The sequence below is a fragment of the Peribacillus sp. NPDC096447 genome (assembly GCF_044762725.1).
Taxonomy (GTDB): domain Bacteria; phylum Bacillota; class Bacilli; order Bacillales; family DSM-1321; genus Peribacillus.
Window position 1 is genome coordinate 338,702 of sequence record NZ_JBIWEV010000004.1, and the last position, 48,316, is coordinate 387,017.

The 48,316-nt window shown below is 41.8% G+C and carries 42 protein-coding genes (1 of these 42 only partly in view); 8 read left to right on the forward strand and 34 right to left on the reverse strand.

Annotation, left to right across the window (positions count from 1 at the left end; genetic code table 11):
* Positions 1-1,970, reverse strand: partial view of a SpoIID/LytB domain-containing protein gene (locus ACIQZD_RS16000; protein WP_402904456.1) — the 5' portion only. It extends 100 nt beyond the left edge of the window; the window shows 1,970 of its 2,070 coding nt (coding positions 1-1,970); the start codon lies at positions 1,968-1,970; the stop codon falls past the left edge of the window.
* A 256-nt stretch (positions 1,971-2,226) separates the two neighbouring features.
* On the reverse strand, positions 2,227-4,233 hold the full coding sequence (locus tag ACIQZD_RS16005; RefSeq protein WP_402904458.1) for a penicillin-binding transpeptidase domain-containing protein: 2,007 nt from the start codon (positions 4,231-4,233) through the stop codon (positions 2,227-2,229).
* 74 nt (positions 4,234-4,307) lie between these two features.
* On the opposite strand from ACIQZD_RS16005, the gene ACIQZD_RS16010 reads away from it, so the two are divergent.
* Positions 4,308-4,550, forward strand: a complete 243-nt coding sequence (locus ACIQZD_RS16010; protein WP_402904461.1) for a hypothetical protein — start codon at positions 4,308-4,310, stop codon at positions 4,548-4,550.
* Positions 4,551-4,592: 42 nt separating this feature from the next.
* On the opposite strand, the gene ACIQZD_RS16015 is transcribed toward ACIQZD_RS16010, so the two are convergent.
* Positions 4,593-6,029, reverse strand: coding sequence for a hypothetical protein (locus ACIQZD_RS16015; protein ID WP_402904463.1), 1,437 nt, complete (start codon positions 6,027-6,029; stop codon positions 4,593-4,595).
* Positions 6,030-6,489: 460 nt separating this feature from the next.
* On the opposite strand from ACIQZD_RS16015, the gene ACIQZD_RS16020 reads away from it, so the two are divergent.
* Entirely contained in the window at positions 6,490-6,633 is a 144-nt protein-coding gene (locus ACIQZD_RS16020; protein WP_402904465.1) for a hypothetical protein, read from the forward strand.
* Positions 6,634-6,661: 28 nt separating this feature from the next.
* Here ACIQZD_RS16020 and ACIQZD_RS16025 read toward each other — a convergent pair whose 3' ends face one another.
* Entirely contained in the window at positions 6,662-6,979 is a 318-nt protein-coding gene (locus tag ACIQZD_RS16025; protein ID WP_402904467.1) for a hypothetical protein, read from the reverse strand.
* 545 nt (positions 6,980-7,524) lie between these two features.
* Between ACIQZD_RS16025 and ACIQZD_RS16030 the strand changes: the two genes are divergently transcribed.
* The 3 genes from ACIQZD_RS16030 to ACIQZD_RS16040 all read left to right on the forward strand — a co-directional run bounded on the left by ACIQZD_RS16030 (position 7,525) and on the right by ACIQZD_RS16040 (position 13,704).
* Complete coding sequence (locus tag ACIQZD_RS16030; RefSeq protein ID WP_137016494.1) at positions 7,525-8,418, forward strand: helix-turn-helix domain-containing protein; 894 nt, start codon at positions 7,525-7,527, stop codon at positions 8,416-8,418.
* 695 nt (positions 8,419-9,113) lie between these two features.
* A complete protein-coding gene (locus ACIQZD_RS16035) occupies positions 9,114-10,739 on the forward strand; it encodes a hypothetical protein (RefSeq protein WP_402904469.1) in 1,626 nt (541 codons plus the stop codon).
* Positions 10,732-13,704 (forward strand): DEAD/DEAH box helicase, encoded by a 2,973-nt coding sequence (locus tag ACIQZD_RS16040; protein ID WP_402904471.1) that lies wholly within the window; start codon positions 10,732-10,734, stop codon positions 13,702-13,704. Before ACIQZD_RS16035 ends, ACIQZD_RS16040 begins: the two co-directional genes overlap by 8 nt.
* 157 nt (positions 13,705-13,861) lie before the next feature.
* On the opposite strand, the gene ACIQZD_RS16045 is transcribed toward ACIQZD_RS16040, so the two are convergent.
* The gene (locus tag ACIQZD_RS16045; RefSeq protein ID WP_402904473.1) at positions 13,862-14,470 is read right to left on the reverse strand and encodes a LysE/ArgO family amino acid transporter; all 609 of its coding nucleotides are present in this window, start codon (positions 14,468-14,470) and stop codon (positions 13,862-13,864) included.
* A gap of 111 nt (positions 14,471-14,581) precedes the next feature.
* On the opposite strand from ACIQZD_RS16045, the gene ACIQZD_RS16050 reads away from it, so the two are divergent.
* The gene (locus ACIQZD_RS16050; protein ID WP_402904475.1) at positions 14,582-16,027 is read left to right on the forward strand and encodes an aminotransferase-like domain-containing protein; all 1,446 of its coding nucleotides are present in this window, start codon (positions 14,582-14,584) and stop codon (positions 16,025-16,027) included.
* Positions 16,028-16,159: 132 nt separating this feature from the next.
* Here ACIQZD_RS16050 and ACIQZD_RS16055 read toward each other — a convergent pair whose 3' ends face one another.
* The 8 genes from ACIQZD_RS16055 to ssb all read right to left on the reverse strand — a co-directional run bounded on the left by ACIQZD_RS16055 (position 16,160) and on the right by ssb (position 27,238).
* A complete protein-coding gene (locus tag ACIQZD_RS16055) occupies positions 16,160-16,576 on the reverse strand; it encodes a hypothetical protein (RefSeq protein WP_402904477.1) in 417 nt (138 codons plus the stop codon).
* Positions 16,577-16,792: 216 nt separating this feature from the next.
* Entirely contained in the window at positions 16,793-20,530 is a 3,738-nt protein-coding gene (locus tag ACIQZD_RS16060; protein WP_402904479.1) for a S8 family serine peptidase, read from the reverse strand.
* A 207-nt stretch (positions 20,531-20,737) separates the two neighbouring features.
* The gene (locus tag ACIQZD_RS16065) at positions 20,738-21,640 is read right to left on the reverse strand and encodes an ABC transporter permease (RefSeq protein WP_402904481.1); all 903 of its coding nucleotides are present in this window, start codon (positions 21,638-21,640) and stop codon (positions 20,738-20,740) included.
* A 12-nt stretch (positions 21,641-21,652) separates the two neighbouring features.
* Positions 21,653-22,657: an ABC transporter permease gene (locus ACIQZD_RS16070; RefSeq protein WP_137016483.1), complete on the reverse strand. Its 1,005-nt coding sequence runs from the start codon at positions 22,655-22,657 to the stop codon at positions 21,653-21,655.
* Between the two features lie 115 nt (positions 22,658-22,772).
* On the reverse strand, positions 22,773-24,389 hold the full coding sequence (locus ACIQZD_RS16075) for an ABC transporter substrate-binding protein (protein WP_402904484.1): 1,617 nt from the start codon (positions 24,387-24,389) through the stop codon (positions 22,773-22,775).
* Positions 24,390-24,431: 42 nt separating this feature from the next.
* A complete protein-coding gene (locus ACIQZD_RS16080) occupies positions 24,432-25,400 on the reverse strand; it encodes an ABC transporter ATP-binding protein (protein WP_402904486.1) in 969 nt (322 codons plus the stop codon).
* A complete protein-coding gene (locus tag ACIQZD_RS16085; protein ID WP_402904488.1) occupies positions 25,381-26,385 on the reverse strand; it encodes an ABC transporter ATP-binding protein in 1,005 nt (334 codons plus the stop codon). Before ACIQZD_RS16085 ends, ACIQZD_RS16080 begins: the two co-directional genes overlap by 20 nt.
* A 490-nt stretch (positions 26,386-26,875) precedes the next feature.
* A complete protein-coding gene (gene ssb / locus ACIQZD_RS16090; protein ID WP_350300665.1) occupies positions 26,876-27,238 on the reverse strand; it encodes a single-stranded DNA-binding protein in 363 nt (120 codons plus the stop codon).
* 360 nt (positions 27,239-27,598) lie between these two features.
* Here ssb and ACIQZD_RS16095 point away from each other — a divergent pair, with 360 nt between their 5' ends.
* Positions 27,599-28,033, forward strand: a complete 435-nt coding sequence (locus ACIQZD_RS16095) for a YwpF family protein (protein WP_350300666.1) — start codon at positions 27,599-27,601, stop codon at positions 28,031-28,033.
* Positions 28,034-28,149: 116 nt separating this feature from the next.
* On the opposite strand, the gene ACIQZD_RS16100 is transcribed toward ACIQZD_RS16095, so the two are convergent.
* The 8 genes from ACIQZD_RS16100 to spoIIQ all read right to left on the reverse strand — a co-directional run bounded on the left by ACIQZD_RS16100 (position 28,150) and on the right by spoIIQ (position 34,744).
* Positions 28,150-28,449, reverse strand: a complete 300-nt coding sequence (locus ACIQZD_RS16100; RefSeq protein ID WP_402904491.1) for a hypothetical protein — start codon at positions 28,447-28,449, stop codon at positions 28,150-28,152.
* 308 nt (positions 28,450-28,757) lie between these two features.
* Positions 28,758-29,186 (reverse strand): 3-hydroxyacyl-ACP dehydratase FabZ, encoded by a 429-nt coding sequence (gene fabZ / locus ACIQZD_RS16105; RefSeq protein WP_034315755.1) that lies wholly within the window; start codon positions 29,184-29,186, stop codon positions 28,758-28,760.
* A 128-nt stretch (positions 29,187-29,314) separates the two neighbouring features.
* On the reverse strand, positions 29,315-29,569 hold the full coding sequence (locus tag ACIQZD_RS16110) for a DNA-directed RNA polymerase subunit beta (RefSeq protein WP_137016469.1): 255 nt from the start codon (positions 29,567-29,569) through the stop codon (positions 29,315-29,317).
* Positions 29,570-29,736: 167 nt separating this feature from the next.
* Positions 29,737-30,579, reverse strand: a complete 843-nt coding sequence (locus ACIQZD_RS16115; RefSeq protein ID WP_402904493.1) for a flagellar hook-basal body protein — start codon at positions 30,577-30,579, stop codon at positions 29,737-29,739.
* A gap of 54 nt (positions 30,580-30,633) precedes the next feature.
* Entirely contained in the window at positions 30,634-31,473 is an 840-nt protein-coding gene (locus tag ACIQZD_RS16120; protein ID WP_402904495.1) for a flagellar hook-basal body protein, read from the reverse strand.
* 278 nt (positions 31,474-31,751) lie between these two features.
* Positions 31,752-32,753, reverse strand: a complete 1,002-nt coding sequence (gene mreB, locus ACIQZD_RS16125) for a rod shape-determining protein (protein ID WP_101223816.1) — start codon at positions 32,751-32,753, stop codon at positions 31,752-31,754.
* A gap of 308 nt (positions 32,754-33,061) precedes the next feature.
* Positions 33,062-33,334, reverse strand: coding sequence for a sporulation transcriptional regulator SpoIIID (gene spoIIID / locus ACIQZD_RS16130; RefSeq protein WP_034315767.1), 273 nt, complete (start codon positions 33,332-33,334; stop codon positions 33,062-33,064).
* A gap of 435 nt (positions 33,335-33,769) precedes the next feature.
* Entirely contained in the window at positions 33,770-34,744 is a 975-nt protein-coding gene (gene spoIIQ / locus ACIQZD_RS16135; protein ID WP_402904498.1) for a stage II sporulation protein SpoIIQ, read from the reverse strand.
* 152 nt (positions 34,745-34,896) lie between these two features.
* Here spoIIQ and ACIQZD_RS16140 point away from each other — a divergent pair, with 152 nt between their 5' ends.
* A complete protein-coding gene (locus tag ACIQZD_RS16140) occupies positions 34,897-35,322 on the forward strand; it encodes a VanZ family protein (RefSeq protein WP_402904500.1) in 426 nt (141 codons plus the stop codon).
* Between the two features lie 19 nt (positions 35,323-35,341).
* Here ACIQZD_RS16140 and spoIID read toward each other — a convergent pair whose 3' ends face one another.
* From spoIID to ACIQZD_RS16205, 13 genes are all read right to left on the reverse strand, one after another.
* Positions 35,342-36,379 (reverse strand): stage II sporulation protein D, encoded by a 1,038-nt coding sequence (gene spoIID, locus ACIQZD_RS16145; protein WP_402904502.1) that lies wholly within the window; start codon positions 36,377-36,379, stop codon positions 35,342-35,344.
* A gap of 203 nt (positions 36,380-36,582) precedes the next feature.
* Positions 36,583-37,884 carry a UDP-N-acetylglucosamine 1-carboxyvinyltransferase gene (murA, locus tag ACIQZD_RS16150; protein ID WP_098371638.1) on the reverse strand — a complete coding sequence of 434 codons (1,302 nt, stop codon included), beginning with the start codon at positions 37,882-37,884 and terminating at the stop codon, positions 36,583-36,585.
* Positions 37,885-37,916: 32 nt separating this feature from the next.
* A complete protein-coding gene (locus ACIQZD_RS16155) occupies positions 37,917-38,666 on the reverse strand; it encodes a YwmB family TATA-box binding protein (protein ID WP_402904504.1) in 750 nt (249 codons plus the stop codon).
* A gap of 158 nt (positions 38,667-38,824) precedes the next feature.
* Entirely contained in the window at positions 38,825-39,067 is a 243-nt protein-coding gene (locus ACIQZD_RS16160) for a DUF1146 family protein (protein ID WP_101223821.1), read from the reverse strand.
* A 148-nt stretch (positions 39,068-39,215) separates the two neighbouring features.
* On the reverse strand, positions 39,216-40,742 hold the full coding sequence (gene nuoN / locus ACIQZD_RS16165) for an NADH-quinone oxidoreductase subunit NuoN (protein ID WP_402904507.1): 1,527 nt from the start codon (positions 40,740-40,742) through the stop codon (positions 39,216-39,218).
* Between the two features lie 3 nt (positions 40,743-40,745).
* Positions 40,746-42,269, reverse strand: a complete 1,524-nt coding sequence (locus ACIQZD_RS16170) for an NADH-quinone oxidoreductase subunit M (protein WP_402904509.1) — start codon at positions 42,267-42,269, stop codon at positions 40,746-40,748.
* The gene (nuoL, locus tag ACIQZD_RS16175; RefSeq protein WP_402904511.1) at positions 42,266-44,137 is read right to left on the reverse strand and encodes an NADH-quinone oxidoreductase subunit L; all 1,872 of its coding nucleotides are present in this window, start codon (positions 44,135-44,137) and stop codon (positions 42,266-42,268) included. Before nuoL ends, ACIQZD_RS16170 begins: the two co-directional genes overlap by 4 nt.
* A 34-nt stretch (positions 44,138-44,171) precedes the next feature.
* On the reverse strand, positions 44,172-44,486 hold the full coding sequence (gene nuoK / locus ACIQZD_RS16180; RefSeq protein WP_098371643.1) for an NADH-quinone oxidoreductase subunit NuoK: 315 nt from the start codon (positions 44,484-44,486) through the stop codon (positions 44,172-44,174).
* A complete protein-coding gene (locus ACIQZD_RS16185) occupies positions 44,483-45,001 on the reverse strand; it encodes an NADH-quinone oxidoreductase subunit J (protein WP_402904513.1) in 519 nt (172 codons plus the stop codon). The genes nuoK and ACIQZD_RS16185 overlap by 4 nt, the downstream gene beginning before the upstream one ends.
* A complete protein-coding gene (nuoI, locus tag ACIQZD_RS16190; RefSeq protein WP_048685828.1) occupies positions 44,998-45,417 on the reverse strand; it encodes an NADH-quinone oxidoreductase subunit NuoI in 420 nt (139 codons plus the stop codon). The genes ACIQZD_RS16185 and nuoI overlap by 4 nt, the downstream gene beginning before the upstream one ends.
* 33 nt (positions 45,418-45,450) lie before the next feature.
* Positions 45,451-46,458 (reverse strand): NADH-quinone oxidoreductase subunit NuoH, encoded by a 1,008-nt coding sequence (gene nuoH, locus ACIQZD_RS16195; RefSeq protein ID WP_402904515.1) that lies wholly within the window; start codon positions 46,456-46,458, stop codon positions 45,451-45,453.
* On the reverse strand, positions 46,459-47,556 hold the full coding sequence (locus ACIQZD_RS16200; RefSeq protein WP_402904517.1) for an NADH-quinone oxidoreductase subunit D: 1,098 nt from the start codon (positions 47,554-47,556) through the stop codon (positions 46,459-46,461). It lies immediately after the preceding gene.
* Positions 47,557-47,561: 5 nt separating this feature from the next.
* On the reverse strand, positions 47,562-48,316 hold a 755-nt coding region (locus ACIQZD_RS16205), incomplete at its 5' end, for an NADH-quinone oxidoreductase subunit C (RefSeq protein ID WP_402904519.1).

Below are 48,316 nucleotides of genomic sequence, written 5' to 3' on the forward strand. Positions count from 1 at the left end.
CTGTATAGATTGCCGATCGTTTCAGAAGATGCATTTCTACTTTCTTTAATAGATAATTCGTTTGCTGTCACTATTCCCGTCGTCTTCCTAATCGAGATTTTCGTTGAAATGGTTTTCTGATTGTCACTCTCATCCTTAGCGGAGATCTTTACAGTAAATATCCCGTTGGACATATTTTTGAAATCCCAGGTTGCCGATTGACTGCCTTTATTGAACTGCCTTTCAGAAAGGATGCCGACAACCTTACCTTTACTGTTCTTGATTTCCACCGTTACATTAGCGTTTTCATTAATTGTATACGTTATGTTCGCTTTCTCGGTACTGTAATCACCCGATGTATTTACATCGGTGATTTTAGGTGCCGACGTATCTCTACTGATTTTTATCGCCATTGTTTCCAAACCTTCATTCCCGCCTCGGTCCATTGCTGATAATTCTGCTTCATATGTCCCGTCACTTACCGCTTTTGTGTTCCAGATAGCCGAATGGGTACCCTTTTTCATTGTTTGATCACGGACTGGGGTAGCTAAGGCATTACCTTTACTATCTTTAACCGTGAGAGTTACTACAGCATCTTCTTTTAGGGTGTATGTGATTCCAACCTCATCATTTAAATGATCTGTCTTCGCATTCATGTTTACTGAATTCAGTTCCTCCTTTACAACAATATCCGTTTTAGATCCAGCACCTGGTCCATATTCCTTTTCTATAGTTGTGTCAGGATAATAAAAACTCAAAATATCTTGATATGAGTGTCCTGCTTCCGCTCTGTTTTTCGCTCCAAACTGACTTAGTCCGACCCCATGCCCATATCCTGATCCTTCGATTGCAATTTTGGAAGGATCGGAAGATGAATGGTCAACCAAATAGCTTTTCATCACCTCTTGCCCCACCATGCCCCTGATTTTGGAAGCCGCTACATTAGTAAGCTTAACCGTTTGCTGCAAAAGTTTTCCCCTGTCATCAACGAGATCCCTTACATAGAAATTCATTTGGATGGAGCCCTTCGTAACCCGGCCTCCCGTTTTTTCATCTGTAAAAGTTAACAAGGGAATCTCCGTTATTTTAATATCTTTCTTCGCATATCCATTATTCTTCAGCCAATCCTTCAGCTTCGGCACAACCTTTTTATCTTTTTCCTCTACACTTGTCCACCATTCTTCAGGTTTAGATAAATTCATTTTTGACAAGTCGATTTGCTGCTTGTCCAACGTTATCGCCCAATTGGTTTTCGAATCATAGAAATCTTTTTTTATAGATAAATATGCAAGAGGGTTGCCTCTTGACCAAACATTTGAATTCGATTCGGTCATCCCTCCATTGCTTGATGAAAAGAACGCTTCGATTATTTCGCCATCATGTTTGATTACCATGCCCTTTGTCTGGTCAATGGCTGAATCAGTTCGATAGTGACCGGCAGCCCCGCCATATACTTGGTAAGAAACTGTATCATCAATGATTGTCGATTGATGGCGAAGTGCATACGTCCGGGCGGCAATTGCCTGTGCTTTTAAGGCTTCGGCATGCCATAGTGCGGGCATCTCCAGCGGGACAACACCTTTTAGATAATCTTCAATGTAAACAGCATTGATTGGCCGGATGTAACCGTCCTCCACTGTAAATGACAATGAGCCTTGATACGGACGGCCGTTTATGGACAATGAAGCTTCAGGTTTAACTGGCATTACCTTAAAGGAAGCATAAGAACCCGTTTTCTTAGAACCTTTGTAAACGGCAAGTTTAGCCGACTCCGCTTTCAAAGTCAGACTTTCACCCGCCTTGATGAATATCTCTCCCCCTGAATTACGGTAGTCCCCGGTTGCCGTTATTTTAACACTGGTTCTATTCCCCAAATAATTCTTCAGTTTCACTTCCATCGTTGTATTCTCTTCCGCTCCCGTTGCTTCATGAGAAGGAAATGCAAAAAAAGTGATAAAGAAAGCGATGAACAAATACTTTAAACTTCTCATTCCCCTTCATCCTCATTCCTTTTCTATTTATCTTTCAAAGACTTTTGAATTAATCCTGTTCAATCTATTGGCATGAGAAAACTGTTTACTTGTAGGTTACTGAACTCTCTTTTTACATTCTGTATGTACGACTCATTATCCTTCAAATCCAGCTTTATTGTGTAATTGGAATCCACAACCAAAATAAAAGCAGGACACGGAAGAAACCATGTCCTGCTTTTCAATGGTAAATGCTTGCTGATGGGTGACTTTTTCTTTACTTCAAATACTTCTTCAACACCGGTTTCATTTGATCGACAACGACATGGCTGCCGCCTCGTCCTTTTACATCTTCAATCATCCATGCCATGAGAAGTTCCGGGTCTTCTGTGTCCATGGCAACGAACCAGCCATTTTCTGTTCCGTCCGCATTTTTGGATGCCTTGATTTCAGCAGTTCCCGTTTTAGCAGCGATTTTGATGCCAAGATCATCTATTCCATGTCCGCTTCCCTTAGGATGTTCCACTACTTGTGTCAGCATCTTGGTGACCTGATTTGCTTGGTCTGCTGATATCGCATTTTCTTTCCATATTTTCTTTTCTATTTTATCTCCTGTTATTAACGAAGGTGCCAGGATGTTTCCTTCATTCAAGAAGGCTGAATAGGTCATGGCGAGATGAAGCGTACTCATTTGGACTTGCGCTTGACCATATCCAGCGTCCGCCAAACGTCCCTCACTGTCGATCTTACCGATGCTCGATGCTTTGATCGGATAATCGTAATTCAAAGACTCATCAAATCCGAATGACTTGAGTCCATTTGTGAATTTTTCCTTACCAAGCCCCAGAGCTTTTTGGGCAAAGTAAATATTGTCTGAATAAATTAATGCCTTTTCCATATCGATTGGAACCCCAGGGTCCGAAACCCTTGTAATGGAATGATCTTTCCATGTCGATTTGGCCCATGTTTTCCCTTGAATATCGATCGACTCTTTCGGATCCACGCCATTTTTCAAAGCGATTGCCGCAGTGATGGCCTTAATGGTTGAACCAGGTGCAAACGTCGAACTGAAGCGGTTCAGAAGTGGTTTTTTCGGGTCTTCTTCAAGCGCTTTTTGTTCAGCTTTCGTTATTCCGAAAATATATTTATTAGGATCAAATGACGGACTTGAAACAAGTGCAAGCGTTTCGCCTGTCTTCGGATCAATTGCCGAGGCCGATCCGGCTTCGTTCTTATATTGTTCGAAGATATCCTTTTGAAGCTCGGCGTCGATGGTCAATGTAATTGTTTCTCCCTCTTCAGCAGGCTTTTCAGCAATCACTTTTTCTTCGCCATCTTCGGTTTTAATAAAAATTTTACCACCAGGTTTGCCTTTAAGCCGCTCTTCCAACACTTCCTCAAGACCTCGTTTGCCAATAACATCACTTGCGGTATATCCTTTTCCTTTCAATTTCTCCAAATCCTCGGCCGATGCCTCACCGACATATCCAATTAGATGGGCAGTAGCCTCTTTATATGGATATATGCGCTCTTCCGTATTATTGACAGATACACCAGCAATGCTCAATAGCTTTTCCAAGGTTGCAGTATTATCATTGGACATTTTCTTGATGGGCACGAAATAGCTTGGCTTTACCCATGATTGTTTTAATTTCTGATTCACTTCGTCGGTGGACATATTGAGGATTCCAGCGACTTTTTTAACCGTTTCGGTTTCGTTGGCCATTTTCTCTGGCACGATTCCCACTTCTGCAACCGTACCATTCATGGCAAGGCCGCGTTCATTTCTATCGACAATTTCCCCGCGAATGGCTGGATACGATTCAACCGATACCTTCTCGCCAGCTTTCAATTGAGGGAATATGTAGCTTTCATCCCACTTGATGTACCAATTTTCTTCCTCGCCTTCCCCTTCCTTGACAAGTGTCGCTTTATGATCAGAGCTGACAGCACCCGCCATAGTGGACATATCAACAGTATATGAAAGGCTTACCTTTTCTCCATCTTTATGGTCTTTCTCTTCTTTTGGCTGTTTATAGTCCACCTTTAATTGGTCGGCTTCTATGCCTGTATAGATTTTTTCATAACGCTTCGCAAATTCATCCGCACTGATTTTCTTCTTTGTCTCAGGCGACAGATACTCGTACATCTTCGCAAAATCCTGTTTATTCCAAAGCTTCGTGTATGCCGCAAAGCGATCTTCCGGACTTGGCTCATCCGAGCATCCGGCCAGAAACAATACGCTCAACAACAATAAGCTGGAAACTAAAGCTAGTTTCTTCATGATTTCCTCCTAATGAATAGTTAGAATGATATACCTATAGTTTAGCAAAATATTAGGGAAATGGGGGATTTTACATGCCGAATTTCTTCATTTTTCTAATTAACCATGTTTTTTCTAAAACAAAAGTCCTGTACATTATGTACAGGACTTTTGTTTTAGAAAAAATAGAAGAAGGGCCAGTTCGCAAAAAAGATCCAGTTGATTTCAGGATTCCGCTCCCTTTCCTTCGACTGTCTGCTAACAATCTAAAGACGGTTTCATCCAAGGAGAGCCGCAGGCGGAAAGCGGTGCCAGGAGGCAACTATACAAACCCTTAAAAAACGTAGGCAAACTCGATTTTCATCGAGTTTGCCTACATTCTAAAGCATTCTTTTTTTTCGGCTTTTTTTCTCTTGGAGCCATTTTTTCAAGAAGAAAAAGCCCAGGATGCCCGAAATGATGAGACCGCTTGTGGTCACAATGACAGCTACCCATTCGTATAAGGTGTAATTCATATAAGCTTTCCAGGGTAATTTCCCTTTCCAATCTTCAATATATAGATTCATTCCGAATATCCCGGAGATAACCGTATAAATCGTTAGTATTTGCAAAAGATAATTACTGCTTTTCCCAGACAGTTTATCCTGATTTTGATAAAGGTAGGAAAGTGTTTCCTTCACTTCTTTGTAGAGAGGGGCAATCCTGAAGGTTTCATCCGTTTTTTTGAAGAGCTCTTTACCGATTGCCGTACTATTGACTTCAGTGAATAAGTACTTTGCAGAAAACTCAGTGATCATGAAAATCAGCTGTTCCGTATCCGATTGATCTTTTTCCACATCTATCTGGGAATGTTCATGAGCCAATTTGAGCAGTACGATTTTATAATAGAAGAAAATCAACACTGTATAAAAATGCTGGCCATACATTTCACTTGCCAATTCCCGTTCAAGTTTACCTGTCGCTTTCGTGACACACGCGAAATGATACATGCTAGTTACATAATAGGTTTCCTTGCCCCACCTGTCATATACTCTTTCTTGATAATACTTTTCTATATAATCAGGATTTAATGCGCCTATATATGGCTCACCATCATTGTCATACCCGTTCAGTTCACTGATCCTGAATAAGTCATTTTTAGATATATCACGATCCTCAGGGAATGCCGTATAACTGATCACGTACATTCTTTCATCGATGAAGAAGGGCAAACTGCCAAAATAGGTCGGGTCCGCTTGTTCTTCATCCATATATTCCTCAATTGGCGGCAATAGTTCATTGAAGATGAAATCCTTCACTTGTTCATACTGATTTTCCCGACAGCCGACTTTCGTTTTTTCCTCATCATCAGCAATCGGTTCAAGGATTCGGAATGTATCGCCAAAATAGAGTACATCATCATGTGGAAGCCCTTCAGGTAAAGTAACACGAAGATTCATCATGCCAATATGAAATGGGCATATGAAGATATCGATAGAGTTAATAATAAATGGGGTATTTAGATAGGGTGATTCGAAGGTACAATCAATATCCAGTTTTTTCGTGAAACGCCGCATGCCTTCCTTCTGTTTGGCATTACTCGGAAATAAAATCGGCTCGATGTAAGGCATGAAATACTTTTCCAGTTTACGATGCGAAACTTTATGGCCACCGTAAAATTGATTTTGTTGTTCCATATCTTTCAAGTTCAAAAAAACGAAATTGTCCTCAAACAACTTTTCCACAAACTTTTCAATCTTATTTCCTTCAAGCGTAAATGGAAAAATGTACTGCTGGAAAGTTCGCTTCGTGGGATCATTCTTTACTTTCACATCCATAAAATATATTCCTCCGATTAAACTGCGATGAACACAGGTTTAATTCATCTTGTTTCTTATATTTACCCATGTATATACAAACAAAACGAAACATATTATAGAAAAAAAGTGGACAAATTATCCAAATAAAAAAAGATCCCCCAAGCATATGCACGGGGGCCATCGAAAAGAGTTCTTCAACCCTCTTCACTTTAGGGTACTAGAAACTGATGTTTCTAATGAAAAATCCGATATTCGGATCATTTTAACATTTATTTTAAGTATGATAAAATACGAAATTCCTCCATATTTGGGCTTTACCTCTTATTATCATCTAATAAATCCTTATATGCAGGGATTCACAGAAGAAAATATAACTACAGGAATAATCGCAAGATCTTTTGTTCATCCCTTTATCATTAAAATCACGTTTTAACTAAGAAAAAAATGGGTAAATAAAAAAAAGCAAAGGAGAGACATCATGAAATCCGATAGCAATAAACAACACTTTAAATTTTTTGAAAGAACAAATAACGCTAATCCAAGTAAGCGGAAACAAATGAGCGATTTCATCAAAAAGAAAATGAATGCTCAAAACAGTCATTTAAATGGCAAAAACTCATGACATATGGGATGTCATGAGTTTTTATCATTTAAAATGCGATTTCATTACCTTGAAGGTTGTGCTTCACACATTTCTTGATACCGATTACATTCAAAAAATGTTGAATCTTCTTCATCGAGGTAGCCTGATATTCATCTACAATGGAAAACTCTTTAAGATAAGCGATTTTTTCTTGTACATCTGTATCTATATGATCTTGGCTGGATTCTTTATCATCTGATTCTTTGCATGTGTACACCACAGCTTCACCAATTTTCCTGGTTGCCTCATCAAAATAAAAAGAAAACACAATGGCACATTCATCATCGTAAAAAGAGGGTTGAACTTTCATATTAATATCAATCATTAACCTTACACCTCTCTCCGTTTTGTTATATACACTATAACAAAATCATTAAAAGGAAATAGGCGTTACAAACTACGCTCACGTTTCTTCAACACCTACCAAATGGACCTTACACTCCCCATTCATAGATAATTATAACTACAGGAATATGCGCAAAAGAATAATCATTTAATAATAACAAAAAAAACACCTTCAATTGAAGATGCTTGAATGATTGATAGGAAGCTTCATTTACTTATTTATATAAACCTGGAAGTTCTGCGTAAAGGCCTGGTAATTCGCTTGGGACAATAACAAAAGCAGCGATGATAAGAAAAGATACGACTAATGCTTTAGTACTTTTTTTCATAGGTCATTCCTCCTTTTCTTTTAAAAAAATATTGGTTAAAATAGAAAATAATTCTATAGTTATATTTAACCACAATTCTTAAAATCATATATTTCGACTAAAGAATCTATTTAAACCGTTCAGGACCTGTACATACCGCTTTCACCGATTTTTCATAACAAAATATAACTCTAGGCATATTTTAAGGAGAATCAAAATGGATTTTTTTGCAGTTGGACAAAAGATCAAAGAGCTACGTAAACAAATCGGGCTTTCCCAGGAAGAGTTGGCAACCGGTATTTGTACACAAGCACAGATCAGTAAGATTGAAAAGGGCGATGTCTATCCATATGCATCCACTCTCTACTTAATTTCCCAACGTTTAGGCGTTGATGTAAACTATTTTTTCGATATTGGAATGACCCCTAGGCTGGATTACGTGGAAGAAGTGATTTATCAATTAAAAATAGCCAGAAGAACCCGAAATTATGAGGAAATGCAGCAAATTGTAAAGGCTGAGGAAAACAGTCCCCTCTTTCTTCAAAATAAAAAGAATCATCAATTGATTCTTTGGCACAAGGGAATATACGAATATGAAAAAAATAAAGATTTAGATAAGGCCATAGAATTCATCAATAAGGCCATCTCCATTACTCATACGACCGATAAAATTTATTCGGAACGGGAGCTTGAAATCTTAAGCAGTCTTGGTGTAATGTATGTTGCCGAAGAACAATACGAAAATGCATTTGCCTTGTTAAGGAAAGCTTTAGATCACTTGAAAGCCCTGCCCTTCTTGACGGATAAAACGCTAAAGACGCGCCTATCCTATAATTTTGGCAGAGTGCTAACACGCCTTGGCCGATACGAAGAGTCCATTGCCTGCTGCCAAGATGCCATAAAGTGGTGCCTCGAACATGATCAATTATATGCTTTAGCTGATTTACATTACCATTTAGGATACAATTTTGAACTCGTAGGTAACTTTGAAGAGGCAAAAGAGTACTTGGAAAAATCTGCGTTTCTATTCAAATTACAAAAAAACCATACCTTTGTTACATTCATCAACAAAAAGCTGGACAGTTGGAAGAACGAAATGAAAATAAACTAATTCTATAATTTGGAGCCATTTCCCCGGGAATGGCTCCAAATTATAGACAGACTCGATTCCTCCAAGCACTCGCTTTCCGCGGGCGTTCCGTTCTCGGGTCCTATGCGCCTGCGGGTCTCCACTTGACGCGCTTTCCCCGCAGGAGTCTCGCACATTGTTCCAATCTACTTTGTATTAATTTTTATATAGAACCCCTTTTGTCTACAAACTGAGCCATTCACCAGGAGTATATAATTTCTCACACTCATCATTTCCAAAACCTCTAATCTACATTTTAAATTCCAAGCCAAAATGAAGTATAATAAAGAGATGCTTCAAAAAAGCAATTTTAAAAAAGATTCCTGCCCTCATCACTTGGTATTGGAAGCGTGATGAGGATGAAGGATTTGAGGCATGTTAAAGTGATTGCCAGTTATTCCTGTTTATATCCGAACCGCTTATATTCAAGGGGATTTTTGACGATATTGGCTTTTACAGGGTTTTTATGAATATACGGCTAGAAAAAGTGATGGTTTGTTCGATTAAATGGATTAGAACATGAAGAGAACGGCCATAGTCCGGCATTCGAGCTGGGATGTAATATATGCACCCCCAGAAATAAGCCGAGGCGGGATTACGATAAGTTAAAGAACTGATGGTTCATGATCATACAATATAATTTTGGTATACAGGGCTTGTCCCTGAAGGAGGAGAGTATGGAGCGGGAGTTGTTGTTAGTTGGGGAGCGGCTGGCGGAATTTTTGGGGGCCGGGGATCCGGAAGATTCGGATGTGGTGAATCAAGGGCTCCAGTTATACCGTCAGGGGCTCGTTGATATTAAAGAAGAAGCGGCGGATACGATCGCGGCTGAGGTACAGGATGAAACACGCTTTAAGGCCAGGCTGAATCTGCTCTTCCCTCAGGATGGAAGCTGTACATGTGATTCAAGGTTCATTTGCCGGCATCAAATGGCCGTTTTCTTTTCTGCATATTCTGAACACGCTAGTGTTTCCGAATGGCTGAGCGATTGGAAAGCACCAAAAAACACCTCAACGGCCCATGCACTGCAGCAAGTGAAACCGGCAAGTGAATTACTTAAACAGGCGGCAGGGAAATCCATCATCTTAGATAAAAGCTATCCATCATGGAAGCAATTCGTGAATGATGCATTTGCTGAACATGTCGAGCCTCATATAGGCGAGGCTACTTATATGATTGAAAATCACATACAAACATACTTTAAACGCCTTAGCTCAAAAGCTCCAATGGAAAGGGAATGGAAATTGCTTTATCATTTCGTTACCCAATTTTGCACGATGCAGCAGACACTGAGAATGATTCAGCTGCATAAAAGTGAGACGCAAACGATCCGGGTCTTTTATGCACTTGCCGTCGACCTGGCAGAGGAGCTTCATGAAACGGTACAGCCGCTTAGCAGGCAAGCGAGGCCCTTCGCCTTTGATCCCTTCGTTTTCAGCATCAAGGAAGATGTAGCTAAACTGCTGGATGGAGGAGAAGGCCTCGAATACGAAAAGATCGACCTTTACCGGGAGATATGGAGCTACTTATTCTCCAACTCCTCATGGCGTAAAGAGGAACTGGAACGAATCAATAAAGAACTTCCCGAGAAGTATATGGGCACCACTGAGAGGACGTCTTATTCCCTCGCAGCGATTCACCTATCCCTTTTGGAGAACCATGATAAACAAGCGATTGGGCTTCTTCATGAATTGAAGAAAGAAGCCTGTCCATACATTTTTTATTGGCTGAATCTCCTGGCTGAATCCGACAACCGGGCACGGGCTATCCCTTTCATTGAATTCATCAATAATAATGTCCAGGAGTTCCTTGCCGGTTTATCCGATTATTATAAACGGGTGGATTTCGTCCGGACCTTTACGACTTTAATTAACAGTTGCTGTTATAAATTAAAACGTACCGATTTGCTTGAGAAATTTTACAGGGCCACCCTTCCGCACAGCTATTGGAACTATGCAAACTTCCTTTTTGAACAAGGACAATATAAAAAATGGGTGGAGATGCATATTTACTCAGAAATCAGCATTGACTTAATCAGCAGTGAATCCATCAAAGAAGTGGTCTCAAAAGAACCAGAACTAATCCTGCCCCTTTATTATCATGCGGTCCAGGAAAAAGTTTCTTTGAAAAATCGGCCTGCTTATAAGCAAGCTGTCCGTTATTTGAAAAGGATGCGCACCATCTATAAAAAGAGCAAAAAGGAAGACGTATTCGAACGTTATATACTTTATGTAGCTGATTCGACCAAACGGCTTCGCGCTTTCCAAGAAGAACTAAAAAGGGGTAAGCTTATCGATGTTTAATCCAGGGAAATTAAAAATCAAAATAGCGGCTCTCGAAAACGGAACTTACGCCCTTGGTGTCGTCAATGAAGAGAATACCTTCCTCACCACGAATTATATACGCAGGCTGTTATTCAACTGGGATGACGCAAGCTTTTATGGCACTAAAATGACTACGGATATAGTGGATGGAAATCAAGTATTCATTCTTGACGCTTGGGGACTTCTCAACTTTTTTGCGAGGGAAAGCTTCAACTCCTTCATAGAATGGGAATGGTCCGAGATATCCTCCCTTTGCCTGTCAGCGGCGCCAGTTCTTCATGAATCCATTGAAGCTGGAATCCCCGTACCGGATTTCACTAATCTTCAGTTGGACTCCATCGGCTGGAAGCTGCCGGAAGAAGTGGAAGAGGAATTCGTCCCTTCCTTTTGGGAAGAAGAAATACCTTTGGATCTTCCTTCACCTGAACTGGAAACCAACCGTACTTTTATCGAAAAGTGGTATAACGGTGCCGCTAATATGTATTTAAAAAACTATTCACCCATGCAGCATAAATGGAGTGAAGCCGTCGGGGCATTAAAGGATACTCGACTTTCCCCCGAAGAATTGCAGGCCTTTTTTGACAAAGACAGCTGGCAGGAATGGCTCGGTACCCTGCCCGATCCCAAACCATTCACTATAGGTCTCCGTTTAACTGAGCCTCCTGATGGCAACGGGCCTTGGATGCTCGATGTTACCCTTCGTTCCAAAAGGGATGAGAATATCATTGAAACATATACAGGAAAAAAACTTCCGCGCGGCTGGAATAAGTATGCAAGTGATGTGGTGCGTGCTACGAAACGCTGGCAGCTCGTCGTGCCATGGCTTGGGGAGAATGGCCGTCTGAAAAGGGAGATTTCAGAAACGGATGCATGGGAGTTCTTGACCGATGCAAGCGAAAAGCTCCTGTTTCTTGGCGTCGAAATTCTCCTTCCATCGTGGTGGCTTGCCTTGAAGGAGTCCTCATTAAAGGTCAAGGCGAAAGTGAAGAGCCAATCGAACCGCGGCCCTTCTTATGTCGGGTTAAAAGCTTTAATGGACTTTGATTGGCGGTTCTCATTAAATGGCAAGGAGCTCACTGAGGCGGAGTTCGAGGAGCTCGTCAATGAAAAAAGGCGGCTTGTCTTCATCCGCGGTCAATGGGTCAAGCTTGACCCTGCTTTCATTAAGCAAATTCAGGAGCTGATGGAAACAGCCAATGAAAAAGGCATCCAACTGACTGACTTGCTGCAGCAGGAACTGTTGAATGGCATAAATGAAGATGGTGATGTCGATTCTGAAAACGACGAAATGCTCAGGATCCAATTTGAATTGAACCAGGAGCTCCGTAAAATGGTGGGAAGGCTCCGGGAAACCAAAAACATATCCATCCTGCCCGTCCCTGATGCACTTCAAGGTGATTTACGCCCCTATCAAAAACTGGGCATGAGCTGGCTCCTTTTTTTAAGGGAGCATGGTTTTGGTGCTTGTCTAGCCGACGATATGGGACTTGGAAAAACCGTCCAGATGATTGCCTACCTACTCCATGTTAAAGGCAAAGAAAGGGCCGGTAAAGAGCTGCCCACTGCGCCCAGGGATGAACAAAAGAGTGAACCGATCATCGTCGAAGAGGATAGCAGCGCAGAAAGCAGTGATGAGGGTGAGGTCATTACCACTTCCCCCGAATCCGTTTCTGTACAATCGGCGCTCATCGTCTGCCCGACATCGGTCCTTGGCAACTGGCAAAAAGAATTGGAAAAATTCGCTCCATCACTTAAAGTTCACCTACACTACGGATCGAATCGTGCTAAAGGTGAGGCATTTACTAAACTGGCAGCCAATCATGATATTGTCTTAACATCATATGGACTGACCCACCAAGATGTGGCTGAACTGACCTCCATCCATTGGAGCAGTGTTATCCTTGATGAAGCACAAAACATCAAGAATGCCCAAACGAAGCAATCCAAAGCGGTCCGCAAGCTAAATGGCAGACATCATATCGCCCTATCGGGTACGCCGATGGAAAACCGTTTAAGTGAGCTATGGGCGATTTTCGACTTCATCAACAAAGGTTATCTCGGAACGCTAGGTCAGTTTCAGGAAAAATATGTGGCGACCATCGAGCGTGATGATCAGAAGGATAAAATCAAGGAATTGCAGCGTTTGATACAACCATTTTTGCTTCGCCGTACAAAGCGTGATAAAGAAGTCGCTCTTAATCTTCCGGATAAGCAAGAACAAAAGGAATTCGTACCGCTTACCACCGAGCAAGCATCGTTGTATGAGCAACTGATTAAAGATACATTCACTGATATCGAACAACTATCTGCCTTTGAAAGAAAAGGCATCATCCTCCAGATGCTGAATAAGCTAAAGCAGCTTTGCAATCATCCAGCTCTTTACTTAAAAGAAATGGAAAAGGAAAACATCATGAAGGCACCTAACCGATCTGGCAAACTCGAGAAGCTGACCGAGCTTATCGATGCTGTCCGCGAACAGGATGAAAGCTGTCTCATTTTCACACAATATATCGGGATGGGCAATATGATTAAAGAATTGCTGGAAAAACGGTATGGCTTTGAAGTGCCATTCCTGAACGGGAGTGCGAATAAGAAGCAGCGTGATGAAATGATCACCCGATTCCAAGATGGGGATTTCCCTATTTTCATACTCTCGTTGAAAGCAGGCGGCACTGGGCTTAATCTTACAGAAGCAAACCACGTGATTCACTATGACCGCTGGTGGAACCCAGCTGTTGAAAATCAAGCCACCGACCGTGCTTACCGAATTGGGCAACAGCGTTTCGTTCACGTTCATAAGCTAATCTGCACAGGGACCCTGGAAGAAAAAATCGACCAGATGCTTGATAAAAAGCAAGCCCTGAACGACGAGATCATCAGCAGTGACAACTGGATCACCGAACTTTCCACAGAGGAAATCAAGGACCTGGTCGCTCTTCAATAAACCCGCTCTCACGATTTGAAGATGAATGAGGGCATGTTGTTAACTTATAAGGCAAAAAAAGGGAATGCAATTGATATGCATTCCCCTTTTTTATACAAAAGCGTCCTGTAACTTTATTGAATATCTGGTATAGCCAGGTTCAAATACATGCCTTTCATCAAAAAATCGATATAACCATATAAAGAGCTGTGATCGAAATGATGATTGCAGAAATTTTATTTAATATTCCAAGGAATTTACCAGATGTATCAACCTTTTTCAGCAATCGTCCCGCAAGGCATAATCCATGGAACCAGCACCATGACACAAAGATGCACGTTGCGGTGAAAATCATTTTATCTTTTCCTGAATAAACAAGTGAGCTCGAACCGATTACACCTATCGTATCCAAGATTGCATGCGGATTCAGTAATGATACGGATAGAGCAAATACAATTTGTTTTTTGGTCGACATCTGCATGGATTGGGCACCTGACTGTGAGTTCGATTTGGCAAACCAAATCTGAAAACCCATATACAATAAAAATATAACTCCGATTATGATTAATGTAAGGCGCAACCAATCATATTGCATGACAACCAACGAAACACCTAAAATAGCTAACAAAATGAGCAGTGTATCACAAATTGCAGCTGTTATCGTTGCTGGCAATGCTTTTTTTATTGTAGGTTGGATTGCTCCTTGATTAAAAATGAATACATTTTGCACTCCCAACGGAAGTATCAGCCCTAATGCCAATAATAATCCATGAAAAAGTGGCCCCATACGAATACCCCCTTCCTTCAAATTCAGTATAATTAAAAAAACAAAGGAATTGACCATCCAATTGGTTGGTTTCCAAACCAACCAATTTATAATGAAAGGAGTGGTTTTCGTATGTTTATCGAATGGAGACCAAACCGGACTTCCGACCAATCACTTCACCTGCAAATAGTAGATTGGATCAAACTACAAATTACACGAGGGGAATGGCCAGTTAGTACCAAGCTTCCATCACAACGCTCATTGGCCGACTCATTTGGCGTAAACCGAAGTACCATCATCACAGCCATAGATGAGTTGATTGCAGACGGATTATTGGAAACTAAGGTTGGGTCCGGCACATTCGTTTCCAATAATACATGGAATGTGCTCGTCTCACGCAAACAGCCCGACTGGAAAAACTATGTCCTGAATGGCCTTCATGAACCTAATTTAAAAACGATTCAGGACATTAATCAGTATGAAACGGACACTGCCATCATCAGATTAGGCACGGGCGAACTATCTCCAGCTCTATTGCCTGCAAAACAAATCGAAAAGACGTTGCGATCCACTTCTTTTGATGCCCACTCATTAGGCTATTCCGAACCCAAGGGTGATAAGAGACTTCGCAAATGTATAAGTGCTTATTTAGAAACAAAAGGGATCAACGCGAGTCCGAGCTCCCTCATGGTCGTTTCTGGCGGGCTTCAGGCACTCCAGTTGATATCAGTTGGTTTACTTCAAAAGGGATCGATGATTTTACATGAATCCCCTTCCTATTTAAATTCCGTTCACCCTTTTCAATCTGCGGGCATGCACTTAGTAGGTTTATCAATACAAGGCCGGGAAAGTATCCCGACACAAATAAAGCACTTCAACGGAAGGAAGAAAGCGTCACTGTTTTATACTGTTCCAACGTTTAACAATCCAACGAGTACTACATGGTCAAAAGAAGAAAGACTTAACCTCCTATCACTATGCAAAAAGGAACAGATCCCGATTATTGAAGATGACGTATATAGTGATTTGTGGTTTGATAATGAACCACCGCCTCCATTAAAATCCCTTGATGCAGATGGCCTTGTATTGCATATTGGCAGTATGTCCAAAACATTAAGCCCAGGATTGCGTATCGGATGGATTGCTGGCCCAATAACTGTGATTGAACGTTTAGCGGACATTAAAATGCAAATGGATTACGGTTCAAGTGCACTTTCCCAACACCTTGTGGCAGAATGGTTAGCAAATGGGCAATATTCAAAGCATTTAGAGTGGCTAAGGCATGAGTTGATAGGACGCAGAGATTTTACATTAACTCTTCTCAATCAATATTTTAAGGGACTGGCTGAATGGAAAATACCTCAAGGCGGATTTTATATATGGTTAAAATTATGTAAACCCATCGTGAATCCAAACCTTTTCAAGCAAGCGATAAAGGAGAACATACTTCTTAATCCGGGATACATATACGAACCAAATAACCATACACATATACGGCTTTCATACTCATACGCCTCGGAGGAACAATTAGCTTATGGCATCCAAACCCTTTCAAAGATCATTCGGCGGTTGGTTTGACATCTTGAAGGATTGAGACGCATTAATGGAGCTGCCGTGGCAGCTCCATCCTTATTGAGTAAAGTAACTTTTCGTTTGGATTATTCGGAAATCTCATACCTTACAACGTCCTGCCTAAAAAAGTTAGGGTTTTCATGGCGTAGCGGCTTTCATTTTTACGTTCCGCTCTTTTTGCTGGATGATGAAAAAAGAATGGTGATAGCCATGATTGATCATGATATGATCGAGGATTGCAGTAAGCGCTTCACCCTTATTCGGCTGATATGTCTCTGAACTTTCCTCAATGATGATTTTTTCTTGGTGGGGGTCATAATTAATAGATGTTTTAGCACCTTCTTCAAAAAAAGAAAGGGTTACCTCCTGACATAGAGGAAAATCCTGATAAGGTGAATCTGAGCGAGGATCCTTTTCAAAGGGAGAATGGACGTGCTGAAGTGCATCAAAGAAACTCGGTTTTGTAAGATATGACCTGTCGCTTCCTCTCCTTTCGAATTTCACTGTAATTGCAATACTAGTTACTTTATTGCTAGATTTCTTCTTATAATTCATAGATACCCTCCTTTCAATAGGCTCTTTATACCTAATTCTTTTATCCTATTCGATATACCTGCCGGATAATGAAAAAACTTCCTCACTAATAGATTTCCATATTAGCACGGTGAAAACGCAGCAAACTACTCCTCCATAATCATCACGAAAGAATTCAAAATCCGGACATCTTATAACGCCAAAATAGCCCTCTTGGGTAAGAGGGCTATTTTGGCGTTATTTTTTTGCTTTATTGATGTTAAAGGATTTCTTCGATTCATTTCCTGCAAGATCGGTCACCTTAAACTCAATCTTATTGTTGCCTGTTTTAAGCGGCAGCTCCAAATCCTCTATCTTCTTCTTATAGGCACGCATTTTGTATGGTTCCTTGAATTCATGATAGAATACTTCGCTTCCGTTCAGGTAAAGGCGGATTTCATCAAAATTATCTTCCACCGTCACGTCCACTTTTGGATTTTTGCCTTTGGCCCTCACAGTTTTCGGTACACCCTTCACTTTTAAACCTGGCTTTGTTGCATCGACCATAATCGTCCGTTTAAAGGAAACCGTGTTATCCCATTTATCTGTTGCTTTAACCGTGAAGCTTTGAACACCCTCTTCAAATTTCTTTTCATAAGAGAATTCATATTTGTTATTCGCCTTGTTATACGTTGCAGGTACCGTTTTATTGTCGATTTTAAATTCCTTTATTCCCGACGCTTCTTCAATTTCTCCTGTTATTTTGATTTTATTTTTATTGTTCACGCTCAAGGCTTCAGGACTCTTGATCTTTACAGCTGGTGCATGATTATCGATTGGAGCTGAATCACTTGCTAATTCAGTTTCCGCCGTTTTTTCATTACCTGCATAGTCAATTGCCACAACCTGAACCTTTTCCCCTTTTACATCAGGTAAAGTGAATTGTTTCGCATTCGCCGGGAGCGGCTCTTCCATGATGGATGCTCCATCGACTTGTACATCGTAATAAGCAAGTCCTGAACCATTCAAATTATCCTTGCCTTGGATGGTTAATACATTGCCTTTTTTCGAAATCTTGACTGTCGGCTTTACCGTATCGATTTTGATAGGCATTTTAAACGTCTGCCATTTTGCACCCTCGTAATCTATCATCGCTTTGATTTCAAAATAATAGACCCCATCCTTAGCGAGTGCATTATTGATTTTACCGTCCCATTTACGGGCCGGATCAAGGGTGTACGCGGTCCCTTGTCCGCCATCATAATAGTCCTTACGTACATTATTCTCTGTACGAAGTTTCCTGATTGATTTGTTTTCACCATTCAATATATTGTATTCTACCTTTTTCGCATTCCTTAAGAATGATAGGACAGGCACGAAGTCATCCTGTGCACCATCACCATTTGGGGAAATCGCAATATTTTTGCCATTGAATGTTTTCCCCGCAGGGTCATAGCCAAGATAAGTGAAATCTTCACCTGCTGTAGAAACTCCTCCTGCCATGCCATAGAAGGACTCTTTGTCATATTTAGTGCCATCCAGGATCGGGGCTTTGTCCCACTCTCCTTTAAATCCTACATACGGTACATTCAGTTCCGGATTCGTATCGGCTGGATCCTTCAATGAAATGAACCCTTCAACGAAATATCCGTTTGGAAAGACCTCGTCAATGTCTACAAGAGTCTGAAGGTCATCACCGAGTACCTTTGCATCGGATATGTCAACTTTCACTTCGAATGTAACCGATTTTTTTGCAGGAACGGTAATCTTATTTGTGCTTTTATTATTGATTTTAATCGAAGCGTTCTTAATTTCCTGTGCTTCCAGCTCGTTAGCGGTATAACCGAGTTGTCCCTGGATTGCATAGTCTGTTTGGATATTTCCTTTTACATCATACTTGACCGCTTTGTTGCTGAAGTTTTCAACCTTTAAAGTAAAGGCGAACTTATTGCCGATCTCCTTCATTGCAACCTTCGCTTCTTTCGTGAATGCCTCTGTCACGACAGCAGGTGTGGACAATGCGGATTGCAGCTGCATGACCCCAGCTCCCTGCCTGCGAGGCGAGTAAGGGTTTTCCCAGTCAAGGGCCTTATTGACGACACCTTGATCCGCTAATGGTTTTGAAGTATTCATCATCAGGTTCTTCGCTAGATTTGCCCGGGCAGATCCGTTCAATTTAAATTCTTTATCCACTCTTTCAAGAACCAGTGCCGAGCCGCCGGAAACATGTGGTGCCGCCATCGAAGTACCGCTCATCATTCCATATTCATCGTTGTTCAGCGTCGAATAAATTTGTCCGCCCGGAGCAGTGATTTCCGGTTTGAAATCCAGGTTCGGTGCGACTCCCCATGAACTGAATGAGCTCATTTTCCCTGCTTCTGGATTTACAGCTTTTGTTTTATCACCATTAAAGGTAATCTTCACCTTTTCGCCATCCGTTAAGGCCGCTTTCAGCTTTGCACCATCCGATTTCAACATGAACAGCTGGGGAATGGTGATGCTTGGATCAGTGGCCATGGAAATATATCCGTCAGCATTATTGTAAATAATGACTCCTGTCGCTCCTGCTGCCTGGGCATTTTGCGCCTTTTCTATAAAAGAAAGCGTACCGCGCTCGATGAGGGCGAACTTGCCTTTAACATCCACTTTGGAAAGCTCATCTGGCGTCCCAAGACCTGCAGCCACCAAGTCATGCGTTTTATCCTTTAAAGTATTGGGATGTACGCTTGAAGCCGACATGAACGGAGCTTTCCCTACTTGCCCGTTTATATCATAAGTCGCTGCATCCAAATCCATATAGTTATTCTCTACCGATGACACTTGTACAGAATCGTATGCAAGTCCAGGTGATCCTGAAACGCCAATATCCGGGTTCGTGGCTGATGGGTTTGCAAATCCATTTCCAAAATGTGCCGAGTTTCCTGCTGAAATCGACATGAGGATCCCATTATCAACAGCCCTGGATACCGCCTGCTGCTCCGGATCTTCTGCCGATACAAAACCTGCAGTCGAGCCAAGGCTCATATTCAGCACATCCGCCCCAAGGATGATGGCATCGTCAATCGCCTTGATATATATATCGCCCCATGTTGTCTGCATGTCGGGATCATTCCCGAAGACCTTTAAAGCTAGCAGCTGGGCTTCAGGAGCAACCCCTTTAATGCCGCCATTCTCTTCATCTCCATTGGCACCAGCCGTACCTGCTACATGCATTCCATGCATGGATGCACCTTCACCAAGATCAAGGATTTCTTCATTTTCATCCATGTAATTGTATCCATAAGGAACCTTCGCCGTATAATAATTGCCTAATAGATGGTTAGATTCCTTCATCCAACTAATTTCATTTTCAGTCAGTTCTGCCTTATTCTCATTATTCAGGACCATATCACGGTGAGATGGGTCGATTCCAGTATCGATAATCCCGACGACCATCCCTTCCCCTTTATATCCATATTCCCGCCAAGCTTCCTGGGCTTGGACTAGTTCTTTACTATAAAGCATTTCGGGTTTTTCTACAGGACGTTCATATTCATTCGCAATATGTACTTCAGCAACTTCAGGCATGGCTTCCACCTTTTTAATTTCACCATACTGAAGTTCACCACTGAATCCATTGACGACTGTCGTAAAACTTTCAAGCTCCTTGAAAGCTATTTTTTTCTCTTTCACCTTTTTTTTCAGTTTCTTCTGATTTGCTAGCTTTTCGGACTTTAATTGTTGTTTCTTATTTTTCGATAGCTGTTTAAAAAGTTTCCCTTCTTTCGAAGCTGTTTCTATTGCCGGGGCTTCCTTCATCTCTACGATGACCCTGACCTTCTCGTCGCTTTTATATTTCTTATCCAAATCATTTTTCTTCAGCTTTATAATACTTTCCTGATTCTTCTTACCTGCACCGCCCGAACCTGCCGGGGGGTCTGGGAGCTTGGCTGCGGAAACGCTTGCAGTAAAAACTAATAAAAAGATTGCTAGAATGGACAAGCTACGTTTAATCAATGAACTTTCCTCCTCTAAAATAAGCAATTTTTGGAATATTCTTACTGAGTATAAAAGTATCACAACTTTTGGGGTGATTTTAAGAGATAATAGTCACTATTTTCCTATTCCGAACTAGGATTTTGTTATTATTTTTCATATTTTAATAGATTTACAAGATAAACGACAAAAAGATGGTGATGTTAAATTAACATCACCCTTTTACTTCTAGTTTTTCATTCTTGGATCCAAGGCATCGCGCAGCCCATCCCCCATTAGGTTAAAGCCGAGTACTGTAAGCATGATCGCAAGCCCAGGGAAAAGAACCGTCCATGGTGCTTGAATGATGAACGCCCTGGAATCGGCGAGCATTTTTCCCCACTCTGGCGCTGGCGGCTGTGCACCGAGACCGAGAAAGCCGAGTGCTGCACACTCAATGATGGCAGTTGCAATCGCTAAGGTACCTTGAACGATAATCGGCGCAAGGCTATTCGGAAGGACGTGGTGAAGAAGAATGCGGCCATCCCCCATTCCAATTGCCTTTGCAGCCGTTACATATTCCTCTTCTTTCACCGTTAAGACCCGTGAACGTAAAAGCCGGCCGAATATCGGGACATTGACGATGGCTATGGCAATAAGTGCGTTGCGAAGGGAGGGCCCCAAAACGGCAACGACAGCAATGGCAAGCAAGATACTTGGAAAGGCCAGAATAATATCAAAGATCCTCGATATGATCGTATCTATCCACCTGCCGTAATAACCGGCAATAATTCCCAAAAAAGACCCGACCACAACAGATCCGGCAACAGATAAAAAGCCGACCCCTATTGATATGCGTGAGCCATAAATGACCCTGCTCAAAATATCCCGGCCAAATTCATCCGTTCCGAACCAATGCTCCGCAGAAGGGGCCAAATGTTTATCACTTAGCTTTTGCCCTTCAAATGAATAAGGTGCTATAACGGGCGCAAAGATGGCGATTAGGATGAAAAATGAAACAATCCCCAGACCCACAAGGGCTACCCTATTTTTCCTAAAGCTTTTCCAGCCTTCCTTCCAGGGAGAGATGACTTTTTCCTCTGCCTCTTTTGGAGGAAGGAGTGGCGAAGTATTCGTTGCTATTTCAGGCATGAGTTTCCCTCCCTATTTATACTTAATCCTAGGATCGATCGCTGCATACAACAAGTCCACAACTAGATTGATCATGACAAACAAAAAGGCGATGACGAGAATTCCGGACTGTATCACCGGATAATCCCGAGATAGGATTGCATCATAAATATATGTACCGATACCTGGCCACCCAAAAATGTTTTCCGTCAATATGGCGCCGCCTAAAAGTAATCCTGTCTGCAGTCCGATAACCGTCACCACTGGAATCAGGGCATTCTTAAAGGAATGCTTGTAAACAACCCAAAACATTCTCATTCCTTTAGCACGAGCCGTACGAATGAAATCCGATCTCATAACTTCCAGCATGGACGAACGTGTCATCCTTGCAATAATGGCCATCGGAATGGTCGCCAGCGCAATTCCCGGCAAAATGAGATGTTTGATCACTTCGAAAAACTGATCCACCCTGCCAGCCATGAGTGTATCTATCAAATACAGTCCGGTTATGGCCTCAACGGGATCCCTGATATTGTCCCGCCCTGTCGTCGGAAGTAAATCCCATTGAATTGAAATGATATATTGCTCCATTAATCCCAGCCAGAAAATAGGCATGGACAAACCAATCAACGCAATCACCATGGCGACATAATCAAACCATGAGTTTTGGAACCAAGCTGATATTATCCCTGCATTAACGCCTATGACCACGGCGATGATCATGGCGATCAAGGCCAGTTCTATCGTAGCCATGAGGTATGGCCCAATTTCTTCAGAAACCGGACTATTCGTTTTTAAGGAAACACCCAGGTCTCCCTTTAACAGGCCTGATAAGTAATCCCAAAATTGAATGAACCAAGGTTTATCCAGACCAAGTTCCTTTGTCATTGCAGCGACTGCCTCTTCCGTTGCTTGCTGCCCTAAAATCACCTGTGCTGGATTTCCAGGAATCGCCCGAATCATCATGAATACAATAAACGCCATTCCTAGTAACACTGGAATGAGAGATCCTAAACGTCGTACGGTATAGGAAAACAAAACAATCACCCGCCTTTTAAATAAGGGGCCTTAAAAGCGCCCTCGATCATTTTGAAATGCATTCCATAACAAAACCGGGAAGCATGCAAGACTCCATACTACCCGGTTCGTACGGTTAATTTTCTAAAGAAACATTAACAAGGGATTGAGAACCAGTCGGATGTGGAACAAACCCTTTGACCGTCTTAGATCCGGCTAACTGCGGTAAAGAGTGTACAAGCGGAACCCATGGAGCTTCATCATGGATGATTTCCTGTGCTTTTCCATACAACTCATTACGCTTGGCTTCATCTGCCGTGGACTGAGCTTCGATCAGCAGTTTATGGACTTCATCGTTTGCGTAACGGGCATAGTTGTTTGAGCCGATATTATCTTTATCCAATAATGTATAAAGGAAGTTATCCGCATCTCCATTATCGCCTGTCCAGCCCATCATGAAGGATTGGGCTTCACCAGCCTGCACTTTCTCTAAATATGCAGCCCATTCGTATGAAACGATATTCGCTTCGATGCCGACTTGTTTTAGGCTTGCTTGAATGGCTTCAGCCACTTTTTGACCATCTGGCATATACGGGCGCGGTACCGGCATTGCCCAAAGGTCCATTTTAAATCCGTCTTCAAGTCCAGCCTTTTTCAGCAGTTCTTTCGCTTTTTCTACATCGTAATCATAGTCTACTACTTTATCATTGTAGCCAGAAACGGATGGCGGCATAGGATTCTTGGCAGGCTCTGCTGTGCCTTCATAAAAATTATCAATGATTTCCTTTTTGTTGATCAAATGCGAGATTGCTTGACGCACTTCTTTCTTGTCGAATGGTGCTTTCTCAACATTGAAAGCAAAGTACCCGACGTTCATGGATGCACGTTCGAATATTTGCAGTTTTTCATCTCCTGTAACCTTACTGATATCACTTGGATTCAACCCGTCCATCAGGTCGATTTCACCCTTGATTGCAGCATTTAAACGCGCAGAGTTATCTTTAATGACCTTAAACGTGATTCCATCAAGTTTTGGCAGTCCATCTTGCCAATAGTCATCGTTTTTCACCACTTCAATCGTATCGCCAGGTTTCCATGATTTGAATTTGAAAGGACCTGTACCAGATGGATTTTTAGTGAAGTCGTCACCCTCTTTTTCAATTCCAGCCGGACTGGCTATTGCAAATGTAGGCATGGCAAGGTTTTTCAGGAACGGCGCCTGCGGACGGTTCAAAGTGAATTCCACCGTGCTGGCATCGATCGCTTTTACTTCTTTGATAACATGGCCTTCATCACCTTCAAATCCTCCGAACATGGAGGCATAATACGCAAATTTACCCTCATCCTTACTTTGTGCCCAACGTTGAAAGTTTTTTACGACAGCATCTGCATTGAAATCCGTACCATCATGGAACTTGATTCCGGTTTTCAATTTGAATGTGTATGTTTTTGCGTCATCGGACACTTCCCATGATTCTGCAAGACCCGGATTGATTTCCGTATCATCTTCCCCATATTTGACAAGCGTTTCAAAGATCTGCTGTGTGACGATGAATGATTCACCATCGGTTACGATGGCTGGGTCAAGACCGACGGCGTCTCCGCCTTTACCGTATATCAATACGCCGCCCTTCGCTTCACTCGATCCCCCTTTACCATCATCTTTCTCTTTTGATGTAGACGAGGAGCATCCCGCAAGCGCTAGTGAAAGAGCCAGGATACCAGTCAGCAATAATGCCAAAGTTTTCTTCATATTCTTCCCCCTTATTATTTGCGAATTTATGTATACGTCGTGTCAATTGTATAAATGACAAGCAACGTAGTGACCAGGTTTATGTTCATTCAGGATTGGCTTTTCCGTATTGCATTCTGCCATCGCCTTCGGACACCTCGTATGGAATGGGCAGCCGCCGGGCGGGTTTGATGGGCTTGGAACATCTCCCTGCAGGATTACCCTATCCCCCTTGTATTCCACATCCGGGATGGGCACGGCTGATAATAAAGCCTGCGTATATGGATGAAGCGGATCTTGATAAAGTCCTTCACTTTCCGTCAATTCAACTATATGTCCAAGATACATGACGCCGACACGGTCGGAGATATGCCTTACCACTCCAAGATCATGGGCAATGAACAAGTAGGTCAAATCAAAATCTTCCTGCAAATCCTGCAACAGATTCAAGACCTGGGCCTGAATCGACACATCCAGTGCAGATACCGGCTCATCTGCAATGATCAGTTTGGGATTGACTGCAAGTGCCCTCGCGATGCCAATACGCTGCCGCTGGCCACCACTGAATTGATGCGGATACCTTTTAGCATGGTAACTGCTTAAGCCAACAACCTTAAGAAGTTCCTGTACACGGGCTTTTCGTGCCTTTTTATCTTTAACCCCATGAACGATGAGCGGTTCTTCCAATATTTTTTCAATTGTATGCCTGGGATTGAGGGAAGCGAATGGGTCCTGGAAGACCATCTGCATTTCACGGCGCATCTTTCTCATTTCACCGGCAGATAAAGCCGTCAGGTCCTTTCCTTCAAAATAAACATTACCCTCACTCGGCTCAAGCAATCGAAGCAATAATCTTCCCGTCGTCGACTTTCCGCAACCGCTTTCACCGACAAGTCCTAAAGTTTCCCCTTTATAAATGGAAAAAGACAAACCATCAACTGCCTTGACCTCTCCAATGGTCTTTCCCATAACCCCTCCTTTAATCGGAAAATGCTTCTTTAGGTTTTCTACCTTAACCAATGTTTGACTCATGCAAGGCCGCTCCTTTCCCATCTTCATACAGCCAGCAGCGAACATGCTGACCCTCATCGAATTTCAATAGAGACGGGGTCTCATTTATACATTGCTCCATGGCATGGGAGCACCGAGGGGCAAACTGGCACCCGAGGTTGCTTGTCCCAGGTTTTGGCACATTACCAGGTATTGAGTAAAGGCGCTCTTTCTTTATTCGCATATCCGGAATCGATTGAAGTAAACCGACCGTATAAGGATGCTTAGGATTTTGGAAAATCGTTTGCACATTTCCTTCCTCTATTACCTTGCCGGCATACATGACAATGACACGTTCACACATTTGCGCAACTACCCCAAGATCATGGGTAATCATCATGATTGCCGTGTCTGTTTCTTTATTTAAATTCTTCATTAATTCTAGGATTTGTGCCTGGATCGTCACATCCAAAGCCGTTGTAGGTTCATCGGCTATAAGGAGTTTCGGCTCACAGATCATGGCCATGGCTATCATGACCCTTTGTCTCATTCCGCCTGAAAGCTGATGCGGATATTCATCGAGCAATTCCTCGGCACGGCCAAGCCCAACCAGCTTCAACATTTCCACCGCTCTTTGGCGGGCCTGTTTTTTGTTCCATTTTTTATGTATCCGAAGCGTCTCGACCAACTGCTCGCCAATAGTGAACACGGGATTCAAGCTTGTCATCGGTTCCTGAAATATCATCGCTATTTCATTCCCGCGAATTTTTCTCATTTTCGCTTCAGAGGCATTTGCGATGTTCTCTCCTTTAAAAAGGATTTCTCCCTCCACCTTACCAGCCGGTGAAGAAACCAGACCCATGATGGACAGAGAAGTAACGCTTTTTCCGCACCCCGATTCTCCCACTATCCCTAAAACCTCACCAGGATTGACATGAAAATCGATTGAATTCACGACAGGAATCACCCCATCGTCCGTACGAAAACTGGTTTGCAGCCCATTCACCTTAATAATTGGTTCGTCCATCAAATCACTTCCTATATATAACTTTTTTTCCAATTATATTATTGGGTTTATTATTGCATCAAAATTAAAATATTACAATATATTTTCTAAAAATTCTAATTTAACAGAATTATTTTTTATTTTTTTCTTTTTACGCACTTTTTGGCACAAAAAAAAAGACTGCAAATTTGCAGTCTTTACATGAGGGGAAACAAATAAATCGATTTTATTGAGGGTAAATCGAGGTTTCCAGCGAGGAAGAAGCTATATTAGCTTTGGGGAATGAATGGATGAAAATGAATTTTATATACTACTGTAAAGTTTTACTAAATGGTGTTGAAATTTTGTCCATTTATTTTTCATTATGGTCATATAAATACTTTTTTTGTTTCCTATGTTATAAGCATAAAATTGATCGATCCTATTATGACGGAATAAACCACTAATGGTTTTTCCACTTTTATTGAAAACACTCTTGCTTCTGTCCTGAGTCGGGCCGTCATGCCCAAAACTATAAACCAATATGTTCAAATTCCTTGGGCTTAACATCATTTTGTTTAGACCCAATGAATTGAACCCTCTCGGCGACCACTTCAGTTACATATACATATTTACCCTCCTGATTTTCATATCTCCTTGTTTGTATTCTGCCGGTTATGCCGATTATGGCACCTTTTTTACAATATTGAGCAGTATTTTCAGCAGACTTTTTCCATATGATACACTGTACAAAGTCGGCCTCATAGTTACCGACGGTATTACGAAAGTTCCGGTTGACTGCTAAAGTGATATTGGAAACAGCCTTGCCATCGGGTGTGTATCTTAATTCGGGATCCTTCGTAAGCCTGCCGACGAGGGTAACTTGGTTAATCATTTTTTCACCCCTTCCTCTTTAATATGCTTTAATCATACTCTTTCTTCCATCGATTAAAAAATGGAGGAAATGGTCTTGTTACACCATTTCTCTTTATAAAAAACCGTTTGAATTGATGCAAAATCATTTTTTATTGATTAAAATCAGGCAAAAAACGAATAGTAAACAAAATTAAATATTTTGCAAATTTTTATCCTATCCTTCATAATTTAGACAAATGTTGGGTATTCATTTCATTTAGGGACTTTTTTTTAGTATGATATAATTACCTTTAAAAGGATTAATCGATATGTACCATTTCAAAATTTACGTTTAAGAGAGGTAATTACCGCTCTTTCTTGCAAGAAACGGAGGAATTAGATGAAATCATTTAAATTGATCTCGTTGCAAATTGTAACTGAAAATTTTAACTTGATTGATATTGCATTAACAGATGGATTGATTATAAATAAAGAAAACGACGCTAGATCGTGGTTACTGGAAGCCTTTGTAGAAGAAAATCATTTCAAAGAGCTTGAACCTTCACTTCCCGATATAAACGGAGAGGTGTATATCCAGGCCGTCATTACCAACAAGGATAATGAACCGGCTTTGTTTCACACTGTACTACGCACAATAAGAAAAGTCGGCAGCCATTACAGCCTTCTATTCGTTGGTCACATCCAAAAAACACGGAGCAAATATGCAGAACTCCTTCTTGAAGATTTGGTCCAAAAAGGTCTCGTCGGCGATGAATTAATAAATGAGTTCAAGCAAAAAATCCGCTCAAAGCCTAAATTAGCAACCAATAAATAAAAACCCTTCCCTTAATTCCCATCCCCTAACCGAATGCAACATAAAAAGACTGACTTAGATGAAGAAGGATATTGATCCTCTTCTTTCCTAAGCCAGTCTTTGTCATTCTGTGCTAATTACTTATTATTGTCGTCATTTTTATCAGCGTCTTCAATCAATTCATCGGCATCATTATCGACGTTATTATCGTCGTTTTCAAGCAATCCATCATCATTGCCATTCATGCCGTTATCATCTGTACCGTTGTTATCATCTGTACCGTTGTTATCATTTACACCATTGTTATCATCTTCTATGATGTTGTTATCTTCTTCTGGTGCGGGATTGTTGTTGTCATCATTATCCGTTCCACATCCAGCAAGGAACATAATAGATAATAAAGATCCCCCAATTAGTGCAAAAATTTTCTTCATCATTTTTGGCAACCTCCCTTCTTTCTTTATCATTAGCTATTTTGCCCGAATGTGAAAATAACTTGCGTCCTATTTTAAATTTAAAAATAAAATTCTCTAATTTAAATTTAATCATTAAAAAATGCCGGACATAATAATGTCCGGCGTTTAAAGGGAGAATAGAAAGATCTAAAAACCGCTCTTGCTTTAAAAAAGCAATGCAGTGCTCTTTTTATATACACCGCTTCACGATTCCTTAAACCACTTTTTGAAACATATAGTTAATTTAGTTAATTTACTCCATTTCCTTTCACTGAAAATGAATGAATTTCTTATTTGTCACCAAAAGCAAACATGATATCGGCTTCACATGCTGTCTCTCCATCTACCGTTGCCACTGCTTTCCCTTTACCCATTGACCCTCTCATACGCACTATTTCCACTTCCAGACGCAGCTGATCACCTGGTTTTACTTGCTTTTTAAAGCGGCAATTATCAATCCCAGCGAAAAATGCAAGCCGTCCTTTGTATTCTTCCTGTTTCAAAACGGCTACAGCGCCAACTTGCGCTAATGCCTCTACAATTAAAACTCCAGGCATAACTGGATAATCGGGGAAATGGCCATTAAAGAATTCTTCATTTGCTGAGACATTCTTCAATCCTACCGCTCTTTTCCCTTCATCTATTTCAATGATCCGGTCGACTAATAAGAATGGGTAACGATGCGGAATAATTTCCTTTATTTGTGTGATATCAAGCATACTTTTTCCTCCTATGACTTAAATATTTCAAACATAACGTAAACTCGCCCCTGTCATGATGACAGAGGCGTAGTTGCCATGTAATATAAATCCGCTAACGACAGCAACTACTAAAAAAAAACATGGAACTACGCGCCTTTGTTCACTATATCAATAATATGGGTCCATGTGGATTTTTGGAAAACATCCATTGCATGTCCTCCACCAATCACACTGTATCCTAATAGTGCCCCGGATAATACAGCAATGAAAATCAATCCGATAACAATGAGTAAACGAAGCCAAATCGGTAAAAGACGGACCTTGATTCTACGATTCGGTTTCGCCTCAACTTCCTTTATCTCTTCTTCAATTTGTTGTCTCATTACACGATTTTGTTCCATATAGAATGTGAAAGCTCCTTTTAAGAAAACTCGCCGACTGATTTTCCCTATAACCAGAAATTCAGCAGCTATGCAAAATGATCGGCACGAATGATTTCCTTTGTTATGAATTCATTATAACCGATTTGCTCTAATTCCGCAGGGAGACATTTTATTTACCAGATATCTTAACGGATTCCATTGACTAATCCGCTCATTTGATCGGCCATCGTTACCGCCCGGGATTGAAATTGGTAAGACCGCTGAACATTGATCAGATCCGTCATTTCTTTGGAAAGATCGACATTTGAGGACTCCAGAGAGCCTTGACGGACTGCAGCCTGGTTGCGGGAAACCCCTGTTAATGCGGTCATGATATCGTCTTCAGTAACACCCAAGGCATTGAAGTTTTCGGGCAGGCCAAGTAAATTTCCGCCTAAGCGGTCAAGAAATTGGGGTTTTTTTACCGAGACGATCCCGAGTCCAAAATTCTTTTCGCCATATTCTTCCGTATCCACTATCAATAAGCCATTTTCCGAAATCTTAATGTCTTTAATATTTCCCTCAATGAGGATCGGTTCACCATTTTCATCAAGGACTTTATGTCCTGCAGTGGTAACGAGCATCATTTGGTCGTTAGCATTAGGAGATAAATAAAAAGCCCCATCCCTTGTAAGCCTTGTATTTACCCCATTATCGTCCTGAACGCTTACGGTGAAGAATTGGTCCTCCCGGGTGAATGCAGCATCAAGGTTCCGATCCGTCGTCTTTAAGGCTCCCTGTGAAAGCACCAATTGAGATTGGCTTATCATGGCACCTGTTCCCTGCCGGATGCCAGGTGTGGTCAACCTTCCTTTTTCCTTGGTCTCACTCGGTTGATTATTGAAACTCTGTGTCAATAAGTCATTGAAGCTCGTTTGGGTCTTTTTGTAGGCAGTCGTGTCCACATTCGCGATATTATTACTTATATGATCGATTTTACTTTGAAGTTGGTTCAGCGTATTCGTCGCCGTCATCATCGTCCGATTCATGGTTTTTCCCCTTACATGTTCAAATTTCCAAAATCACCTTTTCCTACTGTTCAATTAAAGCCTGCCAACCTCATTGACTGCTTTATCCAAACTTTTATCATAGGCTTGAAGAACCTTCTGATTCGCTTCAAAAGAGCGGTATGCCGACATCATTTCTGTCATCGTTCTCGATTGGTCAACATTGGAGCCTTCAAGAAAGCCTTGCTTAGTAGAAAAACCGACATCTGCAGCCGCGTATGCGCTAGGTAAATCCCCATCATTCACAGCCTTATACAGGCCTTCCCCATCCTTCATGAGCTGTAATGACGGATCATCCGAATAACCGATGCCCATGCGTGCGGTTTGAACATTTCCTTCTAAAATAACACCGTTTTCCGCTACTGTGAACTGATCGCTATCAAGCTTGATCTTTTCATTATTTTCGTTCAATACATAATACCCCGAAGGCGTAGTCAGATAACCTTGCCCATCCAGGGTGAAACTGCCGTTACGCGTATAACGGATAGCACCATCACCATCCTGGACAGTAAAAAACACCGATCCTTGCCGACCCGTTCCTTCATTGATCGGCAGATTTTCATCAACTAAGGAAATATCCGTATTAAGCTGAGTTTCCTCCAATGTACCCTGGGTAAATAAAGGATTCGCCTCCTGTACGTAAACACCCGTACTGAGCCCTCCAACCTGGGATAAGTTAGTCATGCTCAATTTGTTCTCCGTAGGAACCGTTGTACCACCTATGTTGCTTATGAGCATTTCCGGAAAAGACCTTACGCTCATTTGATCCGCTTTATACCCTGTTGTATTCGCATTGGACATATTGTTTGTGAGCAATTCTGTGCGCCTTTGCTGTGTAAGCATCCCGGAAGCAGCCGTATAAAAACCTCTTAACATCTTCTTCACTCCTCAATCTACATAACTTATCCCGTTCAATTTCTCATATCTATCTTATCGGACATGAACATCAGTATCTTAAGGAAAAAGAAAAGCATTAGGCAGAAGAATTTGTCTATATCGTAGGCTAGGTCAGATTTAAAGGAATGGTGTTAAATTTTCGACTAAAAGAAGAGGGCCTATTGCTCATCAGTACTAGAACTGCACGCACTTTCACTATGCCTCACGTTTGTCTGAACCTTAGACCCTATCTTATGATGCGGATTTCCATCCGCTTTTTAGTTGAATTTGTGCCGTGGCAATTTATCCATATTATCAAGCATGATACCGGTTCCTATTGCTACACAATCCATTGGCTGCTCGGCAACGAGTACTGGGACCTTAAGCTCTTCAGCAAGAAGTAAATCAATCCCGTGAAGCAATGCTCCCCCGCCTGTTAAAATGACGCCGCGGTCGATGATATCAGCAGAAAGTTCTGGCGGTGTCCGCTCAAGTACGCTTTTTGCAGCTTGTACAATGATGGAAACCTGCTCGCGGAGAGCCTCCTCAATTTCTTCTGAATTGACCGAAATGGTTCTAGGCAATCCGGATACCATATCGCGCCCACGGATATCGATGACTTCATTACGAGATCCAGGGAAGACGGTTGCAACCTGGATTTTAATGTTTTCCGCTGTACGTTCACCAATGAGGAGCTTATACTTCCGTTTGACATAATTTAAAATTTCATTATCGAATTTGTCACCGGCCATTTTGATAGAAGAAGATGTAACGATATCCCCCATTGAAAGAACGGCAATATCCGTTGTACCCCCGCCAATGTCTACGACCATATTGCCGCTTGGTTGAAAAATATCCATGCCGGCACCGATTGCAGCCACTTTTGGTTCTTCTTCAAGGAATACTTTCTTTCCGCCGCTTTTTTCGGCAGCTTCTTTAATCGCCTTTTGTTCGACACTTGTTATGTTGGTCGGGCAGCAGATTAAAATTCTAGGCTTTGAAAGGAAGCCTTTCACATTCAATGTATTGATAAAATGCTTAAGCATCGATTCTGTTACATCAAAATCCGCAATGACACCGTCTTTTAAAGGTCGGATTGCGATGATGTTTCCTGGAGTACGGCCTACCATTTTACGAGCTTCCTCCCCTACGGCAAGAACACGGTTCGTATTCTTATCAATCGCAACTACCGAAGGCTCATTTAACACAATTCCTTTACCTTTGACATGTATAAGAACATTGGCTGTTCCAAGGTCTATCCCAATATCTCTAGCAAACATTTCTTAAATCCTCCTTGAATATCCTCACATATAACCTACTTCTGTCCTAATTGTTTATTTTACCATATTGCATTGACACAAGTAAGTATGAATTATAAATAAACACTAATATAGACTATTATTTCCTAATTTGCCAATATGTAAAAAAAATCGATGCCTTATGCACTACATTTCCGCTTTTTCCCATAAAAAAACCCCGGCATGGAACCGCAAACAAGGTTGAGAAAAGAGCTGACACTCACTTTCATGTCCGCTCATTCATTCCCCGATTGCCCGATTCACTTCCAATTGCCGGAATGATTCAAGAATCATTTAACGATTTCTTCTTCTCTTTCAGAACGTTTATATTTTAATTTTGTCGCTTCTCCACCTCTAAGGTGACGAATGGATTTATGATAATCCAATATATCCTTCACTTCGTTAGCCAAATCAGGATTAATTTCTGGCAGCCTCTCAGTTAAGTCTTTATGCACTGTGCTTTTAGAGACCCCGAACTCTTTTGCAATGACGCGGACTGTTTTTCTAGTTTCCACGATATACTTTCCTATCTTGATAGTTCTTTCTTTGATGTAATCGTGCACACCACTCGACCTCCCCAAATTGGATGTGAGAAGTGTGAAATGAGATTCGTATTTTTCGAATCGAATACCGCTGCCCTATAAACAATGAAAGATAGAATTATTCACCTATTAGATAATTTGTAATAAACGATTCCTCACCTCAAACACTCTCTTTGCATGGTTTATAACATCTTATTAGCTTGGTTAAGAATATATGCCTAATGGGACAGGAGGTTTGGATTTATTTCTGATTTTCATCTGTTTCTTTTCCTTAAGAGCAAATTATTTCCCGAGAAATTTGTCAGAAATTCAAAGGTTTCAGCATATTGTCCAATATTTCCTCGAAAGAAAAAAAGGAAGCCGTTCAAAGTGAACGGCTCCCTTTTACCAAATTTTCAGTTGTTGTCATTCGTAACGCTTTAGGTTTTTGTTTTGATTTTATTAAAAATCTTAATTTTAATTAGATTGATTTAACGAATCTTTTAAGGAATCGCTTTCTTCAGTTGTACCTTCACCAGGGACAGAGCCTTCCTCATCAGTGCCATGCTCTAAATCAGTGCCCTCTTCAGATTCGTCAACTGCAGGCGCTTCTTCTGTGCCAGTTTCAGACTCTTCGACTGCAGGCGTTTCTTCTTTATCAGCTTCAGATCCTTCAACTGCAGGTGTTTCTTCTTTATCAGCTTCAGATCCTTCGACTGCAGGTGTTTCTTCTTTATTAGCTGAATCTTCAAGTTCGCTGCCTTCGGCTTCAGTTGCCGATTGGATCGCAGATGCTTGTTTATCAACAAAATCAAGTGGGTTTAACGCAATGTTATCTTTTCTGATTTCGAAGTGGACATGTACGCCAGCTTCTTCATTGATTTGGCTTTTTCCAGCTGTAGCAATTGCTTGTCCTTGTTTCACTTTGTCACCGACTGCAACCTTAATGTCTTTAACAGATTGATAACGGGTAACGACACCATCTTCATGCTCAACTTCAACTAAATTTCCAAGTAACGCATCGTCTTGAACTTTCGTTACATTTCCACTTAAGGAAGCTTTTACATCGAAAGACTTTCCATCTTCCATTGCAATGTCTATACCTTTATTTTGCTCATATCTATTGTTGTAGAAAACCAATGCTTCTTCTTGTGCCTTTTCATCCGCATTCACATCATAAAACTGTTTCTTGATAACCGTTTTGTCTGCATCGGCTACAGGCATCTTGATTGTCTCAAGATTACTATTTACCTCTACAGAAGGCTCACCATAGTTTTTTCCTGTTTCAGCTGATTCCTCGCCATCTTTAGCTGAATCATTAAAACTATTTTGTAATAAGAAGGCCGCGGCTAAGATTATGGCTGCACTTGCGATATAGATTGCTGATAATGCCCAACGTTGTTTTAGTATACGTCGGATTGTGGAAGTTGGTTTCTTTTCTTCCTCTCTCATATTAATCACCTCAGCAATCATTCTGAACATTTTGCTAAGATTATATACATTCAGGAAAAAATTTTTTTAGATTTATTTTGTGGAAATGAAACCGATTTTATTCGCAGAATGGTAAAATGTTTGATATCTTACTGTTGAAGGATGTTTAAATCATGAAAAAATCTTTTAAACTTGTGTTAACGTTATTGCCTTTCCTATATATGATTGCCATTTGGATAATGTCGAGCAACCCCGATGATATGATTCTTGATCTTCCCTCATCCTCAATTGACCGATTTATCAAAGAGGCACTTCATCTGGTCGAATTTGCCCTTTTGTATATATTATTAGTTTCGGCCCTTGCCGCAAACCAAAAAATGAAACCAGGTTTAAGCCTGCTGGCTGCCCTTGTAGCTTGCCTTTACGGAGTTATTGATGAATACCATCAATCTTTCGTCCCATACCGCTCCTCTACCTTAATAGATGTCATTAAAGATATCATTGGAGTAGCTGCAGTCTATTTTCATGTCCAATATCATTATTTCAAGCGTAAACGGGGCTTTTTGACGATTATAGAAAAATTAAACGAAAAAAAATGAGAGATGGGGTCCCCATCTCTCATTTTTTTGCCGTCATCGTATTCAGCCACTTACTTGAAGACTGAACTTTGACGCCTTTATAATAATATTTAACGATGTCTTCATAGGTTTTTCCTTCCCTGGCCATGCCATTAGCACCGTACTGGCTCATTCCAACTCCGTGTCCGGATCCTTTTGTCGTGATGACAATCCGGTTGCCTTGACGCTCCCAGTCAAAATCGGATGATGTCAGCCCGAGCTTCTCACGAATCTGTTTTCCTGTCATTTTCTTTCCTCCGATTTCCACTAAACCCACGCGGTTACCCGATGTTCTTTCAATGACAGTCCCTATTGATGTTCCCGAAGAAAGACTGACACCCAGCTTTTTTTCAAAATCTGCAGTATCGACAACAACTTTATTATAAAATTTTGGTGATTCTTCTTTATCCCACGGACTGGATACACTTTTTAAATAGGGAAATTCAGCTTGCCAATAGTCCTCTGAATTCTCCGTATAGCCATTGCTGGTCGAAAAAAAAGTGGCAGTAATCGGTTTTCCTTCATAGGTTAAGATTTGACCCGCCGTTTCCTTTATAGCCTTGTTGATTTTTTGCATCTTCGATTTATAATCAGAGCCCCACTGTTTTTTCAGCTCATCATTATTCTTATAAACTTGGTGCATGACCGTATCGCTTACATCGGCACCATCAGGCAAGCCTAATCGACTTTCGCTTATGAGCTGATTGACAATGTAGGTTCTCGCTGTCAATGCTTGTGCCTTCAGGGCTTCTTCTTCAAAATCTGCTGGCATTTCAGCTGCAACCACACCAGTCAAGTACGATTCAATCGGCAGTTTTTCAATCTTTTTTACAGATGTGCGGTAAACGGCAACTTCTACGGAACTCATTTCATTTGCAGCTACCTCTTTACCCTCATTCTTCACTTTCTTTTCCAACTCTTCGGTCAATTGCCCACTTGTCTTTTCATTTGAAAATGGAAGCACAAGCACTGCTGGAATCATGATAATTACGAATGCTACTGCTATGAATAGTACGATCATCGGTTTGATTGCTTTCAAATTCCTGAGCCTCCCTACACTTGTTTTCTCTGCCGTAAATCGCATTCAGCAGGTATCTTTACATAACAAATGTATGTCGAAGGACAAGCTTTTATGAATAGAAAAACGACAACTATTTAACTGCAGGCGATGAACCCGGAACAAGACAAAAAAAAACCATTCACGGTTCAATGACTCGAACGTGAATGGTTTTATAAGCTAACTTATGCGTTTAAATCTGCGATTTTCTTTGTTTCAGCAGGCACATCTTCGTTAATACGTTCCACATCAGCACCTAGAGATGCCAATTTACCATGGAAATTCACGTACCCTCTGTCAAGATGCTTCAATTCTGTAACACGTGTAATGCCATCTGCAACCAATCCAGTCAGGATGAGCGCTGCCGCGGCACGTAAATCTGTTGCAGCTACTTCAGCACCTTGAATGTTAGTTGGTCCATTAACGATAACGGAACGACCTTCTATTTTAATATTGGCATTCATGCGACGGAATTCTTCAACATGCATAAAACGGTTTTCGAAAACGGTCTCCGTAATCATACTTGTTCCTTCAGCACGAAGTAGTAATGCCATCATTTGCGATTGCATATCAGTCGGGAAACCAGGATGCGGCATTGTTTTGATATCAATGGCCTTCAAGGTTTTTGGACCGATAACGCGTAATCCATCTTCTTCTTCAAGAATTTCAACACCCATTTCCTCCATTTTGGCAATAAGGGAAGTAAGGTGTTCAGGTACAGCTCCTTGAACAAGAACATTGCCGCCAGTAAGAGCGGCCGCAGTCATGAATGTACCAGCTTCGATACGGTCAGGTATAATCGTATGTTCAGTGCCATATAATTTATCGACACCTTCGATTCTCATCGTACCAGTACCGGCACCTCTGACTTTGGCACCCATTTTATTAAGGAGATTCGCAAGATCTACAATTTCAGGCTCTTTGGCCACATTTTCAAGAATAGTTATACCTTCAGCAAGTGTTGCTGCCATCATGATGTTTTCAGTGGCACCCACACTCGGGAAGTCAAGATACACTCTTGCACCCTTAAGTCTGCCTTCAACCTCGGCATCAATGAAACCATTGCCGACCTTCACTTTTGCTCCCATCGCTTCAAAGCCCTTTAAATGCTGGTCGATAGGACGTGATCCGATGGCACAGCCACCAGGAAGAGCAACGCGGGCCCGGCCATTCCTTGCTAGTAATGAGCCCATCACTAAAACGGAAGCTCTCATCTTACGTACATATTCAAATGGTGCTTCTTCTAATAACTCTCTTGATGCATCTACAGTTACTTGATTGTCATGAAAGGCAACATCTGCATTTAAGTTGCGCAATACTTCATTGATTGTATATACATCGGAGAGCGTAGGAACATCTTTAATGATACTTTTCCCATCACTTGCTAATAATGTTGCAGCGATAACTGGCAAAACGGCGTTTTTAGCACCTTCTACTTTAACTGTCCCGCTAAGCCTTTTTCCGCCGCGGACGATGATTTTTTCCAAAAGTATTCCCCTCCGCGTCCATTTTCTCTATATTAATATTCAAACGTTATGATTGGTGTGCCAACTACAAAGTTCGTTCGGTCACCCAATCCTTCTGTCCGTAGCCCAAACTGCAAATTTAATTTTTCTTTTGTCAAAGGTTGTTTAAACAATGTTGAATGTGCAGATATAGATGTAAAGTTTGTTTCATGCACACTCTCAATTTCCCTTGCTTGGAACATATCTAACAGGTCTTCAGTTTTAGAGTTTAAAACCGAATCCATATTATCATTGATAGACCCTTTAATACAAGAAAAAATTGAAGGAGTTCCTATAAATAGGCCATTCACCCTGTTTCGGAACGTAGCAGTAAAAAATGCCGAATTGGCTTTCTTCCACTTTTTCCCCTTCACTTCGTAAATAACATAGGTAACTTTATCAAATTTCTCTTCCGTTGTCATTATTTTGATAGACTCGGTCAGACCTGAATCGACATTGTAAGTTAACGCCTCTGCCTTCCAGCCGGAAGCATCATCTTTCCGGTGCCATTGAAATTGAGGGTATTTTCGTTTTAAAGCTGTAACTTCGCTTTCAAACTCTTGTTTAGTTGTAATCTCTTTATTTATTTCTCTAGTGAGTACAGACCAATCCCCTATGTCTAAATCTTTATCTTTTTGTAACAGTCCCACCAATTTAACTATATCTGGTTTGCTTTCTGCCACAATCGTACTATTCCCAATTAAAATCACCATCAAACCGATAAATACTATGTATGTTAACATTTTTTTGTTTAAATTAAACATGTTAAATCCCTCCCCTTTTACACATTCTTTCCACAAGGAGAGAGATCATACTTCGAGTTTTCCGACAATTGGTGACAACTTCCCCTTAAACTGGCAGGAAGCAAAAGCGAATACAAGAGTAGAATCATATTTTGCTATAAGAAAATTCTTACAGCATATCAGTCATTACTAAACATATACGGAAGTTGATTTGCAAATCCCAGGTAGTCGAGGAAGAAATTACTTACAACTGAACCGATGGCAACCGTTAATAAAATATATAAAACCCTGGCCTTGATGACAGAATTGGATCTTAATATTTTATCAAAATGTAATGCCTGGAGAGCCCACCAGGTAACTGCGATGAAAAACAAGTGTGCAATTATTCCTGTTAAAGCCTGCTGTCCCATTGCTGAAAACATGTACATACCTCCTAACAGACACCCGAATTCTATTCTAACACAAAACCCCTTCATATTTGGAATTTAAAAGGAAGAATTGCAAAATATCTTTTAAAAATGTAAATAGAGGCTTGATCCAATGGAACAAGCCTCTGATACAGGCATTATATCATTTACTTGAAATAAAGTCTGTAAATTCGCCAAATTGATCATGAATAAAATCAAAGGCAATATTTGGCGCCACCCCGAAAAGTATGGTGCCTATTACGCAAATGATCAACACAATGTAAAGACCCGGACGGATATTAATGACCTTCTCTGAATGAATGGGTCGGAAAAAGACCTGTACCAATAATCCGAAATAATATACATAGGATACAATGGTACCTGCAATCATGATTCCCGCAAGGACAAAATGTCCAGGCTCCGTTATGAATGTTCCAAGAAAAATATTAAGTTTCCCAATGAAACCTGTCGTTCCGGGGATTCCAGCAAGCGACAGGATAAATACGGTGAATGCAATGGCAAGATAAGGTGATTTCCTCCCCAGTCCTGCAAGAATGCTAATATCTTCTGACCCACTTTGGCTGGATAGCAGCTGAATGACTGCGAATACACCGATATTCATTAATACATAAGCCATTAGGTAAAACCAGACAGTATCCAGGAGAAAATATCCTCCGCCCAATGTAGCCACCGCTACAAGCAGGTAACCCGCATGGGAGATGCTTGAATAAGCGAATAATCGTTTTAAATTTTGCTGCCTTAACGCAACCACATTTCCAATGATGATCGTCAGGCCCGCCAACGAAGCTATATAGATATTATTTTTTTCCAAAAAGTCGAGCGCTCCGAACGTATCACCGGAAGCTGTTAGGAACAACGAGAGAAAAATGCGCAGGATGATGACGAAACCCGCCATTTTCGAAATTACACTCAAGAAGGCTGCGACCGGTGTCGGTGCCCCCTCATACACATCCGGCGCCCACATATGAAATGGAGCGGCAGCTATCTTGAAGGCTACACCGACAAACACCATGAAGAAAGCTATGCCCATGATGTATTGCAGCTGTCCGTCCGTCATCGCAGCCATCGTCCGGCTCATTTCGCCTAGATTGACGGAACCGGTCACTCCATATAAATAGCTCATCCCAAATAAAGTGATCGCTGTGGAAATGCCTCCGTTTATCACATACTTCATGGACGCTTCGTTGGACTTCCGATCATGCTTGCGTATTCCGACCAATATATAAGATGAAAGTGAAAGAAGTTCCAGTCCAACGAACAGCGTTATCAAATCACCGCTTGAGGACATGACCATCGCTCCAAGCAAAGCGGTCAGGAACAGATAATAAAATTCCCCCCGGTGCTCCCGCAGCCCCTCTTGCGGTTCATATCCTTCAGCCAGAAGGATGATTAGGGCAGCTCCGAATAACAGTAGCAGCTTAAAAGCTTTTGCAAATGAATCCAAACGAAACGTATCGGATAAGATACTGACTGTCTCAAAGGATAGCAGGCTAATCAGTGACAAACATGCCAAAATGATTCCGGTTAGCGCGAGCCATGCCAGTTTTCTCCGATTAAAGTGCTTCGGCCAGAATAAATCCAATATCGAAAGAATCATGGTCGTTCCAAGGATGATGAATTCCGGCATCATCGCTCCCCAATCATAAGAAAGCATCGTGTTCCAATCCATCCTTCATCGCCCCCCTAGAGCTAGCATCATGGCTTCAATCGTTCCTTGAAGAGGCCCGCCTAACAAATTTGGGTATACCCCAATAGATATTATCAAACCGAGAAGAACCAATACAGGGATAAATTCCCAGCTTCCAAGGTCCCGTTTCTCTTTTTCTATCAAGCTAGCATTTTTTCCGAAAGTCATCAGCATGACCGCCCTCAGTACATAGACAGCGGTTAATACAAGCCCGATCACGCCTATTGCCGCAAGCAAAGGCTGACTCTTGAATAAGCCAAGAAATACCATGAATTCACTGATGAAGCCGGACATGCCAGGCAGACCGAGTGAAGCCATCCCGCAGGCTAACATAAACCCTGAAAAAATCGGCATCGACTTGGCCAATCCCCCTAGCTTAGGAAGCATGGTGGTTCCCGTCCGCTCATACAAAACACCCACCAAGAAAAACAACAAAGCAGCAATTAGCCCGTGTGAGATGACTTGAAAAATAGCTCCCTGAATGCCTGCTTCATTCAAGGCTCCCAGCCCCATCAAGACGATACCCATATGTGAGATCGATGAGTAGGCTAAAACGAGCTTGAAATCCGTTTGTACCAAAGCTAGAAATGCACCATATAAAAAACTGAGGACCCCAAATAGGACAATGATAAAGGCCAAGCTTTTATATTGTTCAGGAAATATCCCCATTCCAAACCGGATGATTCCGTACGCCCCTATTTTCAATAGGACACCCGCATGTATCATGACTATGGATGGAGGTGCTTCTGCATGGACCCGCACCATCCAGCTGTGAAAGGGAAAGACGGGCAGCTTTATCGCAAATGCTACGAGAAAGGCGAGACATAAACCATATTTCATCGAACCGGATATTGGTGCAAAAAGTGAAACACCGCCCATTGTCATCATCTGTGTCAATGCTGCAATGTTGGTCGTACCTGTCCTGGCAAACAAAATCAAAATAGCCACTAATAAAACAGCCGAACCAATGCCATTATAAATCAGAAAACTATAAGAAGCTTTCTCCCTCTCCAGAAAGCCCCATCTGCCAATTAAAAAGAAAGCAGGAATCAAGGTCATTTCAAAAAAGATGAAAAAAAGGATCAAATTTTCTGCGGTGAAGACACCGAGCATCCCAATCTCCAGGATCAAAAATAACAAATAATACCCTTTCCATTCCTTTTTTATATAAATGGATGCGATTGCGGCAAGTGATGAAATGATGGTTGTCAGTAATATGAAGATGAGACTTAATCCATCCAGCCCCAACTCAAAGTCAACCGTGAAGAGCTTGGGATCATACATCTCCAAATTCCCAAACCTGATCCAATTCAACTTAATGTCAAATAAGGATAGGGCCACACCCGAATAATATTGGCTGCAAAGAAAGAACGATAGGAAAAGAGGAGGCAGTGTTCCGAAAAAGCCAAATTGTTTAATCGTCCTTTCCTCTTTTTTCGGCATGAGGGCAACCATCACTATGCCCAGCAGCGGTGAAAAGACTAAAAGCGAGAGCAAATAGACATTCATCTTAGATACCCCCCAGTTACTGCAAAAATCACCAACAGTACCGCAAGTCCCAGAAAGGCTATCATGCCATATTGCTGTACCTGTCCTGTTTGCAGTTTAGACCCTATTTTCCCCAGTCCTTCTATCGAGCTTGTTACAGTGGAAACCAGGCCGCCGACAATGAACCTTTCTATATAAGATAGGAATATACTAAAGCCTTTGACTGCATAGCCTGCAGTGTAATGGTAAATCTCATCAATATAATACTTATTTTCCAAAACCCGATATACCTCGGAGTTTTCTTTGACAAGCCAGTCCCGAGGTAACTTCTTTTTAGCGTATATCATATAAGCAAGGTATATCCCGGCCAGCGATACAAGCACGGCCAGCAACATTATCCAAACGGGTCCCTCACTATGGCTGGCGCCTAGAACAGCTTCATTTCCCTCCACAAGCCACTCCCCAAGGAAAGTTCCAAACCACGGTGTTTGGATATACCCGCCGATTACAGCAAGCAAAGCCAATGCGAGCATGGGAATTAGCATGATGGAAGGTGATTCCTTGACCTGTTTTACTTGACTGCACGAATCGCCTGCAAACATCATGAAAAACAGCCGGAACATATAAAACGCAGTTAAAAAGGAGGTAACCACCGCTAGACCAAACAATATATAACTACCATTCTCCCAGGCTGCCATTAGAATTTCATCTTTACTGAAAAAACCTGAGAGCAACGGAAACCCCGATATCGCCAACGTGCCAGTCAAGAACAGCGGCCCAGTCCAATTCAACTTACCCCATAGGCCGCCCATCTTTTCCATATCCTGTGTATGTATAGCATGAATAACACTGCCTGCTGCCAAAAACAGCAATGCTTTAAAAAAGGCATGGGTCATTAAATGAAACACACCGGCCACATATCCCGAAGTACCCAAAGCAAGCATCATAAATCCAAGCTGAGAGATTGTCGAATAAGCCAATACACGCTTAACATCCTTTTGCACGATGGCAATGCTTGCGGCAAATATGGCTGTAATTCCGCCTGTTATCGCTACGACCTGCATCGCAGCAAAACTTGCCATGAATAGCGGAAACATGGCCGCCACCAGGTAAACCCCTGCAGCAACCATGGTTGCTGCGTGTATCAATGCGGAAACCGGAGTCGGGCCTTCCATTGCATCCGGAAGCCATGTGTGAAGTGGAAATTGTCCAGACTTCCCAACCGCTCCGATAAAAATCAAAATAGCGATTAAAGTCAGTTTTTCACTTGATATCATGCCCGATTGAACGGCTTGAAAGATCTCTCCATATTCAAAGCTGCCTGTTTCCCAGAATAGCAGAATGATGCCGATTAAGAGCCCTACATCCCCAATCCTGGTCATGATGAATGCCTTCTTCGCTGCAGCCTTAGCTTCAAGTTTATAAAAGTAAAACCCAATGAGCAGGAAAGAACCCACCCCGACCAATTCCCAGAAGATATAAAGTTGTAATAAATTTGGTGCCATGACAAGTCCAAGCATGGCAAAGGTGAAGAAGCCCAGATAAGCATAAAAAATGGAGAATCGCACTTCACCCTTCATATACTCCTTCGAATATATCTGGACAAGCAGGCTGACAAGGGAAACGACCACAAGCATCAAGGCATTAAGCTGATTGATTTCGAATCCAGCTGAAAGTTGCGTCCCCCCGAAGGAAAGCCAATCTATCGATATATTATAAGTAGGTTCTTTAAATCGTTCCATCAGGACGAGCAACGATAAAACAAACGAAGCCAATGTACATATTATTCCTATAAAAGCCCCTCGTTCCCGCAACCGTCCGCCTGATAGAAGCAGAACCAGAAACGTGACGAGTGGAAAGACCGGTATGAGCCATGCGTACTCCATCATCGTATCAAATCCCCTTCTTCATTTATATAAACCTTCAATTCTTCATAATTTCCATTTCATCGACATTGACCGTCTTCCGATTGCGATAAAGGGACATTAGTATAGCCAGCCCTACTGCCGCCTCGGCCGCAGCGATCGTAATCGTGAATAAGGAAAAAACTTGACCCGTAATGGATGGCGTTACCCCGAATTTACTGAAGGCAACTAAATTGATATTTGCAGCGTTCAGCATCAGCTCGATTGATATCAAAACAATGACCGCATTTCTTTTCGTCAAGGCACCATACAGCCCTATACAAAATAAAACGAGTGCCAATACAAGGTAAGCCGACAAGGGAACTCCCGTCATGATCGATCTCCCTCCTCATCATCTTTTTTAGCCAATACGATGGCACCGACTAAAGCAACAAGCAGGAGTACCGACATCACTTCAAAAGGAATTACATATTTTGAAAAAAGTTCGATTCCTATTTGCTTTGTATTTTCCTCATGCAAGGCCGTTGGCTGTACAGGTATATCCAGATTATAAATCCCCAGATACACCGCCACGGCAAATCCAGCAATCGCCGCCAGCAAGGAGAATTTCCCCCAGCCCCCTTTAGCGGGTGCCTCATTTTCTTGGTGTTTTGTCAGCATAATCCCGAATAGCATCACGATCGTAATTGCCCCTGAATAAATAAGGATTTGGACAATGGCGACAAACTCGGCCGAAAGCAACATATAAATGCCTGCAATGCCCAAGAAAGTAAAAACAAGTGCAATTACCATGTGAACCACTTTTGTTAAGGTAATCAGCAGCACCCCGCCTAATATCGAGACGAGTGCCAAACCAATGAAGGCAATTAATTCACCCGACAAACTCATACTTTATTCACCTTCCGGATATTTTCATCATTTTCATCCAGCCACTCCAGATTTTTAAATAGATGATCACGGCTATACTCGGCCAGCTCGAATTGATTCGTCATCACGATTGCTTCTGTAGGGCAGACCTCCGTACATAAATCACATAAAATGCAAATCTCGAAATTGATGTCATACGTATCGATGATTTTCCCTTTTTTCGACGGGTCCGGATGTTTCTTACCAGTTAATTGAATACAATCCGTTGGGCAAATCGTCACGCATTGATTGCATACAATACACTTTTCAGGATAGAATTTCTGGATTCCGCGGAATCGGTCAGGAAGTGGAAGTGGCTCATTCGGGTAGTCATAGGTCACTTTTTTCCTCGTCAAGTTCTTTAATGTATAGGTTAAACCTTTTGCTAAACCAAGCATATAAATCCCTCGCTTTCCGACCAGCTTAAGTTTCTAAAAAAGGTTAATCAATTCTTTTATAAGTGCCGTCAAAAATATATTAGCCAATGCAACCGGAAGCAGCACCTTCCATCCGAATTCCATCAATTGATCGGCCCTTATACGAGGAAAGGTTACACGAATCCAGACCAATACATAAAATACGGCACTGAACTTCAGACCGAACCAGATGGCTGCCGGAATAAAATCCAAAAACGGAATAGAATTCCATCCCCCTAAAAATAATACAGTGGTTAGCGTTGCCATTGCAAACATATACACATATTCGGATAACATAAAGAAGGCCCAGCGAAATCCAGAGTATTCAACATGATAGCCAGCAACAAGTTCGGATTCCGCTTCCGGAAGATCAAAAGGAACCCTGTTCAACTCTGCAACCGATGCAATAAAAAAAACGATAAACGCAATCGGCTGAAGAAAAATGAACCAAACCCTTTCCTGGGCTTCAACTATATCATTCAAGTTTAAACTGCCTGTTATGAGGACGATTCCCACTAGCGACATCACCAAAGGGATCTCATAAGATATCATTTGCGCGGCTGCCCTCATTCCGCCAATCAAAGAATATTTATTATTGGATGCCCAACCCGCTGTGACGATGCCGATGGTCGATATGCCGGAAATCGCCATATAATAAAGCAATCCGACACCTATATCAGCAAATTGAAAGGCATCGGTGAACGGCAAGGTCGCAAGGACCATGAAAGCAGGGGCAAAAGCAATCACCGGAGCTAAAATATATAACGGCTTATCAGCTTTTTTCGGTATCGTATCTTCCTTGATCAGAAGTTTCAAAACATCTGCAACGGTCTGCAAGAGACCCCATTTCCCCCCAATTTGGTTTGGGCCGACACGCATCTGCATGAATCCCATGATTTTTCGCTCTGAAAGGATTCCATAGGTTACAAACCCTAATACGACGAACAGGAGCAGGACTGCCAAACCAAAAAAAATGCCAAAATTCAGCAGGCTTGGAGCGGAGTGGAGAAGGTCCTTGATCATTTATCCATCCACCTCCCCTAAAACTATATCGATTGCACCTAATATCGTTATCAAGTTCGCCATATTTTCCCCTTCCAATAATTTCGGAAGTATTTGCAGATTATAAAATGAAGGTCTGCGAAATTTCAAACGGTATGGCTCCTTTTTCCCTTCACTCGCGATATAACAGCCGATTTCCCCTCTTGGTGATTCTATTCGGACAAATGCTTCACCCTTAGGAACCTTTATTATTTTGGGGACCTTTGCAAGGACCGGCCCTTCTGGAAATTGCTCAACCGCCTGCTCGATGATTTTCAGTGATTCTTCGATTTCAACCATTCTACAGTGATAGCGAGAAAAGGCATCACCCTCTTCCCTTGTAGGAACATCAAATGTGAACCTGTCATAAATCGAATATGGTTCATTTTTTCGTAAATCCCATTTCACACCTGTACACCTTAAGTTGGCACCGCTAAGCGAATACTGCAAGGCTTCTTCCTTCGTATAGATGCCCACCCCTTTAACCCGATTCACAAAGATTTCATTCCCTGTCACAAGCTCATGGTAACCGGCAAGCTGCTCCCTCATATAAGGGACAAACTCGGCAACCTTCGCAATCCAGTCTTCAGGAGCATCCCATTTCACACCTCCGATACGCATATAATTGAATGTAAGGCGTGCCCCTGACAATTCAGTCAATAAATTAACGATCATTTCACGCTCTCGAAAGGCGTATAGGAAAGGGCTCGTCGCACCTATATCCAGCAAGTATGTACCCCACCAGACAAGGTGGCTTGCAACTCTGCCCAATTCCATTGCGATCACCCGCAAATATTCTGCCCTTTCGGGAATCTCCACCCCCATCATTGTCTCAACAGCATGGCAAAGCACATAATTATTTGTCATTGCCGCTAGATAATCGAGCCGATCGGTATATGGGATTATTTGTGTATATTGCAGATTTTCCGCTAATTTTTCCGTACCGCGATGCAGATACCCAATAACAGGTGTAGCCTCTTTTATAATTTCACCGTCAATCTTGATGACAAGCCGAAAAACACCATGTGTACTCGGATGCTGCGGCCCGACATTGAGAAGCATTTCTTCCGTCCTTAACATTGGGCTTACACCTCCACATCATAAGGCTGATAATCTTTTCTAAGGGGATACCCTTTCCAATCATCACCAAGTAAAATCCGTTTTAGATCAGGGTGTTCATAAAAGTTAATACCTAATAAATCATATGCCTCACATTCTGGCCAATTTGCTCCTGACCATAATGAGACCAATGATGGAATAACGGGAGATTCCCTATCAAGCTTCACCTTCAAGGCAACTGATTGGTTCATTTTGAATGAATGTAAATGTACATAGATTTCCATATGGGATTCAAAATCCGTACCATGAAGTTCCGATAAATACGAAAAGTCAAGCTGTTCATCGTATCGCAGAAATTTCGCTATTGAGAAATATGTATCCGGATTAGCCACTAAAGTGGGTACATCTTTTGATAATCTATTAATATAGTGCTCTAATAATGCCCCTTGTCCTAAATGGCTTTCAATAGCAGAAACAATTTGATCGAGTTTCGACTGATTTGGGGAAAGCTCGCTAGGGACGATAACTTCCTCGCTTTCCTTTACAGCGGTCCTGTTCTTCGCAGCAGCAGCTGCTGCTGCCTTCGCCTTGGCCGCTGCCGCCGCTTTTTGCTTCGCTATATCCGTTTCATCTTCCGCATCTGCACTTTCAGCTTTCGCCTGTTTTCGGGCCAGTGCTGCCGCTTTCGCCTTGGCCGCTGCCGCCGCCTTTTGCTTCGCTATATCCGTTTCATCTTCCGCATCTGCACTTTCAGCTTTCGCCTGTTTTCGGGCCAGTGCTG

Excerpts from the sequence above, each read along its gene's own strand:
- ACIQZD_RS16005 (WP_402904458.1), bottom strand. The coding sequence starts at position 4,233 with ATGAAGAAACTAGCTTTAGTTTCCAGCTTATTGTTGTTGAGCGTATTG.
- ACIQZD_RS16010 (WP_402904461.1), top strand. The coding sequence starts at position 4,308 with ATGCCGAATTTCTTCATTTTTCTAATTAACCATGTTTTTTCTAAAACA.
- ACIQZD_RS16015 (WP_402904463.1), bottom strand. The coding sequence starts at position 6,029 with ATGGATGTGAAAGTAAAGAATGATCCCACGAAGCGAACTTTCCAGCAG.
- ACIQZD_RS16020 (WP_402904465.1), top strand. The coding sequence starts at position 6,490 with ATGAAATCCGATAGCAATAAACAACACTTTAAATTTTTTGAAAGAACA.
- ACIQZD_RS16025 (WP_402904467.1), bottom strand. The coding sequence starts at position 6,979 with ATGATTGATATTAATATGAAAGTTCAACCCTCTTTTTACGATGATGAA.
- ACIQZD_RS16030 (WP_137016494.1), top strand. The coding sequence starts at position 7,525 with ATGGATTTTTTTGCAGTTGGACAAAAGATCAAAGAGCTACGTAAACAA.
- ACIQZD_RS16035 (WP_402904469.1), top strand. The coding sequence starts at position 9,114 with ATGGAGCGGGAGTTGTTGTTAGTTGGGGAGCGGCTGGCGGAATTTTTG.
- ACIQZD_RS16040 (WP_402904471.1), top strand. The coding sequence starts at position 10,732 with ATGTTTAATCCAGGGAAATTAAAAATCAAAATAGCGGCTCTCGAAAAC.
- ACIQZD_RS16045 (WP_402904473.1), bottom strand. The coding sequence starts at position 14,470 with ATGGGGCCACTTTTTCATGGATTATTATTGGCATTAGGGCTGATACTT.
- ACIQZD_RS16050 (WP_402904475.1), top strand. The coding sequence starts at position 14,582 with ATGTTTATCGAATGGAGACCAAACCGGACTTCCGACCAATCACTTCAC.
- ACIQZD_RS16055 (WP_402904477.1), bottom strand. The coding sequence starts at position 16,576 with ATGAATTATAAGAAGAAATCTAGCAATAAAGTAACTAGTATTGCAATT.
- ACIQZD_RS16065 (WP_402904481.1), bottom strand. The coding sequence starts at position 21,640 with ATGCCTGAAATAGCAACGAATACTTCGCCACTCCTTCCTCCAAAAGAG.
- ACIQZD_RS16075 (WP_402904484.1), bottom strand. The coding sequence starts at position 24,389 with ATGAAGAAAACTTTGGCATTATTGCTGACTGGTATCCTGGCTCTTTCA.
- ACIQZD_RS16080 (WP_402904486.1), bottom strand. The coding sequence starts at position 25,400 with ATGAGTCAAACATTGGTTAAGGTAGAAAACCTAAAGAAGCATTTTCCG.
- ACIQZD_RS16085 (WP_402904488.1), bottom strand. The coding sequence starts at position 26,385 with ATGGACGAACCAATTATTAAGGTGAATGGGCTGCAAACCAGTTTTCGT.
- ssb (WP_350300665.1), bottom strand. The coding sequence starts at position 27,238 with ATGATTAACCAAGTTACCCTCGTCGGCAGGCTTACGAAGGATCCCGAA.
- ACIQZD_RS16095 (WP_350300666.1), top strand. The coding sequence starts at position 27,599 with ATGAAATCATTTAAATTGATCTCGTTGCAAATTGTAACTGAAAATTTT.
- ACIQZD_RS16100 (WP_402904491.1), bottom strand. The coding sequence starts at position 28,449 with ATGATGAAGAAAATTTTTGCACTAATTGGGGGATCTTTATTATCTATT.
- fabZ (WP_034315755.1), bottom strand. The coding sequence starts at position 29,186 with ATGCTTGATATCACACAAATAAAGGAAATTATTCCGCATCGTTACCCA.
- ACIQZD_RS16110 (WP_137016469.1), bottom strand. The coding sequence starts at position 29,569 with ATGGAACAAAATCGTGTAATGAGACAACAAATTGAAGAAGAGATAAAG.
- ACIQZD_RS16115 (WP_402904493.1), bottom strand. The coding sequence starts at position 30,579 with ATGAATCGGACGATGATGACGGCGACGAATACGCTGAACCAACTTCAA.
- ACIQZD_RS16120 (WP_402904495.1), bottom strand. The coding sequence starts at position 31,473 with ATGTTAAGAGGTTTTTATACGGCTGCTTCCGGGATGCTTACACAGCAA.
- mreB (WP_101223816.1), bottom strand. The coding sequence starts at position 32,753 with ATGTTTGCTAGAGATATTGGGATAGACCTTGGAACAGCCAATGTTCTT.
- spoIIQ (WP_402904498.1), bottom strand. The coding sequence starts at position 34,744 with ATGAGAGAGGAAGAAAAGAAACCAACTTCCACAATCCGACGTATACTA.
- ACIQZD_RS16140 (WP_402904500.1), top strand. The coding sequence starts at position 34,897 with ATGAAAAAATCTTTTAAACTTGTGTTAACGTTATTGCCTTTCCTATAT.
- ACIQZD_RS16155 (WP_402904504.1), bottom strand. The coding sequence starts at position 38,666 with ATGTTTAATTTAAACAAAAAAATGTTAACATACATAGTATTTATCGGT.
- ACIQZD_RS16160 (WP_101223821.1), bottom strand. The coding sequence starts at position 39,067 with ATGTTTTCAGCAATGGGACAGCAGGCTTTAACAGGAATAATTGCACAC.
- nuoN (WP_402904507.1), bottom strand. The coding sequence starts at position 40,742 with ATGGATTGGAACACGATGCTTTCTTATGATTGGGGAGCGATGATGCCG.
- ACIQZD_RS16170 (WP_402904509.1), bottom strand. The coding sequence starts at position 42,269 with ATGAATGTCTATTTGCTCTCGCTTTTAGTCTTTTCACCGCTGCTGGGC.
- nuoL (WP_402904511.1), bottom strand. The coding sequence starts at position 44,137 with ATGATGGAGTACGCATGGCTCATACCGGTCTTTCCACTCGTCACGTTT.
- nuoK (WP_098371643.1), bottom strand. The coding sequence starts at position 44,486 with ATGACGGGAGTTCCCTTGTCGGCTTACCTTGTATTGGCACTCGTTTTA.
- ACIQZD_RS16185 (WP_402904513.1), bottom strand. The coding sequence starts at position 45,001 with ATGAGTTTGTCGGGTGAATTAATTGCCTTCATTGGTTTGGCACTCGTC.
- nuoI (WP_048685828.1), bottom strand. The coding sequence starts at position 45,417 with ATGCTTGGTTTAGCAAAAGGTTTAACCTATACATTAAAGAACTTGACG.
- nuoH (WP_402904515.1), bottom strand. The coding sequence starts at position 46,458 with ATGATCAAGGACCTTCTCCACTCCGCTCCAAGCCTGCTGAATTTTGGC.
- ACIQZD_RS16200 (WP_402904517.1), bottom strand. The coding sequence starts at position 47,556 with ATGTTAAGGACGGAAGAAATGCTTCTCAATGTCGGGCCGCAGCATCCG.